Source organism: Paenibacillus sp. GCM10027630, from assembly GCF_042676305.1.
Taxonomy (GTDB): domain Bacteria; phylum Bacillota; class Bacilli; order Paenibacillales; family NBRC-103111; genus Paenibacillus_S.
The window spans coordinates 1-57,671 of sequence record NZ_JBHTGY010000029.1 but is presented as its reverse complement, the minus strand read 5'-3'; the positions used below and the strand labels follow the sequence as shown (position 1 = coordinate 57,671).

General features: G+C 45.7%; 44 protein-coding genes and 1 rRNA gene (1 of these 45 running past the window's edge). 43 read left to right on the top strand and 2 right to left on the bottom strand.

Features of this window, described 5'->3' with window-relative positions:
* The 24 genes from ACFQ0C_RS13110 to ACFQ0C_RS12995 all read left to right on the top strand — a co-directional run.
* Positions 1-1,833: the end of an S-layer homology domain-containing protein gene (locus tag ACFQ0C_RS13110; RefSeq protein WP_379367414.1), read on the top strand. 4,536 nt of this gene lie to the left of the window's left edge; only the last 1,833 of its 6,369 coding nucleotides appear in the window; the start codon falls outside the window, past its left edge; it ends in the stop codon at positions 1,831-1,833.
* Positions 1,834-2,148: 315 nt separating this feature from the next.
* Positions 2,149-3,504, top strand: a complete 1,356-nt coding sequence (locus ACFQ0C_RS13105; protein ID WP_379367412.1) for a dicarboxylate/amino acid:cation symporter — start codon at positions 2,149-2,151, stop codon at positions 3,502-3,504.
* Between the two features lie 430 nt (positions 3,505-3,934).
* On the top strand, positions 3,935-4,417 hold the full coding sequence (gene fur, locus ACFQ0C_RS13100; protein ID WP_379367410.1) for a ferric iron uptake transcriptional regulator: 483 nt from the start codon (positions 3,935-3,937) through the stop codon (positions 4,415-4,417).
* 227 nt (positions 4,418-4,644) lie between these two features.
* Positions 4,645-6,366, top strand: coding sequence for a sensor histidine kinase (locus tag ACFQ0C_RS13095; protein ID WP_379367408.1), 1,722 nt, complete (start codon positions 4,645-4,647; stop codon positions 6,364-6,366).
* Between the two features lies 1 nt (position 6,367).
* Positions 6,368-8,023 carry a response regulator gene (locus tag ACFQ0C_RS13090; protein WP_379367406.1) on the top strand — a complete coding sequence of 552 codons (1,656 nt, stop codon included), beginning with the start codon at positions 6,368-6,370 and terminating at the stop codon, positions 8,021-8,023.
* Between the two features lie 159 nt (positions 8,024-8,182).
* The gene (locus ACFQ0C_RS13085; RefSeq protein ID WP_379367404.1) at positions 8,183-9,508 is read left to right on the top strand and encodes an ABC transporter substrate-binding protein; all 1,326 of its coding nucleotides are present in this window, start codon (positions 8,183-8,185) and stop codon (positions 9,506-9,508) included.
* Between the two features lie 71 nt (positions 9,509-9,579).
* A complete protein-coding gene (locus ACFQ0C_RS13080; protein WP_379367402.1) occupies positions 9,580-10,452 on the top strand; it encodes a carbohydrate ABC transporter permease in 873 nt (290 codons plus the stop codon).
* A gap of 11 nt (positions 10,453-10,463) precedes the next feature.
* A complete protein-coding gene (locus tag ACFQ0C_RS13075; RefSeq protein WP_379367399.1) occupies positions 10,464-11,294 on the top strand; it encodes a carbohydrate ABC transporter permease in 831 nt (276 codons plus the stop codon).
* Positions 11,294-12,256, top strand: a complete 963-nt coding sequence (locus tag ACFQ0C_RS13070; protein ID WP_379367397.1) for a phosphoglycerate dehydrogenase — start codon at positions 11,294-11,296, stop codon at positions 12,254-12,256. The genes ACFQ0C_RS13075 and ACFQ0C_RS13070 overlap by 1 nt, the downstream gene beginning before the upstream one ends.
* A gap of 27 nt (positions 12,257-12,283) precedes the next feature.
* A complete protein-coding gene (locus ACFQ0C_RS13065) occupies positions 12,284-13,576 on the top strand; it encodes a nickel pincer cofactor-dependent isomerase, group 22 (protein WP_379367395.1) in 1,293 nt (430 codons plus the stop codon).
* Positions 13,577-13,605: 29 nt separating this feature from the next.
* Positions 13,606-14,529, top strand: coding sequence for a ribokinase (gene rbsK / locus ACFQ0C_RS13060; RefSeq protein WP_379367392.1), 924 nt, complete (start codon positions 13,606-13,608; stop codon positions 14,527-14,529).
* A 35-nt stretch (positions 14,530-14,564) separates the two neighbouring features.
* The gene (locus tag ACFQ0C_RS13055; RefSeq protein ID WP_379367390.1) at positions 14,565-15,473 is read left to right on the top strand and encodes a dihydrodipicolinate synthase family protein; all 909 of its coding nucleotides are present in this window, start codon (positions 14,565-14,567) and stop codon (positions 15,471-15,473) included.
* Between the two features lie 443 nt (positions 15,474-15,916).
* Positions 15,917-18,247, top strand: a complete 2,331-nt coding sequence (locus ACFQ0C_RS13050; RefSeq protein WP_379367388.1) for a helix-turn-helix domain-containing protein — start codon at positions 15,917-15,919, stop codon at positions 18,245-18,247.
* Between the two features lie 166 nt (positions 18,248-18,413).
* Positions 18,414-19,982, top strand: a complete 1,569-nt coding sequence (locus ACFQ0C_RS13045; RefSeq protein ID WP_379367386.1) for a type 2 periplasmic-binding domain-containing protein — start codon at positions 18,414-18,416, stop codon at positions 19,980-19,982.
* A gap of 148 nt (positions 19,983-20,130) precedes the next feature.
* Positions 20,131-22,287, top strand: a complete 2,157-nt coding sequence (locus ACFQ0C_RS13040) for a beta-galactosidase (protein WP_379367384.1) — start codon at positions 20,131-20,133, stop codon at positions 22,285-22,287.
* A 5-nt stretch (positions 22,288-22,292) separates the two neighbouring features.
* Complete coding sequence (locus ACFQ0C_RS13035; RefSeq protein WP_379367382.1) at positions 22,293-23,381, top strand: mandelate racemase/muconate lactonizing enzyme family protein; 1,089 nt, start codon at positions 22,293-22,295, stop codon at positions 23,379-23,381.
* Between the two features lie 16 nt (positions 23,382-23,397).
* Positions 23,398-24,606: an iron-containing alcohol dehydrogenase gene (locus tag ACFQ0C_RS13030; protein WP_379367380.1), complete on the top strand. Its 1,209-nt coding sequence runs from the start codon at positions 23,398-23,400 to the stop codon at positions 24,604-24,606.
* Positions 24,603-27,299, top strand: a complete 2,697-nt coding sequence (locus ACFQ0C_RS13025; RefSeq protein WP_379367378.1) for a hypothetical protein — start codon at positions 24,603-24,605, stop codon at positions 27,297-27,299. The genes ACFQ0C_RS13030 and ACFQ0C_RS13025 overlap by 4 nt, the downstream gene beginning before the upstream one ends.
* 118 nt (positions 27,300-27,417) lie before the next feature.
* Positions 27,418-28,338, top strand: coding sequence for an ABC transporter permease (locus ACFQ0C_RS13020; protein ID WP_379367480.1), 921 nt, complete (start codon positions 27,418-27,420; stop codon positions 28,336-28,338).
* Positions 28,339-28,354: 16 nt separating this feature from the next.
* Positions 28,355-29,236, top strand: coding sequence for a carbohydrate ABC transporter permease (locus ACFQ0C_RS13015; protein ID WP_379367376.1), 882 nt, complete (start codon positions 28,355-28,357; stop codon positions 29,234-29,236).
* Between the two features lie 238 nt (positions 29,237-29,474).
* A complete protein-coding gene (locus tag ACFQ0C_RS13010; protein ID WP_258216694.1) occupies positions 29,475-30,548 on the top strand; it encodes an amidohydrolase family protein in 1,074 nt (357 codons plus the stop codon).
* Between the two features lie 51 nt (positions 30,549-30,599).
* Positions 30,600-31,043, top strand: a complete 444-nt coding sequence (locus ACFQ0C_RS13005) for a Rieske (2Fe-2S) protein (RefSeq protein WP_379367373.1) — start codon at positions 30,600-30,602, stop codon at positions 31,041-31,043.
* A 207-nt stretch (positions 31,044-31,250) separates the two neighbouring features.
* On the top strand, positions 31,251-32,726 hold the full coding sequence (locus ACFQ0C_RS13000) for an amidase family protein (protein WP_379367371.1): 1,476 nt from the start codon (positions 31,251-31,253) through the stop codon (positions 32,724-32,726).
* Between the two features lie 92 nt (positions 32,727-32,818).
* A complete protein-coding gene (locus tag ACFQ0C_RS12995) occupies positions 32,819-34,282 on the top strand; it encodes a flagellar hook assembly protein FlgD (protein ID WP_379367369.1) in 1,464 nt (487 codons plus the stop codon).
* A gap of 141 nt (positions 34,283-34,423) precedes the next feature.
* Here ACFQ0C_RS12995 and carB read toward each other — a convergent pair whose 3' ends face one another.
* A complete protein-coding gene (gene carB / locus ACFQ0C_RS12990; RefSeq protein WP_379367367.1) occupies positions 34,424-37,612 on the bottom strand; it encodes a carbamoyl-phosphate synthase large subunit in 3,189 nt (1,062 codons plus the stop codon).
* On the bottom strand, positions 37,599-38,783 hold the full coding sequence (locus ACFQ0C_RS12985; protein WP_379367364.1) for a carbamoyl phosphate synthase small subunit: 1,185 nt from the start codon (positions 38,781-38,783) through the stop codon (positions 37,599-37,601). Before ACFQ0C_RS12985 ends, carB begins: the two co-directional genes overlap by 14 nt.
* Positions 38,784-39,063: 280 nt before the next feature.
* Here ACFQ0C_RS12985 and ACFQ0C_RS12980 point away from each other — a divergent pair, with 280 nt between their 5' ends.
* The 19 genes from ACFQ0C_RS12980 to ACFQ0C_RS12890 form a co-directional block, all read left to right on the top strand.
* Positions 39,064-40,734 (top strand): PucR family transcriptional regulator, encoded by a 1,671-nt coding sequence (locus ACFQ0C_RS12980; protein ID WP_379367362.1) that lies wholly within the window; start codon positions 39,064-39,066, stop codon positions 40,732-40,734.
* A gap of 211 nt (positions 40,735-40,945) precedes the next feature.
* Entirely contained in the window at positions 40,946-42,229 is a 1,284-nt protein-coding gene (locus ACFQ0C_RS12975) for a dihydroorotase (protein ID WP_379367360.1), read from the top strand.
* Positions 42,230-42,284: 55 nt separating this feature from the next.
* The gene (gene deoB / locus ACFQ0C_RS12970) at positions 42,285-43,472 is read left to right on the top strand and encodes a phosphopentomutase (RefSeq protein WP_379367358.1); all 1,188 of its coding nucleotides are present in this window, start codon (positions 42,285-42,287) and stop codon (positions 43,470-43,472) included.
* 347 nt (positions 43,473-43,819) lie between these two features.
* A complete protein-coding gene (locus ACFQ0C_RS12965) occupies positions 43,820-44,563 on the top strand; it encodes an ABC transporter ATP-binding protein (protein ID WP_258216685.1) in 744 nt (247 codons plus the stop codon).
* Positions 44,563-45,330, top strand: a complete 768-nt coding sequence (locus ACFQ0C_RS12960; RefSeq protein ID WP_258216684.1) for an ABC transporter permease — start codon at positions 44,563-44,565, stop codon at positions 45,328-45,330. Before ACFQ0C_RS12965 ends, ACFQ0C_RS12960 begins: the two co-directional genes overlap by 1 nt.
* 24 nt (positions 45,331-45,354) lie before the next feature.
* Positions 45,355-46,143, top strand: coding sequence for a nucleoside phosphorylase (locus tag ACFQ0C_RS12955; RefSeq protein ID WP_171650625.1), 789 nt, complete (start codon positions 45,355-45,357; stop codon positions 46,141-46,143).
* Positions 46,140-47,180 carry an ABC transporter substrate-binding protein gene (locus tag ACFQ0C_RS12950; protein WP_258216682.1) on the top strand — a complete coding sequence of 347 codons (1,041 nt, stop codon included), beginning with the start codon at positions 46,140-46,142 and terminating at the stop codon, positions 47,178-47,180. The genes ACFQ0C_RS12955 and ACFQ0C_RS12950 overlap by 4 nt, the downstream gene beginning before the upstream one ends.
* 16 nt (positions 47,181-47,196) lie before the next feature.
* Complete coding sequence (locus ACFQ0C_RS12945) at positions 47,197-47,970, top strand: ABC transporter permease (RefSeq protein ID WP_379367354.1); 774 nt, start codon at positions 47,197-47,199, stop codon at positions 47,968-47,970.
* A 223-nt stretch (positions 47,971-48,193) separates the two neighbouring features.
* The gene (locus tag ACFQ0C_RS12940) at positions 48,194-49,507 is read left to right on the top strand and encodes a Zn-dependent hydrolase (protein WP_379367352.1); all 1,314 of its coding nucleotides are present in this window, start codon (positions 48,194-48,196) and stop codon (positions 49,505-49,507) included.
* A complete protein-coding gene (locus ACFQ0C_RS12935) occupies positions 49,476-50,264 on the top strand; it encodes a dihydroorotate dehydrogenase electron transfer subunit (RefSeq protein ID WP_258216679.1) in 789 nt (262 codons plus the stop codon). Before ACFQ0C_RS12940 ends, ACFQ0C_RS12935 begins: the two co-directional genes overlap by 32 nt.
* Entirely contained in the window at positions 50,261-51,208 is a 948-nt protein-coding gene (locus tag ACFQ0C_RS12930) for a dihydroorotate dehydrogenase (RefSeq protein WP_379367350.1), read from the top strand. Before ACFQ0C_RS12935 ends, ACFQ0C_RS12930 begins: the two co-directional genes overlap by 4 nt.
* Positions 51,209-51,310: 102 nt before the next feature.
* Positions 51,311-53,011 carry a methyl-accepting chemotaxis protein gene (locus ACFQ0C_RS12925; protein WP_379367478.1) on the top strand — a complete coding sequence of 567 codons (1,701 nt, stop codon included), beginning with the start codon at positions 51,311-51,313 and terminating at the stop codon, positions 53,009-53,011.
* 99 nt (positions 53,012-53,110) lie between these two features.
* Positions 53,111-53,293, top strand: a complete 183-nt coding sequence (locus ACFQ0C_RS12920) for a hypothetical protein (protein WP_379367348.1) — start codon at positions 53,111-53,113, stop codon at positions 53,291-53,293.
* Between the two features lie 229 nt (positions 53,294-53,522).
* Positions 53,523-54,563, top strand: a complete 1,041-nt coding sequence (gene desA, locus ACFQ0C_RS12915; RefSeq protein WP_379367346.1) for a Delta(5) desaturase DesA — start codon at positions 53,523-53,525, stop codon at positions 54,561-54,563.
* A gap of 118 nt (positions 54,564-54,681) precedes the next feature.
* Positions 54,682-55,821 (top strand): sensor histidine kinase, encoded by a 1,140-nt coding sequence (locus tag ACFQ0C_RS12910; protein ID WP_379367344.1) that lies wholly within the window; start codon positions 54,682-54,684, stop codon positions 55,819-55,821.
* Positions 55,818-56,417: a response regulator transcription factor gene (locus tag ACFQ0C_RS12905; RefSeq protein WP_258216674.1), complete on the top strand. Its 600-nt coding sequence runs from the start codon at positions 55,818-55,820 to the stop codon at positions 56,415-56,417. The genes ACFQ0C_RS12910 and ACFQ0C_RS12905 overlap by 4 nt, the downstream gene beginning before the upstream one ends.
* A gap of 144 nt (positions 56,418-56,561) precedes the next feature.
* Positions 56,562-56,717, top strand: a complete 156-nt coding sequence (locus tag ACFQ0C_RS12900; RefSeq protein ID WP_258216673.1) for a DUF1540 domain-containing protein — start codon at positions 56,562-56,564, stop codon at positions 56,715-56,717.
* A gap of 192 nt (positions 56,718-56,909) precedes the next feature.
* Complete coding sequence (locus tag ACFQ0C_RS12895) at positions 56,910-57,188, top strand: hypothetical protein (protein WP_379367341.1); 279 nt, start codon at positions 56,910-56,912, stop codon at positions 57,186-57,188.
* Between the two features lie 374 nt (positions 57,189-57,562).
* Positions 57,563-57,671 (top strand): 16S ribosomal RNA (locus ACFQ0C_RS12890); the annotation flags it as partial.

The following is a 57,671-nucleotide window of genomic DNA, read 5'->3' as shown; positions in this document are numbered from 1 at the left end:
CTAGATCCGGGCAAGACGTACAGCCTTGTTGTAAATAGCTTTATGTACACAAGCAATGATGCAAGGTACATCCAAATGCATACGAATGGCAAGAACCCGGTACAGGGTCCTGAAGATTTGCCAGCAACGGTTAACTTTGTGAAAAATCACGTAGGTCCGATCAATTATGTAGCTGAAGGACGTATTCGTGAAATCGCAGCGCCGGATGCAATCGCACCGACATGGCCGGGTAACAAGTCGCTAACGGCTTCAGGCATAACGAGAAGTAGTGTTACGTTAGTATGGACACCAGCCACGGATAATGTTGCTGTTACTGGCTACAAAGTGTATAACGGAAGTAATTTGGTTACTACGGTCACAGGCTCGACTTACAGCTATACAGTAGACGGACTTTCACCAAGAACAAATTATGTATTCAAAGTAGAAGCTGTTGATGCAGCAGGCAACGTTACAAAAGAAGGTCCGTCCTTGGAAGCTATTACCTTGGCCCAATCTAGCAGCGGACACAGCTCCAGCCCTAGTCCGGGTACAGGAAACAGCTCCCCAGGTCAGGAAGGCACTGGAGCTCCTGCTTCGACGCCGAATGGTGCAGTGCTGAAGCCTAATGATGCAGACCTGAAAAAAGAAACGGCAGCAGACGGCAAAACAGTAACGAAGTTTACGGTCAATTCGGAGTCTCTCGCTCAGGCATTGAAGTTGAGCAGCGGCAATGAAACGGCTAAAACAGTTGTAATCAACATGACTAATGTCCAAGGTTCGGTAAAAGTGGAACTGCCATCCAACGCGCTTAAAGAGGCTGCGGCAGATGCGAAAAACACTATTATCCGCATTGAGACTGAGAACAAATCATACAATTTGCCTCTTAGCATTATTAACGCCGGAGCACTTGGAGCAGCATTAGGAACAAGTGCCGATAATGTAAGCATTAGTATAACAATCCAAGCGGTGACAGGTGCTGAAGCGCAACAGATCAACACAGCGGCAGCCCAGCCTGGAATGAAATTATTATCCGATGGAGTTAGCTTCACTATTACGGCAGAGGCCAATGGTAAAACGACAGAAGTAAACGATTTTGGTACAACTTATGTTGTTAGAACGATCACTATCAATGAGCCTGTAAACAGTAATGAAGCAACTGCAGTTGTATTCGATCCAGCAACAAAAGAAATGACATTTGTACCAGCGTTATTTGAAAAGGTTGACGGCAAGACGGTAGTAAAAATAAAACGTAATTCCAACAGTACGTACACGGTTGTGAAATTGGAGAAAACTTTTGCAGACTTGAAGGGACACTGGTCGCAGAAAGATGTTGAGCTTCTCGCATCCAAGTTGGTTGTGAAAGGTCAGACGGATAGCCAGTTTGCTCCGGATAGCGATATCACCCGTGCCGAATTTGCTGCACTTCTTGTCCGTGCGCTTGGTTTGAAGGTGGATGCTTCGGCAAAATCAAGCATTAAAGACATCAAGGATGGCGAGTGGTTCGTTGGAGTGTTGGGAACCGCAGTAAAAGCAAGCTTGATGGAAGGCTTCGAAGATGGAACTTTCCGTCCTAATGCCAAGATTACACGTGAACAAATGGCTGTAATGATAAGCAGAGCGATGGCGGCAGCGGGTAAAGTCGGAGACAGTAAGAAAGCCGATGTTACAGCAAAATTTGCTGACGGAACCCAGATTCATGATTGGGCAACGGACGCTGTTGCTAAAAACACAGCTGCTGGTATCATTCAAGGTACTTCGGAGAATAAGTTTATGCCTGCGCAATTTGCTACAAGAGCAGAAGCGACAGTAATGCTGAAACGACTTCTCGAGTTTACAGAATTCATTAACAAATAACAGATTTTCCATAAAAGCAGGCTGCCGGGAAATCCCGGCAGTCTCTTTTACAAGAATAGATTTTATATGTTTCGGGGCTTCCCGCAAAGTATCTGAATCAACTTCGAAGCAAGACACCACTTTGTGGAGATATTTTATACGATACAATCCAGCATAGAACTGAATGTACATGTATATACTTACATGGACTAATTTACATTGGGAATTTGCAAGGGGGATTATGGGAAAATAAATATATTGACAAATAGTTACCCTAGCCTTAATATTTGTTTATTCCAAGTAACATTATAGGATTAAAAGGGAGGCTGTACGAGAATGAAAAATAACTTACTTCTTGCGTTTCAAACCAACTGGGTCAGCTTGCTGGTTTCGATTGTCATTATCGGGATATTAGTATTGTTGGCGAAGAAACGCGTCGGCTTTGGCGTTCGCGTATTTATAGCGCTAGGACTTGGACTTCTGGCGGGCATTATTTTCAACACTTTCAAGCTGGATTATAAGAGTGTTAGTACCATTGGTACGATCTATGTCAATTTGATTAAAATGATGGTTATGCCATTAGTATTCGTTCTTGTAATCAATAGTATTTCGTCTTTGGCAAGTATGGCTCATTTGCGTAAACTGGGCGTTAAGACGATCCTGTGGTTCCTGTCCACGACTGGGGTAGCTGCCATAATCGGTTTGATTGTTGCGCTGGCCGTTGATCCGGGTAATGGAATCAAAGCCATTGTACCAAAGGATTTCAAAGTGAGAGAAGTTCCGACCTTCTCCCAAGTTATTCTGGACCTGGTGCCATCAAATCCTATCAGTGATATGGCTGCAGGTAAAGTAGTTCCGGTGTTAATATTTGCGATTTTCATTGCTGTGGCGATCGTACATATTAGCTCAAGAAAGCCGGAGAGCGTGGAGCCTGTGAAGCAGTTTATGAAATCGGCGACTGATGTGCTGCATCAAGTCATCAAATATGTAATCCGCTTAACACCTTACGGCGTATACGCATTGATAGGGGCTATGGCTGCAAAGTACGGTTTGGAGACTTTAGCTCCATTGGTGAAGATTATCATTGCTTCATACATCGCTCTTATCCTTCATTTTGTACTGGTGTTTGGCGGGTTGGTTTCGTTTGTTGCCAAGGTCAATCCAATCAAGTTTTTCCGCAAAGCATACCCGACAATTGCTGTAGCCTTTACTACTCGCAGCAGCTATGCAACACTTCCTGTAAATCTGGAAGTCATTACGAAACGTCTGCGTGTTTCACCAAGAATCGCAAGCTTTGTAGCACCTCTGGGCGCCACAATGAATTTTAATGGATGCGGTGGTGTGTGGCCAGCCGTTGTCGTTATCTTCGTAGCGCGTGTGTATAATGTACCGTTGGAGATTACTGATTACATTGTACTGATACTGGTGAGCGTTATATCTTCTGTAGGTGTAGCAGGTGTGCCGGGTCCGGCTGCAATTTCCACAACAGTCGTATTGACAGCTATGGGACTGCCGCTGGAAGGTATGGGCTTAGTGCTTGGTGTCGAAGCGGTTATCGATATGGGCCGTACAGCCGTCAACGCGACGGGAACGACAGTTACTGCACTGCTGGTAGCAGATTCGGAAGGCGAATTCGACCGGGCTGCATTTGACCGGGATGAAGAAGATGAGCTTGAAGTTGCAACCGCATAAGGAAGAAAAATCTTATTCACCCTATACGTTCATTGGTTTTGAAGTAAATTAAAGGAGTAGACCAAGTAATCATAGTTAGCCAGCCTTTGTACGGCATATCTATGATTGCGGGTTTACTCTTTTTTATTATAATAACAGACTTTATTAGTTTTCAGCGAAGCTGAAGAAGTCTGTTATTACAAGAAAAGCTACCGCTTAGACACGAATGTATCTTCATCGAAAGGGCTTCGAATAGAAGCTTTTTTTATGGTTTCTACAGGTTCATGAAGTTTTAATTTGCGTATTTGACAAAACTGTATTACGATTAGATTAGAATCATTCTAAATAACAAATCATAGTATAAATAACTATTCAACCTAACATAGCTTAAATGGGTAAGTAGGGGAGTAAACAGCAATCAGTAATCAGTAATCAGGGAGGTGCCTCATTTATGATGAACATCATGGAGGAAATCGACAAGATCAACCAACAATTAAGAATAAAAGGCTACAAGATGACCCCTCAGCGTGAGATTACATTAAAGGTCTTGCTCGAAAATGAAAAGGATCATTTGAGTGCTGAAGAAGTGTTCATGCTTGTAAAAGAACGGCATTCCGAAATTGGGATCGCTACGGTTTATAGGACATTGGAATTGTTCGCTGAGCTTCATATAGTGGAGAAGATGAATTTTGGTGACGGGGTAGCGCGTTTCGATCTTCGCGGCCAGGAAAACACCCATATGCATCATCATTTGATTTGTAATGTATGCGGTGCGTTAAAAGAAATCAAGGAAGACTGGCTCGGTCAACTGGAGGAGCGGGTAAAACATGAATACGGCTTCCAAGTGACTGATCATCGTCTGGATTTTACCGGGGTTTTTAATAATTGTAAAAACACGGAATGCAAGAGAGAAGGCAAGGCCAAGGCTGTATAATCGTTGCTAGTCAATAAATGGGAAATAATTCCACTATATAGCGCGCGAGTCGAATTACTCTGATACGGATAGGTTCCGTATCGGAGTTTTTTTGCGTAAATCGGCAGAAGCTGAAATTCATTAAATAAATCCCCTATATGTTAAATTAATGCTATAGCTAAAAAAACTGCACACAATAAAATTTATGTAAGAGGCTACTTCATGAGAAAAAGGGGAAGATTACCGGTATGAAATTAAAGATGAACACCTTCGGCAAAGTGATCACTCTCGTTTTTTTTCTGCTTATTCCGATCATTTTATTGTATGGATATTCCTATCAAGTAAGCGTCAACGTTGTTAAGGAGACTGTGGAGGACGCGAATCGCAACAGGCTGTCTTTTTTTATGAGTCAGATGGAGATGATGATCGATCAGTTGACGAAGTTTCCCGTCACTGTCAGCAGAGACTATAGTATTAAGCAGTATTTTGACGGCCGTAACTCGGATGAATCCCGGACATTATTACAAAAGCAGCTGCGCATCGCGGATACACTTAATATTCAAACGGCAACAAGCGGCTGGAATAATCAAATTATCTTATACTTGCTTGATTCCAAGGAAATCCTGTCTTCCGATTATTCAGTACGGTTTGAAGAAAATTATCTTCTTAATCCGGGTTCGAGAAATTGGCTGCATCGGAGTTCATTGGTATATGGAATGTATCAAACCTTTTTTACCAAAATTCATGAAACTGACATCCCCAACCTGCTTGTAGAGGTGAGATTTACGGATGAAAATATAAAAAACATGCTTAGCACTTTGAAGCAAGGCGGACAAAGGGAGCCTTTTTTTTACCGGACAGGAACGGATCCTATCGTTAATTACACCGCTAACCGGACACTTGTAAGCCGGATTATCGAGCAGTTGGACCAGTCGGAGCTGACGCATAACGGAAGTCTGAATATTACATTGGATAAGCAAAAGTATATCGTTAACTATATCCGTTCCGACAGTTTGGACTGGTACCTCGTTGATATTGTCCCGCTGGAAAGTATTTTTTTCCCAATCACCATTAGCCGCAATTTATTTTATACTTCAGTTGGCTTATTGATGGTGCTAAGTATTTTAGCCACTCTCTTATTATACCGGAATGTTCAAAGGCCGATTCAACTGCTGATACGAGGTGTGCAAAGAATTAAACAAGGGCAGTACTCATCCCGGCTTCAAAAGCAGCCTAACAATGAATTTGATTTCTTATTTGTCAGCTTTAATGAAATGGCTGAGCAAATTCAAGAGCTGATTGAGAAGGTGTATAAGGAAACGCTGCAATCCAGGGAGGCGACGCTTAAGCATCTGCAGTCTCAAATTAACCCCCATTTCTTATATAATTGTTTGTTTTATATTAAAAGCATGGCCAAGCTAGGGGATCAAGAGGCTGTAGTTGCTATGGCCTTAAATTTGGGGGAATATTACCGTTATACGACAAGACTGGAGAAGACGATGACTTCCTTGAATGAAGAGCTGAAGCTGGTTGAAAACTATTTGAAAATCCAGATGCTGCGAATTCAAAGGTTTCATTATGAAATAGAGATTCCTGATGCAATGAGGGAGCTTGAAATTCCCCGGCTCATTATTCAGCCGCTTGTGGAAAATGCGGTTATTCACGGTATGGAAAATAGTTTGGATTACGGGATATTGCGGATTCATGGGGAGTCAGTGAACGGTGTCCATAGAATTATTGTGGATGATACCGGCCCTGGCTTGGCTCCTGAAGAACTGAAGGAGCTTGAAAAGCGAATAAGTATGCCGTTGGATGAAGAGATGGGCTGCGGTTTATGGAACATTCACCAAAGACTTCTCCATATATACGGAGGCAAATCGGGCTTATACTTCTCCCGTTCTCCTTTAAATGGGTTTCGTGTGGAGCTGGTGTGGGAAGAAGTGAAACCATTGGCAGAAGGGGTGGATTGATTTGTTAAAATTATTGATTGTGGATGATGAAGCCTTCGTCGTCGATAGTCTTGCAGATACATTGCCATGGGAGCAGGTAGGAGTTACAACCGTGTTCAAGGCTTATTCCGGCTACGAGGCTCTCGATATTTTAAAGACAAACTCGATAGATATTATGGTCTCTGATATTCGTATGCCCGGAATGAACGGCTTGGAGCTTCTTGAGCAGGTACGACGCAACTGGAAAAGGATCAAGTGCATCCTGCTGTCAGGACATGCAGAATTTACTTATGCCCAGCAAGCTATCCAGCATAATACCTATGAATATTTGCTGAAGCCTATTAGCGATGAGGACGTGCTGGCAAAGGTTAAGGAAGCGGCCGATGTGCTGCAAAAGGAAAGAGAAGAGAACAAATCATATCAGCGTGTAATCAAGGCGTTTGAGGAAAACCTCCCCAAGCTTAGAGGTGAACTGTTAAATGAATTAATTCAAGGAAGAAAGTATTCTCTTCAGCGGCTGGTGGAAAAGCTGGATTCCCTTAAAATGTCTATTGCCCCGGATGATCGTTTTGCTTTCATGCTGGTGCGGTTGGAGGGGACAATGCTAGAATACGATTTTTATAACTTGTCTTTAATGGAATATGCAATCGTCAATATGGCGGAGGAAATATTTGGCGAGTATTTCCAATTATGGTCTTGTAAGGAAGTCCATGGGTATTTGGTGTTTCTAGCTACAGTCTCTCCGAATAGCCAGGCTGATCTCGCTTCCAGTACGGATAAGGGGACGGTAGCTCTGGAGGATCAGTTAGAACTTATGGGCTCCCAGCTGCAGCTTAATGTGAGTCATTATTTGAAAGGGACCATCTCCGTACTCCTTAATAAATGGGGGAGCTTCCCTGGTGATGTACAGAAGCTGTATCAAGACAGCCTGCTGTCGCTTCGCAGACATGTGGGAAATCAGACTGAAATGTTGGTTTATGTGGCTGACGAAATGGAGCAGCTTCGGGTACATTCACTCCAAAAGCTGTATGAGCCTCCTCATATCATCCATTTGCTCGAATCGGGGCATTGGGAAGTGACTCGGGAGAAGCTGGCTAGTATTTTAAATGAATTGGGCACGAAATGGGCTGATTCCCCGGAGCATCTTATTGAAATCTTTTTTTCCATCTACGCGTCTTTCAGCTCGTTTGCTCATAAAAACGGACGGGAGCTGGCGGATATGATTGGTCCGGAATTAGCCGATGTTTCGGGCTTGCCTGCTTGCCGCTCGATATCTTCGCTAGAAAAATGGATTTTCGACTCGTTTCAATTGCTGCAGCAAGGCATGGAGAATGAGACGAGAAATGACCGCGAAACCACAGTCCGCAAAATACAGCAGTTCGTCCAGAAGCAATTGGTCGAGGATGTTTCGCTGCAGGCCATTGCCGATCATATGTATATGCATCCCGTACATGTGTCCAGAGTGTATAAGCTGGAAACAGGAGAAAATTTAAGCGATTATGTGCTGCGTCTGAAAATGGAAATGGCGGCTTCTTTGCTTGCCAATGGAGCATTGAAAAACTATGAAATCGGCTTGAAGCTAGGCTACCAGAATCCGAATTATTTTATTAAAGTGTTTAAAAAATACTATTTCGTTACTCCGCAAGAATATCGATTGAAGCTCGAAAAAGGAGAGTAGAGTCTGCTAATTTAGTTCTATCGATGTTAAATAGTTAGCATTTTAAGGTTAACGCGTATGCAATAAAATGAAGACAGAAGCAAAGGCGCTGTGATATGAAGTGCACAGTAAACCTGGATTCAAGAGAAAAATTTTATTTATTATGGGAGGTCTTTACGCATGAAGCAATGGGTGTCCAAAACTATAGCAGTCGCCTTAATAGCGTCGGTTGCCGCAGGATGCAGTACAGAGAAGCCGGCGAGTGAAGCCAAAACAGGCACAAGCTCGAAGCCGTCACAAACCTTAACGTTCTGGATGAAAAAGCAGTTATTCGACGATCAGAACAAAATGATTCAGGAGCGCGCCAAGCAATTCGGAGTTGAAAATAATGTGAACGTAAACGTTGAAATTATCGCATATGAAGATTTTTATCCAAAATGGTCAGCAGCGATCGAATCCTCAACGGTACCGGATGTATCTTTCTTTGGCTATCAGGAGATCGGTCAGTTTTACGGCAAAAACGTTATTGAGGATGTAAGCGATTTAGTCAAGAAGATTGAAGGATCCAACAGTGAATTTCAGGAGAGCTTGAAGAAAGCGGTCAGCTTTCAGGGCAAGCAGTACGCTGTACCGTTCTGGACAGAATCCCAAGTATTGTACTACCGCAAGGACCTGTTGAAAAAGGCCGGGTTTGATGGACCTCCGAAAACATGGGATGAGTTTAGAAAAATGGCCAAAGCGCTGACTGATCCTAGCAAAGGGTTATACGGCGCAGGGATTGGTTATGGAAAAGGAAATTCGGATGCAGAATTTTTGACACGGGGCATTATCTGGTCATACGGTGGAACTGTAGATACAAAGGATGGGAAAACAGTTATCGTGAATTCGCCTGAAACTGTTGAAGCAATGAAATACATCAGAGATATTTTCATGACAGACAAAAGCACTCCGCCAAGCGCAATAGGTTGGGATGATAGCGGCAACAACAAGGCTTACTTGAGTGGGCAAGCAGCCATGATCTTTAACACCGGAAGTGTACTGAGCACGTTGAAAAAAGACAATCCGGAGATGTACGAAAACACGGGGATTGCACCTTATCCAGCGGGGCCAAAAGGAGTCTTTATTCCAGGGATCAGCAATTATCTCGGTATATTCAAGGATTCCAAAAACAAAGATTTAGCGAAAAAATTTCTGGAATACATGCTTGCTACAGATTGGTATAAAACTTGGGTAGAAAAAGGCGCTCCATTGTCAGGTCCTGTTTATTCGAAATTGACGAGCGAGCCTGTATGGCAGAATGAGAAGAACAAAGCTTTCGTAGAATCAGTTAAAGGCTTTTATTTCCTGGGATATCCGGGTGAATACAATCCAAAAGCAGGCGAAGTTTTCAACCTAAGACTTGTTAACGATGCCTTCCAGCATTTGCTGTTGGATGCTAACTATACTCCTGAAACTGCTGTGAAAGATTTGCAAACAAAGATTGAAGAAGTGTATAACAAAAAATAATTTGTAAGCTCGGCAATGGAATGACGGAAATTCCGTCATTCCATAACCTGGCAAGTTAGGCGGGATGTGGCATGAAAACAAACGAAGATAGCAAGCTTGCATATGTACTGTTGAGTCCTGTGCTCATTTATTTACTTGCCGTTATGGTTCTTCCTTTCGGCTGGGCCGTTTATTTAAGCTTCACGAATAAAGTAGTTGGTGCTCCTGCTACCTTTATCGGGTTGAAAAACTATTTGGATCTCATGAAGGATTCGCTGTTCTGGAAGGTAGCTTGGAATACGATCCTGTTTACCGTAGCAGCGGTAATTGGCAAAACTGTGTTTGGCATGATCATGGCTTTAGTTTTGAATGAAAAAATTGTATGCCGAAATCTCTTTCGGGTACTGCTCTTTCTTCCATGGACGATTCCAACCATCGTTTCGGTGTTTACTTGGCAGTGGATTTATTCGGATGTTGGAGGCGTATTGAACTTTCTCTTGATGAAAACTGGAATCCTCGATCACCAGGTAGGTTGGCTGGCAACGCCCGATTTAGCCATGTTCTCTGTCATCCTAGTTAACGTTTGGAGAGGCATTCCATTCATGGGTATCGCAATTCTTGCCGGTTTGCAGACGATATCCAAGGAAATGTACGAGGCCGCGATGCTGGACGGCGCTGGTGCGATTAAACGATTTATATATATGACATTGCCATCTGTCAAAGAAGTTACTATTTTGGCGGCTGTGATGACAACGATATGGACGCTGAACGATTTTGAAATTATTTGGCTGTTAACCCGCGGAGGGCCTTCCAACGGTACTCAGGTTTTATCCACACTTAGCTATACGACCGGATTTTTGAATTTGAGCCTGGGTAAAGCGATTGCGATTGCAATCATTACGATGCCGCCGTTAATTATGCTGATTAACTTTGTGACCAAGCGTTCGCTTTCATCAAATGAGTAGGTGATGTTGTTATGGAAAAAAATCAGGTAAGCAAACAAATTATTGTGTATATTACGTTAGCCATTTTATTAATATTTGCTTTGTTTCCGCTTTACTGGATGTTGAATACCTCTTTTAAATCGCAAGGTGAGATCTATAATATGGTTCCATCGTTTTGGCCGAAGCATTTCGAATGGTCTGCTTATGAAAAGCTGATTACCGAGAAGCATTTTCTGGTCAACATTAAGAACAGCCTTCTTGTCTCTCTAATTGTTTCCTTTGTTTCTATTATTATCAGTATGCTGGCTGCCTATGCGATATCCAAGCTGCGCTTTGCAGGCAGGGGCATCATTTCCAAAGGGATTTTATATGCTTATTTAATGCCTAGAGCCGTATTGTTCATTCCCTTGTATATGCTGGTGTCTGCCATCGGATTAAATGATTCCATCTTTGGTCTCATGGTGATCTATCCAACTATTACAATCCCTTATGCAACGTGGATGCTTATCTCCTATTTCAAGTCCATTCCGGTAGAGATAGAAGAGGCGGCTATGATCGACGGCTGCACAAGGGTTCGGACGATGATGAGTATTATATTCCCGTTATCGGCACCAGGGATTGCGGCAACCTTTATTTTTGCATTCACCTTGTGCTGGAGTGAGTATTTGTATGCATTAGTGGTAGTGACTAAAGGTGCGGATAAAACCATCACACTGGGCTTGGCTGATATGATTGTAGGCGACGTATTTGCATGGGGTCCTTTGATGGGCGGCTCCATTATTGCTTCTATTCCTGTAATAATAATGTATCTGTTTACTTCTAAATATATGGTCAGCGGGATGACTGTCGGAGGAGTGAAATAATGACATCGGTTAAAAAAATATTAGTAACTGCAACCAACTACTCCAAGCTATGTGCAGAAGCTAAGCAATTATTGGAGAGCAGCGGCTGTGAGGTTATAGAGAATATGCTAGGCCGTCCTTATACGTTTGAAGAATTAAAGGATATTGTGCATGATATCGATGGAGTTGTCGCAGGTGTGGATACATGGGATGAAGCTGTGTTCCAACTAGCTCCCAAGTTGAAAGTAATCGCAAGATTCGGTGTCGGGGTAGATAATATCGATTTGGAAAAAGCCAAGCAATATGGGGTCAAAGTTACTAATGTACCAGGTGGAAATGCGAATGCGGTAGCTGAATTGGCTATTGGGCTTATACTTGGCACTGTGCGTAATATTCCGGCTTTGCAGCAGTCAGCAAGGAAGGGATATTGGGACCGTTTTGTCGGAGCGGAGATTAAAGGCAGAAAGATTGGATTGCTTGGATTTGGAAATATTGCTCAGATGGTTGCCAAGAAGCTTCAAGGCTTTGAAGTAGAGCTGTCAGCTTACGATAAATATCCAAATGCTGATAAAGCTAAGGAGCTTAACGTTACTCTGACTTCTTACGAACATATTTTGCGTGAATCCGATGTAGTTAGTATGCATTTACCGAGCCTGAAAGAAACGCATCATTTCATGAACGCTGAAACATTCGGGATGATGAAGGACGGTTCCTATTTCGTAAACACGGCGAGAGGAGCTGTCGTCAGCGAGAAAGCTCTTTATGAGGCTTTGAGATCAGGAAAGCTCGCTGGAGCAGCCATTGATGTATATGAGCAGGAGCCGGTTTCGGCTGACAATCCGTTATTCCAAATAAGCAACATAGTGACCACACCGCATACGGCAGCCGAAACCTATGAGACTTATCATATAGTGAGCTTAACGACAGCTCAGGCTATTCTTGATGTTTTTCATGAAAAGCAGCCGGCGAATTTACTGAATTAATCCTATTTTATTTGGAGATCGAGGCGGGTGCAGTTGGATATGATTCTCCCCAAGATGATTCCGGTTGAGCAGCATTTTGAACGAAAACAAGTTAAAAATATACAAGAAGCGATACAGCAGCAATTTGCATTAGAGTCTGTCAGCAATAAAATTCAACGGAATATGCGGGTAGCTGTTGCGGTGGGAAGCCGTGGCATTGCCAGCCTTCAACAAATTGTTGCCTCAGTTATCGACATGATTAAGCATTATGGGGGCGTACCGTTTATTGTTCCTGCAATGGGCAGTCACGGAGGAGCTTCTGCTGAAGGACAGATTGAGATATTAGCCGAATATGGGATTACGGAAGCTAAAGTAGGTGCGCCCATAGTAAGCTCGATGGAAACGGTTGAAGTGGGGCATACGAGCAGCGGTATTCCGTTGTTTTTTGACCGTAATGCTTTTGAGGCGGATGCAGTCGTTATGGTGGGGCGAATTAAAGCCCATACGGATTTCAAGGGGCCCGTGGAAAGCGGTCTGCTCAAAATGGCAGCTATTGGCTTAGGTAAGCACAAGGGAGCAGCAGCTCTGCACAGCCAAGGCTTTGACACATTCCCGACGTTGATTCCGGAGGCGGGGGCTATTTTGTTGCAGAAAACTCCGATCGCGCTGGGAGTCGCCATTCTCGAGAATGCATACGATGAAATTGCAGCTATACAGGTACTAACCTCCGAAGAGATTGCCGCCAAGGAGCCTGGGTTGCTGGCAAAGGCCAAAACCTATATGCCGCGTATAAGCCTGGATAAGATTGATGTTTTAATCATTGATGAGATGGGCAAGAACATCAGCGGAGCAGGAATGGATCCGAACATCACAGGCAGATTTGGGGGACCGATTAACTATCCCGTTGATGTTCCGTCTATTCAAAAGTTGTTTGTTAGAGATTTAACCTATCAGTCCCATGGCAATGCTACCGGTATTGGGCTCGCGGATATTACGACACAACGGCTTGTAGATAAGATTGACTTCAACAAAACGTATACAAATTGTATCACTTCAACGGTTCTGACTGGCGCGAAGATACCTGTTACGATGTCTTCGGATCGTGAGGCCTTGAATATAGCCATTCAAACATGCAACAGGGTTGCACCGGAACAGGTTAAAATCGTTTGGATTAAAAATACATTGTTTTTACAGCACATATACGTTTCGGATACGTACTCGGAGGTTTTGAGCAGCTGTTCGAAAATGTCCGTTCTGGGAGACGCAATACCGATTCAATTTGATGAGAAGGGTAATCTGTCGGCTCTGCCGTTGTTTGTTGATCACTTTTTGATCGATTAACACTTAATAGTAAGAGAGGAGGGATGAACTTGAAGCCAAGCGTTGTTGTTGTCGGCAGCTTAAATAAGGACCTTGTCATTCATGTAGAACAATTCCCAAGAGAAGGCGAAACGCTTCTTGGAACCGGACTGTTGGAGACAACGGGCGGCAAGGGTGCCAATCAAGCCGTAGCCCTTGGGAAGCTGCGCACGCCAGTCAGCATGATCGGCAAGGTAGGATCGGACTCGAACGCCTCCAAGCTGATCGACTCACTGCAGCAAGCTGCTGTTGATACAGGCAATCTGTTGTTATCAGAAAGCTCGACGGGGATGGCTATAGTTACCGTTAACAAGGCAGGCAGCAACCATGTTGTTGTAATACCAGGGGCTAATTACGAGCTTACAGCAGACGATATTGAGAAGCACCGGAAAGCTATCGAACAATGTGAAATCGTTGTTTTACAGCTGGAAATTCCGGTGGCAACGGTTCAATATACTCTCCGGTTAGCCAAAGAGTTAGGCAAAATAACCGTCTTGAACCCGGCGCCTGCCCAGATGCTAACGGATGAAATATTGCGGCATGTAGATTTTTTAATTCCTAATGAACATGAGTTGTTCAGCATCTCGGGAATTCGTGTTACCGATAAAGCATCACTTCAGGAAGCGGCGCATTCCATATTGAACCGAGGGGTGCAAGCATTAGTTATTACATTAGGTGAAAAGGGCTGCTGTTATGCGAATCGTGACATTGTGAAATTTTATCCGGCTCGTACGGTTGAAGCAAAGGATACTACAGCCGCAGGGGACAGCTTTATAGCAGGCTTCGTTGCTGGTTATTTGAAGCATCGCGATGTTGATTCAGCCATTGAATATGCCCAAATAGCAGCCTCAATAACCGTAACACGGCATGGAGCGCAATGCTCGCTTCCAACGTTCGAAGAGGTAGAACAGCTAAGTTGCTCAGTTGATTCCTAGGCAGCTCATCATACTTTATAAGGGGAAATGAACAAATGAAACATTTATACGGTGTAACAACAGCTATGGTAACTCCATTCGACAAGCAAGGAAAGGTTCAGCTAGACAAGGTGGAGGAGTTAGCCGAGTTTTTAATATCAAAAGGGGTTCATTGTTTGTATCCTCTGGGTACAACGGGTGAAATGCTGAGGCTTTCTACAGAGGAAAGAAAAAGCGTCGCAGAGGCTGTAGTAAAAACAGCGAATCAACGTGTAACCGTATATATTCATGTTGGTGCTATGAACGAAGAAGATACCATTGCTCTGGCTAAACATGCTTATGAGATTGGTGCAGACGGAATCGGTATCGTTACACCTGTGTTTTTTGGAGCCAATGACAAGGAACTGGAAACGTATTTTGTAAAAGTTGCATCAAGTGTTCCGGATCACTTCCCTGTGTACCTGTACAGCATTCCTCAATGCGCGGCGAATGACATTAAACCAGAAGTTGCACAGCGAGTGGCTGATCAGTGTAAGAACGTAATTGGTATTAAATATAGCTACCCTGACTTTTTGAGAATCAATGAGTACCTTACTATCAATCAAGAGGATTTCTCGGTAGTGCCCGGCGCTGACCGGTTGTTCCTTCCGGCATTAGCTATGGGGTGCGAGGGTGTTGTATCAGGTGTGTCCTGCGTTTACCCTGAACCGTTTGTAGCCGTCTACAATGCCTATAAAGAAAATGATTTGAATAAAGCAAGAAAGATGCAAAGATTGGCTACTAAATATTGCGAAGCATTAAAGAGCGGAAGCAATATGTCTTACTTTAAGGAAGCGCTCAAGTTGAGAGGGATAGACGCAGGTCTAATGAAAGCCCCTCAATTAAATATTACTTCAGTCGAGGTCAGGGAGTTGGGAGCGGTCTTGAAAAAACTTGACCAAGAAGCCGGAGATTTACTGGGTTAATCTGTACAACAATCAATAGCTCAGACAGTTTATCTAGGATACTCTTTGAGCCCTGGAGGATTTTGTACGGAACTGAGAGTTCCGTTATTCCAACTGCCGGCTCTAATCTAAGGAGATAGCGGAAGCGGGAATTCCGTTATGCTGGCCGAATTGGACATTTATGCACAAAAACAGAGTGATAACGGAACTAGCTGTTCCGTTATCACTCTGTTTTTTGGACTTTTCAAGAGATAAAGGAACAATTACTTCCGCATTGCCCTTCACTTCCGTGGATTCACCCTACTCAGACAATAATTGTGTAACCCATCGGAAGGAAAATAATGTCTACATCAATAATTGTCGGTTAAGTGCCGTCCGATTTTACACTATAATAGATGAAGATTGCGTTTTTTGAGGAGAGAGCTAAAGCGAGCGAACCTAATACGTTTTTCAGAGGAGGTCCTATGGCTAGTCAGCTCGGTCGAATTCCCCGCTTTTTAACTTTTGGAAAGTACGCTCCTCAAGGGAAATATTTACACCGCTTAATCTGGATAGGATGTATTTCCGTTTGTGTTCCGATTATTCTGGCCGGTATTATTTATTATCAATTTTCGATGGACAAGGTTAAACGACAGTTTCTTGACGAGAACAAATCTTCCTTGGTCATGATGAAGGACAGGGCGGAACGGATTTTGCAAAGCATTGAGCAGGAGTCGCTTCAGCTATCGCTGGATTCCCGGATCAATGATTTTTTTGCCGGCAGGATGGAAGATGCTCCGTTAATCTGGCATCAGCAATTATTGCAGGAGATTACGTTGGTCAAAAATGCCAACAGCTTTATTGATGAGATTTACTTTTACAATAACCAGGAGGATATCCTTCTAACGAACCGGTACGGCTCTATGAGTAAGGATTCCTACAAGCATAAAGAAGATATTGATTTGCTGATGCAACTGGAAAGCGGCTCCCAATGGATATTTTTGCCTGCAGGGAAAAAGGAAGGCTACATTACATTTGCCAGAAAGCTACCTGTCGTCGGAAATGCGGGGAAGCAAGGAGTACTTGCTTTTGATATAGAAACTTCCTTAATAAGCAACTTTTTGCAAGCGGATACAACGATCTTGACTAAAGGTCCGGAAATGCTGATGGTCAGCTACCCTAATTTGTCCAAGCTTGATTCCAAAAGTAAGGAACACATCAAACGGCTGCTGGAGAACCACCCGGTCTTGCAGACTATAGGCACAGCGGATTCAACGATAGACAGCTTTTTCGATGTAGGAGTGGACGGACGCCAAGCTCAATTTACATATTTAAAAAGCATTTTCGGGCGCACTTATGTAACGGTTATACCCGAGCAAATGCTAGAGGAGCGTATTGGATGGATACGCATTGTCACTATTATAGTTGCCCTGTTTTTTATTTTACTGGGTATCTTGTTGACCTATTTCAGTACGAAAAAAGCATACAGTCCGATAGAGAAGCTCATTCAGCATAGTCAGCTGCTTAGCGAGGGACGGATTCAAAATAAAGAGGATGAGTTCGCTTACATACGTGCATGCCTCGATTATTTAAGCCAAGAGACGGAGAAGCTGGGCGGCTATATGGAAAAGGTACAGCCGACACTCCGCGAGAAGTGTCTGCAGCAGCTCGTAAACGGAGAGTATGTCAGGAACGAGTCGCTAATTCAAGAATGCGAGAGCTACGGTATCGATATTAAATCAACCTATTCAGTCATTGTCGTCGAGGTGGAAAATGCCTATAAGGAGAAGCGGTTTTTCCCCAAGGATAAACCGATTATTGCTTTTGCCGTCATGAATGTGATGCAGGAGCTTCTGCAAAAAAATGAGCTCATCAGCGGTTATATTTTCACTAACCAAGGCAAAGCAGTAGCGCTTCTGCAGTGGAAATGCGACATTGCGCCTATTAAGCTCCATCAGGCCGCACGAAGCTTTGCCGATTCGGTTAGCCAATCGTTAACGAATTATCTCTCCTTTCAGGCTACGGTCGGCATAGGACGCAGTTATTCCCATATTGCAGACGTCCCCCTATCCTATAAGGAAGCTGAGCTGGCACTCCAATATAGGATTTATCAGGATTCGGAGCCGGTGATGTACATTGAGGATTTGGAAAGCTCCAGAAAGCAGGCTTCCTTCCGCTATCCGCGGGAATTGGAGAGCAGCATTGTAGATTCTCTTGTCAAAGGAGAGCTTGCGCAAGCGCAGCAGTCATTGGTTCAATTTACAGAGTCTATCAGGTCTTCCCAATCGTATAATTTTATTTATCAAAGCTATCATGTGCTGCTCTCGGCGATCATAACGTCCTTGGAAAAGCAAGGAGGCAGTATTCTCGATATATTGGAGTACAACTTATTCGGCCAGCTGGAAGCGAAGCAAACGTCACGTGAAATCTTTGCCTGGTTTATCGAAATATTATTCCCGCTGTACCATAAGCTGACCGAGGAATACCGAAGCTCGGCCGGACAGTCCGCCGTTCTGCAAATTTCCAAGTACATTAGAGAACACAGTACGGAGGATCTATCGCTCGTGCACTGCGCTGAAATGATCGCAATGAGTCCGTCCTACTTAAGCAGGCTGTTTAAGAAAGAAATGGGTATCAACTTCCTTGACTTTGTAGTGGAATGCAAGGTTGAAGAGGCGAAAAGGCTGCTGCTGGAAACGGATCTTAACGTAAGTGAGATAGCCGCCGCTATCGGGTATTCGGAACGGAATTTAAACCGCATATTCCAAAGACATACGAAAATGAACCCTAGTATTTTTAGAGCGGAGCACCGGTAGGCATACGCCCGGCAGACGGTTTATAACCGGTAAGACAAAAATTGCCCAAAGCTTGTCATGGACGCTTCCCGTAAAGAATTGTCACTTACTTGCCGCTCAGGTACGGCATACAATGTGATTGAAAGCGCTGTCAGAGTGCATTCAAAAAGTAAATAGGAGGGTTACAATGAATGCTTCGTTTCGTAGACAAGTCAGTTGGATGATGACAACCGTTGTTTCAATTGGTTTGCTGGCAGGATGTTCGGGGGGAACTCAGCCCGCTGCAGGTACCGGCAATAATGTCGCTAATAAGACTGACGACAAAAAAGAGGTCAAGCCAAGCGAACCGGTCAAGCTGCAGCTTTTAGTACCGTCTTTTGCCGATGTGCCGGACATGAACGACCAATATTGGACAGAATGGCAAAAAAGAACCAACACCAAGCTGGATGTAGAATGGATACCGTCAGGCGATTATGATACTAAATTCGACCTTGTTCTGGCATCCGGCAACCTGCCCGAGATCATCGTCTCGCAAAGCACCACGCGCCCAACCCTGCTTAGCGCTATCAAGCAAGGTGCCTTCTGGGATTTGACTCCGTTTCTCGGAGATTTCAGCAAGTATCCGAATCTTAAAAACAACAGCGGGCCTAACGTATGGAGCTATATGAAGGCAGACGGTAAAATCTACGGCTTGCCCCGCAACCGCCCGCAAATTGACTTAGGCATTAAATTCCGCAAGGACTGGCTGGACAAGTACAATATTCCGGTTCCTCAAACGATTGATGAATATGCCGCAGCGTTGAAAAAGATTGTGTCCAGCGATCCGGACGGAAACGGGAAGAACGATACAGTCGGTATATTAGGACACGGTTTTCTTCTGGCTGACGGCGACGGCACTTTCCTTGGAGCGTTTGGAGGGTTGGACCCGATCTTTGATAAAGACGGCGGACTGATTAAAGAAACATTAACGCCTAATTACACCCAGATGATTGAGTGGTTCCGTAAGCAGTATGCTGACGGCATCTTGTCCAAGGAATTTTCGGCAATTAAGAAGACGCAGGCCGAAGAGCTGTTCGCAACAGGACGCGCCGTCTCTTATGTACGGAATATATGGCGTGACTACACATGGGAGCAGGATATTAAAAAAGTGCAGCCGGATGCTAAGGTCATTACCTTACCTCCGATGAAAGGGCCTGGTGGTTACACAGCTCAATTGGCGAATCCGACCTTCGGGGGTATGTATATTTCCAAAAAAGTGCCTGAAGCGAAGGTTAAGCAAATTCTTGATTACATGGAAAAAACGACAACTATGGAGTTTACCGATTTTAACTATTACGGTATCGAAGGTGTCCATCATAAAGTCGTAGACGGTCAACCGCAGCTTACTGAACTAGGCGTGAAGCAGGTGACAACGAACGCGAACCAAGTATTTTCATTGGCGTTCAACAATAAGATGAAAGTGCTGAATCCTGCTGCGCCAAAAGCTTATAACGATGAGAAAATAAAAGATACCGAGATTTACAGCAAGCTTGGGAAGTTAAGCCTGTTCGGTAATATTGCATCCGATACATGGACTTCCGTATGGCCGAAGTACGAGAAGGAATGGCAGGCGATGGCGACTAAAGCAATCGTTGCGCAAATTTCGATGGATGAGTATAAAGCTTACGTGGATAAGCTGAACAACAATGCGGATATCAAGAAGGCTTATCAGGAATTTGCCAAAACCTATAAAGAATATTTCGGCAACGCGAAGTAGCCATAATGAAACAAGCCCGCAGGGTCATGAATTAGAATGTCTCTGCGGGCTGTAGCAATTTAATAACCTTACGACACGGCGATTCAGAATAAGGGTCAACCCGCGCTGCGGTGCGATAATCGCCGGACTTAGCAGAAGGAGGATTCCGATGTCAACCAAGCGAGCGTTGCCGCAGCTGCCTTACGGAGCGGTCTATTTCCGCAAGTCGAATCCGCCCCGTGAAGACTGGGAACGCGATTATGCGGTAGCCCAAGAGGACGGGATGAACTTCAACCGCCACTGGTTCATGTGGGGGGCGATTGAAACGGCTCCCGGCGTTTTCGATTGGGCTGATTACGACCGGCAGATGGATTTGGCTGCCAAGCACGGCATCATGACCATCATCGCCGAGATGATCACTTCCGTTCCCGAGTGGGCGGCAGACATGTATTCACATGCCGTTCATGTGAAATCGGACGGAACACCGTTAAGCACGCAGATGGGAGCGAGCAGTGCCACGGGTGGGTTCAGCGAAGGCTCACAAGGGGTTCTTTGTCTGGATTGCTCCGAGGTGAAGGAAGCTGCCGGCCGTTTTCTGACAGGGCTGGTGCTGCGTTATAAAGACCAACCTGCTACAGCCGGTTATGATGTGTGGAATGAATGCAATTACTCTCCTCACGTATGCCATTGCCCATATACGAATGAGAAATTCCGCAGGTGGCTGGAGACCAAGTACGGCAGCCTGCAGGCGTTGAATCAAGCGTGGAACCGTTACAGTTATACATCTTGGGAGCAGGTGCGCTCTCCTCATCAGACGGGACCGTATCCCGAATGTTTGGATTGGGTGCAGTTCACGAAAGACAACTTCTATGAGCATATGCAGTGGCGGATTGATCTGATCCGCAGTCTGGATGACAAGAACATCATAGCGGCCCACGGGATCGCGGGCAGTATTAATGTCATGGCGTCGATGGGCGCCGATGATTGGCTGGCTGCGTCCAAAGCCGATGTGTACGGCTTCACATGGGTGGCCTCCCGCAAGGGCAGCGAGCCATGGAAGCAATGGCATGCCGTAGATTTGACGCGGGCAGCATCACGCGGCAAAACCTTCTGGCATGCGGAGGCGCAGGGCGGGCCGTTATGGCTGCAGCCGCAGGTAGTCGGCCGGCCTAAGGAGGACGGCCGGGTCACGGAGCCGGAGGATATCCGCGTCTGGCAGATGATATCATTCGCCGGCGGAGCGCGTGGGCTGCTGTTTCCACGTTGGCGTCCATTGCTTGACGGTCCGTTGTTCGGGGCGTTCGGCCCTTATGCGATGGACGGCACACGGACAGACCGCTCGGAGATGGCTGGCTCGATAGCCCGATGGGCCAATTCGGCGGAGCAGCGGGAGCTGCTTGAATCGGCTCCGGTTCAAGGAGAAATAGGCATTCTTGTTGTTCCAGAGACGCAAATTTTTGATTATTTACTGAACCGGGAAGGTAAGAACGAGCTGTACGCGCAAGCGATGTGGGGTGCTTATCAAGGCTTTTTTGACCAAGGAATTCAGCCTGATTGGGTACATATCGACGATATTGCCCAATATCGCGTGCTTTACTGGCCGTACCCGATCATGCTGTCTCAGGAATATGCAGCATTGTTGGGACATTGGGTAGAGAATGGCGGCACGTTAATCAGCGAGGGCTGCCCGGCCTATTTTGGCGACCGCGGTAAGGTAGGCACGCTTCAGCCTAATCATCATTTGGATGTTGTTTTCGGCGCAGTGGAGGCTGAAGTACAGTTTATGCCAGATATTACTGACGGGATTGCCTTTGATTTTGACGGAGGCAGTGGCAGTAAGGTGCTGGGCGGGGGCTTCAGGCAGTCCTACAAAGCTACCTCAGGCAGATCATTAGGACAATTTCCGGATGGCAGTACAGCAGTTGTTGAGCATGCCCACGGTAAAGGCAAAACCTTATTGATCGGTACATTCCCGTCGATCGGCTACTATAAGACACATGATACGGCGAACGCCGCTTTTTTCTTGAAGGTGTTGGATTGGGCGGAGGTTACCCCTCATGTATGGTTGTCCGATCCAAGCTTACAGGCGAGACTATCGCAAAATACGGACGGATCGTTATTTTTATGGATCATCAACCCGGGTAGAGAGTCGATAATGACAGACATTAAGCTTTCCGACACGTTTGGACTGCAGGTTGCAGACCGCGTGTATTGGGGAACTGGCGGCTATTCACAAGAAGGTTCGACTCTGAGGGCTACCCTTCCGGGCAGGGATGCATGGGTGATTGGCTTGAGAAGCCCGGTGATTAAGCAGGGGAGAGGGTGAACTTGGTGAAAATCAAAAGCATAGAAACCTTTACAACCAGGAATATCAGTATCGTTAGAGTCAGAACCGATGACGGACACGAAGGTTATGGGCAGATGGCCACATATCACGCTAACATATCGGCTATGGTGCTGCATCAGCAGATAGCTCCTTATGCGCTGGGTGCCGATGCAGAGCGAATAGAGAATTTGGTAGAAAGATGTGTGGAAGGTGAGCATAAGTTTCCGGGCTCCTATGTATGCAGAGCGGTTGGCGGGCTGGATACGGCATTGTGGGATCTGCAAGGGAAAAGAGCAGGCCGAAGTGTTTGCGAGCTGTTTGGAGGCAAGCCCCGTCCGGTGGATGTATACGGCTCCAGCATGCGCAGGGACATTTCTCCTGAGGACGAGGCCGAACGGCTGAAAAGATTGCAGCAGGACTATGGCTTTCGGGCATTTAAAATTCGCATCGGGAATAATTTCGGACGTGATGTTGATGTGTACCCGGGACGGACCGAGCAGGTTGTACCTGCCGTTCGCCGAGCCATCGGCGACCATACGGCTTTGTATGTTGATGCAAACAGCGGCTTTAGCCCGCGCAGAGCGATTGAGGTCGGGCGCATGCTGGAGCAATACGGTGTCGTTCATTATGAAGAACCGTGTCCGTATCCGGAATTGGAATGGACGAAGCAGGTTACAGATGCGTTGGATGTGGCTGTAACCGGAGGTGAGCAGGATACCGATATGGCTCATTGGAAACGGATGATTTCCATGCATGCGGTAGATATTGTACAGCCCGATATTTGCTATACCGGCGGCTTTAGCCGGGCTATGGAGGTAGCGCGGCTTGCCCAATACGCCGGCATGACTTGCACCCCCCATGCGGCGAATCACTCCATGGTCACTATCTTCACTCTGCATATGGTGGCCGCCATACCGAATGCAGGTACATTTATGGAATATTCCATCGAGTCCGATTCGTGGACGAACTCCTTATTTACCGCCAAGACGGAAGTGCGGGACGGTAAAGTCAACGTACCGGACGGACCCGGCTGGGGAGTCACTATTAATCCGGAATGGCTGGAAAAGGCAGATTATCAAATTTCGCAGAAGTGACGGAAGGATTGAGGAAATGAACATCTTGCATCGTCTGTTTCTGCCGGAAACGGTAGTCAACGGCTCTAACTCATTTGACCAGCTAGGCAAGTGGGCTTCTGTAATGGGGAGTAAGGCGCTAATAATAAGCGATCCCGTTATGAAAAAGCTTGGAATCGTGGAGCGCTGCGAACAGCTTCTTCAGTCTGCGTCTGTTTCAAGCGTGAGCTATACGGGAGTAGATACAGAGCCGACAGATAAGCATGTTGACGAAGGACTAAGCCGGTGCCGGGAGCATGAATGCCATTTCATTGTAGCTGTGGGCGGAGGAAGCTGTCTGGACACAGCTAAAGCTGTGGCTGTAATGATGCATAATGACGGATATATCGGCGATTATGCCGGCGGTAAGCGGATGTTCGACCATAAAGCGCTGCCGCTTATAGCTATTCCAACGACAGCCGGGACCGGGTCTGAGGTAACGAAAGTAACCGTTATTACGAACTCGGTAACGAATGAGAAGATGATGATTTCGCAGCCTGAGCTGCTCCCTCAAATAGCATTGATCGACCCTCTGCTGACTCTCACCTGCCCGCCGGGCACCACGGCTGCAACGGGAGTAGATGCATTGTGCCATGCCGTGGAGGCTTATTTGTCCAGGAAGGCGAATCCGGTTACGGATGCCCTTGCCCTGTCGGCGGTAAGCGATATTTCGGCGAATATCCTGCGCGCCTATGAGCATGGTGATGACGTAGCTGCCCGGGAAAAAATGATGACCGGAGCGATGATCGCCGGGGCTGCTTTCTCCAATGCATCTGTCGCTCTTGTTCACGGCATGTCCAGACCGATAGGAGCGCAATTTCATGTGCCTCACGGGATATCCAATGCGATGCTCTTTCCGGCCGTTCTGGAATACAGCAAGAAGGATGCATTGCCGCGATTAGCGGATATAGGGCGGATCATGCTGCCGGTGCTTACGGTAGAGCAGTTAACGGATGAACAATGGGCCGATGCGGTGATAAAGGAAATTAAACGTTTATGCACGGCGATGCAAATTCCTAATTTGAAAAATTGGGGTATTGAACGGGAAGTCTTTTTGAATGCTTTGCCAAGAATGGCGGACGATGCTCTCAAGAGCGGCAGTCCTGCCAATAATCCGACCATTCCGGTTCATGCGGAAATTGTGGAGCTCTATAAGCTCTGTTATGAATATGACTTTAGCGGGAGCAAAGGAGATGTTAATAGATGAAAGATCGTGACAGAAGTAAAGAACGGATTCGGGTGATATGTGATTTCACAGATACAGCGGTTGCGGTTACCGCAGATTCAGCAGAGTGGGCAGTTGCGCGTTTGTCGCATGTGCTGGAGCAGCAGGGAATTTCGGTTGATTCGAGCGGACAGCAAGCAGATGATGGAAATTTGGGATCCGGGTATAGCCTGCAGATTACTATTACCGGCGCCGGCTCTGAAACGGCGCAGAAGCTTTTGCATTCAATCGAGACGGGAATTGACTTTAAGCCGGATGCTGCGGAATCATTCTGCATCTTGAGAGAACCTGCTGAACAGGCAGAAGTTGCACAGAGTATAGCTGCTATTGCTGTTATCGGGGCGGATATTCGTGGCTTGATCTACGGAGTTCTGGAGCTGGCGGACCGTGTTCAGTGCAGCGATGAACCGCTGGCAGCGCTGGCGGAAATAGAGTCGTACAGAGAGCAGCCGGCAAATCGAATCCGCAGTATTAGCCGTTCATTTTGCAGTGAAATTGAAGATAAGCCATGGTTCTACGATAAGCTGTTCTGGGAAGAGTATTTGACCGAGCTGGCCACGCACCGCTTCAACCGGCTGCACCTGACTCTCGGTATATCGTATGACTATGGGCATGACCCGAATGTGCAGGACAACTATTTTGGATTCGCATATCCGTTTTTTGTTTCTGTCCCCGGTTATGGGGTTCGCGTTCGTGAATTACCGGAGGGAGAAGCGGAACGGAATTTATCCATGCTGCAGTATATTAGCCGTGAGGCCAAGCTGCGCGGTATCCATTTCCAGCTTGGGCTATGGAATCATGCCTATCAGATGCTGGATAGTCCTAACGAGCTTCACACCATTGAAGGCGTGGATGAGCAGAACCATGCCGTTTACTGCCGGGATGCATTAGGTCTTTTGCTCAAGCTATGTCCAAATATAGACGGTGTGACCATTCGCACGCATTACGAAGGTGGTATTCCGGAGCCCTCGCATGTGTTCTGGAATGAAGTTATGAAAGGGATAACCGGATGCGGCCGGGAAGTGGAGATCGACATGCATCCTAAAGGCGTGGACGCTCAGATGCTGGAGGTTGCTCATGGCACCGGAATGCCGGTCATTGTTTCCCCTAAATTTTGGGCGGAGCATATGGGTTTGCCTTACCATCAGGCTGCCATTCGCGCCAGAGAATTACCGGTTGCGACGACGGAGCGTGCTGAATTAATGGGAGTTACAAACACTTACAGGCGTTTTACGCGATACGGCTATGCCGATTATTTGAACGAAAACCGGCAAACCGGGGTGCTTCACCGCATCTGGCCCGGAACGCAGCGGGTATTGTTATGGGGTGATCCTGCAATGGCTGCGGGCTATGGGCGCAGCGGAAGCTTCTGCGACAGCCTCGGTGTAGAGCTTTGTGAACCGATGTCGTTCAAAGCGCGTAAAACCAGCGGTACTCCGGGGGGACGGGAGCTTTATAAGGATGCGGGGCTGCAAATGGAGGGTCATGGCTGGAATAAATATTTGTACACTTACCGTGTATGGGGAAGATTGAATTACAATCCTGACGCTGCTGAAGGTCAATGGCAAAGATATTTGCGTCATGAGTTCCAGGGGGCAGGGCCTGATTTAGGCGAGGCACTGGCACATGCCAGCCGAATATTACTGCTGATTACGACCGCTCATCTGCCATCTGCATCGAACAATTACTTTTGGCCGGAGATGTACAATAATCTGGCGATTGTCGACACAGGCAAGCAATCCGAAACTTATTTTGACACCCCTGCCCCGCATACATTCGGCGCAGTAAGTCCGCTTGACACCGCCATCTTTTATGCGATCAATGAGTTTGCCGATGATTCAGTGAATGGCGAGCGGCGCGGCAAATATTCACCGCTTGAAGTCGCAGACCGGCTATCGGGGCTCGCGGAAGCGGCCGAACGGCATTTGGCCGCAGCCGGCACATTAGTGAGCGATTCGGCAGGCGCTACTTTCCGGCGCTGGGCTGTCGATATCGCTGCTCAGGCGGGAATCGGTCGCTTCTTCGCGGATAAGCTGCGTGCCGGAGTTGCCTACGCCATGTTCGAGCGGACCGGCAATCCCCAGCAGCTGGAGGCGGCCTTACAGAGCTACCGTTCTGCGAGGTCGGCTTGGGAGAGAGTCGTTGCTGTAACCAAGGATGTGTACCGTGATGACATCACCTTCGGCTATAAGCCGTTTATGAAGGGCCACTGGTCCGACCGGTTAGCAGGGATCGATGAAGATATCGCTGCGATGGAGCAGGTGTATCTCAAAGCCGCCAAAGATTATGAAGGTTCAGCTCCGTTGGAGACGGCGTCTGCAGGAGCTCTCTTCGGTTCAGAGGTGCTGCAGCATCCGGAATACAACCATGTATCACCGGGAACATTCCGTGTGGGAGAGCCGGTAGAACTGCATTTGATGCTTGCCGAAGCTAGTACTGATGTGCACGTGAGTCTGCTTTACAGGCATGCACATCAAGCGGAGTCTTATCAAACTGTAACCATGCAGCAATCTGAGGGACATTATTCTGCTGTCATTCCGGGCAGCTATACGGATTCCTCCTATCCGCTCATTTACTTTTTTGAGCTGAGAAATGAACTTGGGGAAGCATGGCTCGCTCCGGGGCTGAATGCTGATCTTTCCAATCAGCCGTATTACCACCTCCGTCAGCAATAAAACAACCGGGTCGGAATCCCGTTGACCCGTATCACAAACGTCAAATAAAAGTGAGGTGCATGGTATGCTGGAGCCCGCTGCAACGGCTGACACGGCGAAGTCCGTGCTTAAAAATCAAATGAATACCGGCTATTGGCCCCGACTCTGGATCCGCATGCTGCAGCATAAATATATGTATTTGCTTGCTTTGCCGGGCGTGCTTTATTTCATTCTGTTTAAGTTCGCCCCGATGTGGGGACTGCTGATTGCTTTTAAAGATTATAATCCCTTCGGCGGTTTCTGGGGCAGTCCGTGGGTTGGAGCGAAGCATTTTAACGAATTGTTCACCGATAACGCCTTCTACATGATGCTGAGAAATACATTCGCCATCAATCTGATCGGGCTGCTGTTTATGTTTCCGGTCCCGATTATTTTGGCGCTAATGTTGAATGAAGTCAGGCATGAGGTGTTTAAGCGGTTAAACCAATCGATTGTGTATTTGCCGCATTTTTTGTCCTGGGTAGTAGTAGCAAGTATGACCTTCTTCATTCTTTCCACCGATGTGGGCATTGTAAATAAACTTATTACAGGTTCCGGTCATGAAAGCGTGGCATTTTTGTCCAATCCGAATTTTTTCTGGGGACTCATTACCGCGCAAAGCATGTGGAAGGAAGCAGGCTGGGGCACCATCATCTTTCTCGCAGCGATGGCGGGAGTTGATCCGCAGAGATATGAAGCGGCTGTTGTGGACGGAGCTAACCGTTGGCATCAAATTTGGCATATTACATTACCGGCAATTCGGCCCACCATTATCATATTGCTTATTTTAAGGCTGGGTCATATGGCCGACGTCGGCTTCGAGCAGGTGCTGCTGATGCAGAATCCTCTCGTTTTGTCGGTATCGGAAGTGTTTGATACGTATGCGTATACACACGGTATATTGAAGGGACAGATCAGTGCCGGGGTTACAGTCGGAATGTTTAAAGGTGTCGTCGGTCTTGTGCTTGTGCTTGCATCTAATTACGTTGTCAAAAAGCTCGGACACGAAGGCATTTATTGAAGGAGGGGAGCCTGCGATGAGTTTTGTTGCGCGCAAAAAGCTGACATTGTTTGACTGGGTGAACTATTCGCTCCTGGCCATCATTTCAATCATTTGTATTTTTCCGTTTATTTACGTGTTTAGTGTTTCCTTTACCGATCCCAAAGCCTATATCCCTTTGCAATTTTATTTATTTCCCGAGAAATGGTCGCTTGTCGCCTACAAGTATATTTTATCTACCAACAGCTTTATCAACGCTTTGAAAAGCACGGTTTTTATTACGGTTATCGGTACTATTCTTAACGTTATCGTTTCCTTTTCCATGGCATATGCTCTGACCAAGAAAACGATGCCCGGACGCGGCATTATGATGAGCGCGGTTATTTTCACCTTAGTGTTTAATGCGGGAATCGTACCGAGCTACATTTTGATAAAAGAACTGGGGCTGCTTAACTCCTATTGGTCCTTGATTTGGTCGGGATTAACCAGCGCTTGGAGCCTTATTGTAATCAAAAGCTTTCTGGAATCACTGCCGTCGGAGCTTGAAGATTCGGGACGGATTGACGGCTGCTCGGATCTCGGGGTATTTCTGCGAATTGTTATACCGCTATCGATGCCGGCTATTGCTGCCTTCACACTGTTCTTCGCCGTTGCTCATTGGAACACGTATTTTAATGCGCTTATTTACATCTCAGATTCTAAAAAGTGGACGCTTCAGGTGCTCGTCAAAACACTCGTTATAGACTCCGATTCCAATGGTGTCGGTCAGGCAGGTGCTGGCGGGGATGACCGGGTTTTGCCGCAGGAAACGATCCGTATGGCATCCATTATGCTGTCGATGGCGCCGATTCTTATCGTCTATCCGTTTCTGCAGAAGCATTTTGCCAAAGGTGTAATGTTAGGTTCGGTCAAGGGTTAGGTAGGATTAGGAAATATATGGCCGGGTAAGAAAAGCTTCTGATCGAAGCCCTTTCGAAGAAGATACATTCGTGTCTAAGTTGTAGCTTTTCTTGCAATATCAGACTTGTTCAGCTCCACTGAAAACTTATAAAGTCAGATATTATAAAAAAATGTCTGTAGAACGCCGCCGTCTCAGCTGCTAAGATGAACGCGTTCCAAGGACTTATCCCGACAGACTATACGATGAGGTGAAGGCAATGGCGGATTTTGAAGGTGCACAAGGAAAGAAAGGCATTATTGATTGTGATGTTCATGTATATCCGAAAAGCAGTGACGAGTTGAGGAGCTATATGCAGGAGCCGTGGCGCAGCCGGAATTTGCCTTCAGGCAGGGGAGGCTTTTATGAGAACCCGGTTCATGGCGTCAGATTGGATGCAAAGCCTCCGGGTGGCGGGGGAGCGGGCACGGACCCTGACTTTTTGCGCCGGCAGCTTATTGAAGAATACGGAATCGATCATGCTATTCTGCTGCCCCGGGCTTTTTGCAATATGATCCCCGATCCGGATTTGGCGACAGCGCTAGCTGCCGCGTACAACGACTGGTTGGCCGACACCTGGCTCGGCAAATACAACAATGACGGCGTATTCAAAGGCTCAATTACTATTGCACATCAGGATCCGGTGGCCGCGGCGAAGGAAATTGACCGTTGGGCGGGACATCCGCATTTTGTTCAGGTTATGACAGACTCGGGAGCAAGGGCGCCGTTCGGCCAACGGCAGTATTATCCGATTTATGAAGCGTGCGAGCGTAACGGTTTTCCTTTTGCCATTCATCCGGGTACCGATGGTATGGGTATCAATGAGCAGCCGTCACCCGGCTATCCGACTCATTATATCGAGTGGCATACTTGTCTGTCATTAAGCTTTCAAGCGCATCTGGTCAGCTTTATTACCGAAGGTGTATTCGAACGGTTTCCTGACTTTAAAGTAGTGCTTGTCGAAGGCGGCGTTTCCTGGCTTCCGGCATTAATGTGGCGGTTGGACGCGGAGTATAAAGGGCTTCGGTACGAAGTGCCGTGGCTGACCAAACGGCCGAGTGAATATTTACGCAATCATGTCCGTATGGCCTCGCAGCCGATTGAACGGCCGGACAATGATCAGCATCTGCTTCAGGTGCTGGATATGATGGATGCGCGCCATATTTTGATGTTTTCCAGTGATTATCCGCATTGGGACTTCGACTCGCCGAAGCGTGCGTTCCCCAAGCTGCCGGAGGATTTATACAACCGGATTTTTTCAGACACGGCCAGAGAACTTTACCGATTGCGATAATTATATGGACGAAGTAAGTTTCGCTCGCGAAACTTTTAGGAGGAGATCAGCTTGGGACGTCATGTTGTAGGAACGGTTACGGAGGTACAGGCCGGTGGGTGCAAAATCGTTCAAGCCGAAGGCCGGTCTATCGGCGTATTCAATGTCAACGGTACTTATTACGCAATGCGTAACAGCTGCCCGCACCAGGGGGCGCCCTTATGCCAAGGGCGTGTTACTGGCATGACGCTTACAGCGCCACCGGGACAATATGTATACGGACGAAGCGGGGAAATTATAAGATGTCCTTGGCACGGTTGGGAATTCGATATTTTGACAGGCAAATCGATCTATGATCCTCATAAATGTCTTGTCCGCACCTATGATGTTACTGTAGAACAGCCAACTGCCGCTGTTGCTGCTGTAGTATGCGAGCCGACTATAGAGGCAGAGGAGACGAAGATAGAGACATATCCGATTACAGTGGAGGACGGCCTCATTATTCTTCATATATAATACGCGTTGGAAGTGACCTTATCTCTGCACATCTGAGAATATTTAATAAACGGCTGTACCAAAATGACTTTTGGTACAGCTCTTTTTTTGTCAATACATTCAAAGCTTAAAATAAGTATAGTTAATCTCTCCATGTTATTAGGTGAAGAAATTGTGGTAAGTTGAAGATAATCACACCACATTTTTTTGATTAGGGGAGCTGTTCAAGTGACTATCAAGCTGCAGGATTGGATTGTAGAAGCAGATATTACAAGTATGCAAACTGCTTTGGAAGCAGGTTCTATAAGCTCAGAGGATTTAGTTAATGTATATCTGGACCGGATTCATAAGTTTGATCCAGTAATTCATTCCATATTAGAAATCAATCCGGATGCTATACAAATCGCAAGAGCTTTAGATATTGAACGAAAAGAAACAGGGAGCCGGGGAAAGCTGCATGGTATTCCCATTCTATTGAAGGATAATATAGATACCAAGGATAATATGCATACGAGTGCAGGATCAGTAGCTTTGGCCGATTCGTTCGCGGCAGCAGATTCATTCGTAGCGGCTAAGCTTCGTTCCGCGGGAGCCATATTGCTCGGAAAAACGAATATGACGGAATGGTCCAACTTCATGTCAAGCCGGATGCCTGCGGGATACAGCTCGCGAGGTGGAATTGTTCTAAATCCATATGGTGCCGGTGAGCTGTTCATCAGCGGCTCCAGCTCCGGTTCTGCTGCTGCGGTAGCGGCAAATTTGGGAGCGGCAGCTATAGGAACGGAGACGGCAGGATCTATTGTAGGTCCTGCTTGTCAAAGCTTCCTGGTAGGAATCAAACCTACGGTAGGGTTAGTTAGCCGGTGCGGGATTATTCCTATATCTTGCAGCCAAGACACTCCGGGACCTATAGCTAGAACGGTAACGGATGCTGTCATTATTTTGGGGACATTAACTGGAGTGGATAGCAATGATAGTGCTACATTTTCGAGCGAAAAGCATTATTTTCAAGACTACACGCCATTTTTAGAAGAAGGCTTTTTAAAACATGCAAGAATAGGCATTCCAAGACATTATTATAAGCATTTGGATGAGGAAAGGCTTTCTATTATGGAAGCAGCCATTATTACTTTGAAGAATGAAGGAGCCACAATTATCGATCATGTTAGTCTCTACGTTGAGCAGATGAACTGGAATAATGATGTCATCACGTATGAATTTAAGAAAGGTCTCAATAATTATTTATACAAGTTGGCTGATACCGTACCGGTTCACTCTTTGGATGAGCTGATTGAGTACAATAAAAATAATGCGGAGATTGCTTTGAAATATGGGCAGGATACGCTAATAAGGTCCGAAGAAACAGCACTGACTGAAGAAACCTATCTGCAGAAGAAGCAGGAATACATGGAGTTGGCGCTTCATGAAGGAATAGACTATGTGTTGGATAAATACAGTCTGGATGCCTTAATGTTACCTGGGGATGTTGACGGGCTATATACTGCAGCTCGATTGGGCTATCCATTAATTGCGGTTCCGGCGGGGTATTCTTCAACAGGCATTATAGACTCGGATGGTGATCATACAAAGGGTCCCTTCGGTGTAGTCTTCTCAGGTAGAGCATTTAGCGAGCCTACTTTGATAAAAATAGCCTACGGATTTGAACAAGCAACACATCACCGTTTTTCCCCTCAATTTGCTTAAACTTCAATGGGGAATGCCGATGCAGTTTGGAAACCTTTTAGCCTCCCGAGCGTCTGAATGTATATCAGGCATTTAGATAGGGAGGAAATGAAATGAAACCTAAACGAGTACTATTGATGCTGCTTGTGCTGCTCCTCGGGAGCGTGGCTACCACAGTTATGAACGCTGCATTTGCAGCGGAATCCGGTTCCACAGGTATGCAGCTTCCCCAAGAAATTAGCTTAACGGCTGATAGAACACCTATCTATGACGGGATTGACGGCAATCAGCTCTACGATGCTGCCCCGCAGACGGTACAAGTAACGGGAGCCGAAAATGGCTGGGACCGTAAGCTCTTGAACGGAAGCAAAGTGTGGTTTCAAATTAAAACAACGAATGAGGATAAATGGGTTCTATTGCAGAACGCTCCATTTGAGGAGCAATATTACGACTATCTGGTGCTGATGCAAGAGGAAAACTTGTATCCGGCGCGGCAAGCTTCTATGAAACAGAGCTTGGGAACCATTTCTCCGCAAGTAGTCCGGTCCGTGTATACCGATGGAGAATACTATCTGATTGAAACATGGCTTGGCTATAAATGGATTCATCCCAAATCTTCCATTATTCAGCATGCGGAGTTTTACGGACCGAACAGCAGCGGCTTATGGTTACATCTGCGGACGCCAACTCCAATGTTCCGTACTCCGGATGCAGGGAGCGAGGTTGCTGGCATGCTGTCACCCCAGCTAGTGCATGCAAAGATAACACTAAATAATGAATGGTTGTACATCGATACATGGGAAGGGAAGCGCTGGGTCAACAGTCATGTTGGCTATCCGCCGGACCTTAAGTCAGAAGAAAGAAGTATGATCCTGACCGATTCTGCCATTGCATACGAGCATCCTGATAAGCAAGCTCGGGAGCTCGGCCGATTGACTCCTCAGAAGGTAACCGTGTTCGAGCATGGCGGAGGCTGGCATCATATTCATAGCGACTGGCTTGGGGATTGTTGGATTTATCAAATAAACCCGGAAGATGATCCTGCTTTATATACACCTCCGGCAGCAGTCATCCCTAAGGAAATTACAGGCGTAAAAAAGACTCATCAATATGAGCTGGGAGCCGGATGGAGAAACTATCCGTTTGATTTAACCATAGTTGTTATGAATGGGGAAATGATCAATCCTGAAGCTTACTTTTCCAGAGGCCAAGAAGTAGGTTTACGCTATGCAATCAGAAACGTAAGTACGGACGAATTGGAATTGAATCCATCAACGTCCTTCACAATTGAGATTACCCGTCAACTGGACATAGGCGCTGGCCGTATTAAACCGGAGCTGGTCTGGTCAGGAAAAATCCCCGAATCGAAAGCCTTATTTAAAAGCGGCGGAAGCGAGGAGTTGACCTTTAGTTGGGATCAAAAGGATTCAGACGGCAAGCAGGTCCCTTTCGGAAATTATAGTGTCCAAATCAAGCTGCCAATGACAATCGATTACACAAAAGCAGGAGTGAGTGAGCAAGGGGAAGCACAATTAGCAATGCTGACACATTTTCCACTGCTTATTGGAGCTCCGTGAACATGAACATGCTTCGGCTTGGAGTGATGTTTCGTAAAGACTAAGAGAATGGAGTGGGAGCGATCATGCAGCTTCCCACTCCATTTCCTTAACAAAAAGCGCAAACGCGCTCATCCACCCAAAATGGCGAGCCGCGTATCCTTAACGAATGGCGAACGGTGTGAAATACACCGATTCCAGCACATTTGTATAGGCATGCACGGTATCCATCGAGGTTAGGCATACAAGTCCGCTTTCGATGGCCTCGCGCCGTAGTTGGAAGCCGTTGCTGGAAGCAGCTTTTCCTGTTGTCACCATGTTGACTAACAGGTCTGCTTTGAAGCTTCGCAGCGAATGGATAAGCTCTTCCATGTTATAGCTCGAAGCCGGAATATGGTTCGCTTGAAGCAGCCGGGCGGTCCCGGGAGTTGCGATAATCCGGTACCCAAGCCGGAACAGCTTTCTTAGCGGTTCAACAGCCGCTGCTTTATCCTTGTCAGCAATGGAAGCGATGACGGTTCCTTGGGCAGGCAGCTTCATCCCTGCGGCAAGCAAGCCTTTATACAACGCTTTTGCATACACTGGGTCTCTCCCGATAACCTCGCCTGTGGATTTCATTTCAGGACTTAACGCAATCTCCACACCGCTTAGCTTATGAAGAGAAAACACCGGGACTTTAACTGAAACTTCGTCGGTTTCCTTCAACAGGCCTTCTGGAAATCCGAATGAAGCAAGGCTTTGCCCCAAGGATACTTTGGTTGCTATATTAGCCATCGGAACATTCGTGATTTTGCTCATAAATGGAACCGTTCTTGAGGCGCGAGGATTGACTTCGATGACATACACTTGCTCCTGCACCACTAAAAACTGAATATTAACGAGGCCTATAACATTCAGATGCTTGGACAGCTTCGTTGTTATATCAACGATTTGCTCTTTGACGCATCGTGACAAGCTTTGTGGAGGATACACTGCAATTGAATCCCCGGAATGTACCCCTGTCCGTTCGATTTGTTCCATAATTCCAGGAATCAGGAGCGTTGTACCATCATAGATTGCGTCTACTTCCGCCTCAATTCCATGCATGTATCGATCGATTAAGACAGGATGCAAGGGATTGACCTGAACCGCACGTTCCATGTAAGTGACTAGCTCCAAAGCGGAATGCACAATTTCCATAGCGCGTCCTCCAAGCACATAGGAGGGACGCACTAAAACGGGATAGCCGATTCGCTCTGCGGCCGCCACAGCCTCCTTGATCGAATGGGCGGTGTCTCCCGAAGGCTGCGGAATTTGCAGCTCCCGGAGGAGGAGCTCGAATTTTTTACGATCTTCAGCAGTATCGATTCCGGCAAAGCTCGTGCCAATAATGCGAATGCCCCGCTCAGCTAAAGCTGCTGCCAGCTTAATAGCCGTCTGCCCGCCGAATTGCACGATAACCCCTTCAGGCTGTTCATGATTAATAATATGAATGACGTCCTCAAGATGGAGCGGTTCAAAATATAATCGATCCGAAATATTGAAATCCGTGGATACGGTCTCCGGATTATTATTGATAATAACCGCTTCATATCCGGCCTCTTGAATAGCCTTGACCGCATGAACGGTGGAATAATCGAATTCAATGCCTTGTCCGATGCGTATGGGACCGGAACCTAATACTACGATTTTGGGTTTGATTGACTCAGGTGTCTCATTTTCTATTTCATAGGTCGAATAATAATACGATGAAGTCGCCTCGAATTCAGCGGAACAGCTGTCCACCATTTTAAATACTGGAATGATGCCTAAACGATACCTGCGTTCTTCAATGTCGCGAGCCGCTGTAAACCGGAAGGAGGCATTCGCAGAGTGGCGTATATCCGCAATAGCCTGATCGCTAAAGCCCAGCTTTTTGGCCTCCAGGAGCTGAGCATCCGAAAGATCCTCCTCTATCAGCTGCTGCTCGAATACAACCAATTGTTCAATTTTTTGTAAGAACCATTGATCTATATGAGTCAGACGATGAATTTCATCGACTGTATATCCGCGTTGAAAAGACTCTGCGATCAGAAACAGCCTTTCATCATCCGCTTTCTGCAGTCTTACCTGCAGCTCCGCTTGAGTGAGCTGTTTAGTCTCAGGGAGATGCAGCCGCGCGGTGCCAATTTCAAGGGAGCGGACGGCCTTCTGAAGCGATTCCTCGAAGCTGCGGCCAATGGCCATAACTTCCCCGGTAGCCTTCATTTGAGTTCCTAGCTTCCGATTAGCATTCGGAAATTTATCAAAGGGCCAGCGTGGAATTTTGGTAACGACATAATCCAATGCCGGCTCGAAGAAGGCGTAGGTTTTACCAGTGACAGGGTTAATAATCTCATCAAGCGTATAACCCATTGCGATTTTTGCAGCCATCTTGGCAATGGGATAACCTGTCGCTTTGGATGCCAGCGCTGATGAACGGCTGACCCGCGGATTCACTTCAATAACGTAATATTGGTAGCTGTCCGGGTCCAGCGCGAATTGCACATTGCAGCCGCCCTCGATACCGAGTGCCCGCACAATTTGTATGGAGGCCGTGCGCAGCATTTGATATTCTCGGTCAGATAACGTTTGGCTTGGGGCTACGACAATGCTATCTCCAGTGTGAACGCCTACCGGATCGAAATTTTCCATATTGCAAATAACCATACAATTGTCATTGGCATCACGCATGACTTCATACTCGATTTCCTTCATGCCGGCAATGCTTTTTTCTACCAGACATTGGCCGATGGGACTGCAGTGCAAGCCGGATCGAACAATATCCAGCAGCTCTTCAGCATCCTTGGCGATGCCTCCACCGGTTCCCCCTAACGTATAGGCGGGACGAACGATGACAGGATAGCCGATCTGAGCCGCAAATTGAAGCGCTGCATTGGCCTCTGTAACTATGATGCTCTGCGGAACGGGCTGTCGCAGCTCCTTCATCAGCTCGCGAAACAGCTCGCGGTCCTCGGCTTTACGGATGGGCTCCAATTGAGTTCCGAGAAGCTTTACATTTTCACTAGCAAGGATACCGTCATTAGCAAGCTCCATCGCCATATTGAGCCCCGTTTGTCCGCCAAGAGTAGCAAGTAAGCCGTCAGGACGTTCTTTTCGAATGATCTGTTTGACAAATTCCAGAGTGATAGGCTCCATGTATACCTTGTCGGCAAATGTGGAGTCGGTCATAATAGTGGCCGGATTGCTGTTGATGAGCACCACCTCCACGCCTTCTTCCTTCAGCGCTTCGCAGGCTTGTGTGCCGGCATAGTCGAATTCGGCTGCTTGCCCGATCACGATAGGGCCTGAGCCAATAATGAGAATTTTTTGATAAGCGTTATTTTTCGGCATATACCAATTGGGCTCCTTTATGTGAGAGAATTTCAGAAGATGCTGTATGAGCTTTATGTTTGCCTGTTGAGCTTTCTAAAAGGTTTCCTAAAGCACGATTGCGTTGGAATTGGTGAATCATATCCAAAAATTGATCAAACAAAGTGTTGCTGTCATAAGGCCCAGGAGCTGCCTCGGGATGAAATTGTACGGAAAAAGCAGGGTGATAGCTGTGCTTAAGTCCTTCAATAGTGCCATCATTGTTATTAATATGAGTGATCATGAGGTCGGTTGAAGCTACTGTAGCATCGATTACGGTATATCCGTGGTTTTGTGATGTGATAAGACAATGTCCTGTGGCCACTTCCTTTACAGGATGATTGGAGCCGCGATGGCCGAAGGCCAGTTTGCCGGTGTCGGCACCGCAGGCGAGTGCGAATAGCTGATGCCCAAGACAAATTCCGAACAGCGGAATTTCACCAAGAAGCTCGCGAATCACCGGTATGACGTGAGCCGAATCCTTAGGGTCTCCGGGACCGTTGGACAGCAGGATGCCGTCAGGATTAAAGCTGCGGATTTGATCCGCGGTTGAATCGTGAGGAACGACGACAACATCGCAGCCCCTGCTGCTAAGCTCGCGAAGCATGCCTAATTTACAGCCGAAATCTACTACCACGATACGTTCCTTGGCGCCCGGACTGCGGTAAGGCTGCGGCGTCGAAACGAACGACACTTGATTGCGCAGCGGCTTCATGGCATGAAGCTGTTCTTGCAGTGCTGCAAGCGGCTTGCTGCTGGTTGAGAGCAGTCCCTTCATCGTGCCGTGCTGCCGAATAATTCGTGTCAGCATCCTTGTATCAATGCCGCTTATCCCGGGTATGCCGTATTGCTTCAGCACATCATTAAGGTTCATGGAGGATCTCCAATTGCTGGGCGCTAGCTCGTGATTTCTTACAATAAAGCCCTGGACCCAGGGGCGAATAGCTTCGAAATCATCCCGGTTTATCCCGTAGTTTCCGATTAACGGGTAGGTCATAGCAATCATTTGCCCACAATAGGAAGGATCCGATAATACTTCCTGATAGCCGGTCATACCGGTATGAAATACGACCTCTCCGGAGGTTTCTCCTTCGCTGCCAAAAGCTTTTCCTTCAAATACGGTTCCATCCTCCAACAACAATTTCGCATTCATGATGATTCACTCCTAAAAAATATTTATATGGAATATGAGGGATAATAGCTCGAGTAAGTCAATTTGTGATTAAATATACATTAAAATGAATAAATATACAATACCTTAAATTGCCCCTGTTTCTTGCTTTTGACTCGAAAAAGTATAATAATATCGATTTATCTGTTTATCTCATACTTAATGAAGCAAATACGAATAGTGTATAATCGATTTCTTTTCGTTATAATAACGTACATTATCCATATGGAAATTTTAACCGACAGAAAGAAGAGGTGGATTAATGGGAGTCAGCGTAAAGGAAGCTATGCAAATCGGCGGACTGATTCAGTGTAAGGTAGTTGCCGGAGAGAAGGGGCTTCATAGAACGATTGACTATATTACAGTCATGGAAGTGCCGGATGTTATTCGGTGGTTAAAAGGAAACGACTTGCTGTTGACCAGCTTGTACCCGATCAAAGACGATCCGGAGGCTATCGGACATTTGGTTCAGCAGCTGCATGATGTTGGAAGCTCAGCCTTAGCTATTAAGACCGAACGTTATGTGAAGGAAATTCCAGAGGTGATCATCGAAGCCGGGAACCGTCTTGGGTTTCCAATAATAGAAATAGAAGATGAAGTCTCTTATCTGGATATTATGACTCCGTTGATGGAGCTTCGATTGAATAAGTCGGATCTGGGCAAAGAGCAGCTGGAAAAGTTTTTTCAGTGGATTACTGAGCTTGCTATGGGTGGGAAGGGAATCCCGTCTTTGGTTGAAGCTGTGCAGCAAATGACGGAAAATATTATTACAGTTGGCTCGGAAGTTCCGGCATTGGAAGGTATTTCGTGGGGGAAAACAGTCGCTCCTCTGACCCGGGCCCAAAAAAACGAGCTGAAAATAGCCAAGCGTTCCATCAGGATGGAGCGAATGCTTGATCATCAGAGCACCCCATGCATAGTAACGCCGCTCTTTTTGAACGATGAATTGTACGGAGATGTTACCTGCTGGCAAACGAAAAGAGAATTTGTTGAGCGTGATTTTCTTGTGCTGGATCGTACGGTATTGTTAATGGCCCTTGAGTTTTTAAAAGTGATTACGAGAGCAGATGTGGAACAAACCTTCAAAGATGATTTTTTATCCGAGGTGCTGACGGGCAATGTTGCGGATAAAGCCGAAGTTATTGAGAAGGGCAAGATGTTCAACTGGAATTTGTCGAAGGACTATCAAGTGTTTGCTATTGCTTATTCCAGCTCTCCGCAGCCTGTTGTAAAACGTGAGAATGAAGCGCTGTGGTTTCAGGAACGCAAACGAAAGCTTCTGCTGAAAGTAAATGATATTTTTCGATTCGATGCCCAAAAGGCTATTATTACAGTTAGAAAAGAACTTATCGTTGTACTTTATCATCGGGAGCCCGCGGTTGGAGCGGGAACGCTTCCCTACACCAATGACCCGCATAACAGCTCGATCATGGATTTAGCGGAATCCGCGCGCCGGCAGCTTTCACAAGAATTCGATGAATTGTCGTTTACCGTTGGCGTAGGAAGATTTTATCAAGGCTTGGAGGGTATTCATCAAGGGTACAAGGAAGCGGTTAAAGCAATTCAGCTGGGAAAGCCAATCAGTGGAAAAACAGGCTGTGTCCATTACGAGGATTTGGGTATTTTTCGTGTACTCGGTCAAGTTAATGATTGGAAGGAAATGGAGGATATCTATTCGGAAACGATCGGCAAGCTGGTGGAATACGATTGGAGCAGCAATGCAAGTCTTGTGATCACCTTGAGGGAATATTTTGCCAACAATTGCTCCCTGGCTGAAACGGCGGAGAAGCTGTTCGTTCATGTTAATACGATGAAATACCGGCTGCAAAAAATAGAACAGCTAACCGGCTGCAGTGTTCACGATGCGGAAAAACGATTGTTGCTCCATATGGGACTGAAAATAGACCAAATTCTGCAGTCGGGAAATGTGTAGCGTTGGTTAAAAAAGTTTGCATGGATAACGAAGTAACTTTTGGAACATTGTCAGCATCGAATACTGAAGAAACCCTTGGAGTACGGGACTCAACTTTTACTCTTGGCTAAACCGACAAAAGTCGGTTTATTTTTTTGTCCTTCCCTACATATTCGTTGCCTCTATTTCTTGATAAAGTTTCTATTATCAGAAGTTCAAGGAGTGACATCTTATGAGAACGCTTATCAAAAATGGAACGGTCATTAATCCTGAGACTCATTTTATGGAAATCACTAACGTAATCATTGAAGATGGAAAAATTGTTCATATTGGACCTATAACGAATGGAATTATCGATCATGTCATTGATGCATCGGGTTTGCTTGTTGTTCCCGGTCTTGTAGATATCCATGTCCATTTCCGGGACCCAGGCTTCCCTCAAAAGGAAACGATTTCATCAGGCGCTTTATCTGCAGCTGCCGGTGGGTTTACAACGGTAGTCTGTATGCCTAACACGAAGCCCAGCATTGATACTGTAGAAACACTGGAGTATGTGCTCCGTACAGGACTGGAGCAAGCGGCCGTCAAGGTTTATTCTTCAGCGGCTCTAACCTACGGGATTGAGGGCAAAGTGCTGACAGAGATGGAGAGCCTGCAGCAAGCCGGGGCGGTTACATTTACAGATGACGGCAAAACTGTGATGGACCCTAAGCTAGTGTACACAGCTTTCCGCAAAGCTGCCGAGCTGGATGTGCCGATCAGCTCCCATTGCGAGGATCATCAATTGGTAAGCGGCGGTTCTCTCAATCAAGGCAAGGTGAGCAATCAGCTTGGAGATCCTGGCATTCCCAGGCTGGGTGAAGAATTGATTATAGCACGAGACATTTTATTCGCAGAAGAAACCGGGGCAAGGCTTCACATTCAGCATGTTTCAACGGCCAGAGGGGTTCAGCTTATACGTGAGGCGAAGGCCAGAGGGGTGCGGGTTACAGGGGAAGGAGCACCGCATCATTTCTCGATAACCGATGAGCAAGCATTAGTATGCGGCACATTGGCTAAAGTTAATCCTCCGCTGCGAACTCGGGAGGATGTGGAGGCTGTAATTGCAGGTCTGGCAGACGGAACGCTGGAAGCTATTGCAACGGATCATGCCCCTCATACATCTGAGGAGAAGGCGCGCCCGCTTGGAGAGGCCCCGTTTGGAATGGTTGGGCTTGAGACGGCTGTTGGCTTGACCTTTACATTCCTCGTGCATTCAGGAAGGCTGGCCCTAACGGATGCAATTGCCAAATTAACGGTCAACCCGTCCAATATTATGGGACTGCCGTCAGGAAGGCTGGCGGAGGGCTTGGACGCCGATATTACAATATTGGATCCACAGAAAGAATGGACGGTAGATCCGGAGCAATTTAAATCGCTATCCCGAAACAGCCCTTTCGCCGGGATGAAGCTCCAAGGGAAAGCTGTGTTAACGATGGTTAATGGAGCTGTTGTTTACGATGAAATGCTCAATTAAGTGTTTAGAACCATAATTTTTGCAGCACAGGTATAGGTGAAGGGGCTAACAACTAATGACTAATCGATATTCAAGGGTTTTCCTCATTGTTCTGGACAGCGTTGGGATAGGGGAGCTTCCGGATGCTTCCGTTTATGGTGATCTCGGTTCCAATACGCTTGGACATATAGCGGAGGCTGTCGGAGCATTACGACTGCCTCATTTGGAACAAATGGGACTTGGCCGCATCGGACCTATTCAAAGCATACAAGCTGTTGAGCATGCGAAGGCTCATTATGGGAAGATGGCTGAGCTTTCAGCGGGCAAGGATACATTGACTGGACACTGGGAAATCATGGGTGTGCGGAATGATGTTCCTTTCCAAACGTATCCTGAAGGGTTCCCGGAAACGTTCATACAAGCTTTGGAATCGCTGTCAGGCCGTTCAGTTATCGGCAATAAGGTGGCATCCGGAACTGAAATATTGGATGAGCTAGGCTCGGAGCATATGCAAAGCGGAGCTCTTATTGTATACACCTCAGCCGATAGTGTGCTCCAAATTGCCGCGCATGAAGATATCGTTCCCCTTGCTGAGCTATATGAGATTTGCGGTAAAGCCAGGGAAATGACCCTGAATGCGGATAATTTTGTAGGCAGGGTTATTGCGCGTCCTTTCATAGGTGAGCCTGGCCAATTCAGTAGAACTCCGAATCGGCGGGATTACGCCGTGATGCCGCCAACGGCGACGGTGATGGACCATTTGGTTAAGGCTGGATATGACAGCATTGGGATTGGTAAGATTTCCGATATATTTGCAGGTTTAGGCGTTACGGAAAGCTTGAAAACGAAGTCCAATCAGGATGGAGTAGATCAATTAATTAAGGTCATGCAACAGGATTTCAACGGCTTATGCTTCTTGAATCTTGTTGATTTTGACGCTATTTATGGGCATCGCCGTGACCCGCAAGGCTATGCTAGGGCGCTGGAGGAGTTCGATGCTCGTTTACCTGAAATTCTGGAAGGCTTAGGCTCCAATGACTTGTTGATCATCACAGCCGATCATGGCAATGATCCGACCCATACGGGTACAGATCATACAAGGGAATATGTACCTCTGCTTGTATCGAAGAAGGGTTTGGGCAAGGGAAGCGACCTTGGAATCCGCTCGACCTTTGCCGACATAGGAGCAACGATTGCAGATAATTTCCTCGTAGAACTCCCGCCTCAGGGAGAGAGCTTTCTATCTAGCATCGAGGAGCAATAGCCGTATAGTCCGTAAGGACAGAGGGCATGAATAATGTAGGGAAATGCTGCTAGCATAGCCAGCAAGCTCCCAAACGTCATGACTTACATCCTGCTCAAAATGGGGAATAGCCTTTGTAAAACAGCTCAAATACCACATAGTTAACATTAATATAAGCTAAAAAAGCCGTTGAACAACAAATGGAAAAATGTACATTGTCTTAATGGACGAATGTGAAACTTATTTTTTGTCCTCACGGACATATCAGATCACATTTTAAACGGATAAAATATATTTTATACAACCGATAGGGACTTTTTAGAGAAAGTAATATCGTAAAAGATGAAAGTGAAGGGGTGTTATCCAGCATGTCTACTACAGCAATTCGCATTGAGGATGTAAACAAGATATACAAGGCAAGCGATGGTCGAGAGGTACAGGCTTTAACACATATTGATTTGAATGTGAAAAAAAGTGAATTTATTTCCATCATAGGTCCATCAGGCTGCGGGAAATCAACTTTACTAAGAATACTTGCGAATTTGGATACCCCATCATCAGGTTCGATAACTTGGGAGAAATCAGCTGATAACATTGGCTTTGTGTTTCAGGATGCTACTCTGCTTCCATGGAAAACCGTTTATCAAAATGCCAAGTTTCCGTTGGAAGTAAAGAAATTGGAAACCAAAGAGAATATGGAAAACCTGGATAAGCTGCTGGAGCTTGCGGGATTAAAGGGCTTTGAAAAAGCATATCCACGTGAATTGTCCGGCGGTATGAGGCAGCGGGTAGCGATAGTTCGAGCGTTGTCCTATAACCCTGATGTTCTGTTGATGGATGAGCCGTTCGGTGCTTTGGATGCGCTGACTCGGGATAAAATGGGAATTGAGCTGCTTCGGATTTGGACGGAAACGAAAAAAACGATTTTGTTTGTAACACACAGCATTTCCGAAGCGGCATTTTTATCCGATCGTGTTATCGTAATGTCTCCACGCCCGGGAAAGATCGATGAAATTATCGATATTGATCTGCCGCATCCCCGAACTGTGGAAATGAAGGAAACGATTGAGTTTGTGAATTACGTTAAAAAGCTAAGGGAAGTGTTAGGCTAATGCTGAGATTGAGACAAGTTGGAGAGTATTTAGCAGCCATCCTTTTTCTTGTACTCGTGTGGTATGTGTACGTCGTAGCATTCGATGTGCCGGCATTTATAGTACCGCTTCCAGCGGATGTTGGAAAAGCGCTTATAGAGATGTTTTCCACTCAGGATTTGATGCACCATTTCTTAGTTACCTCAGGTGAAGTGCTTGCAGGCTTCGTATTGGGTATTGTTTTCGGTTATGCGATCGGCTATCTGATTGGTAAATTCAAATTTCTTGAAGATGCGCTGATGCCGTATATTCTTTTGGCCCAAACGGCACCGAAGATTGCTCTTGCTCCGTTGTTCGTTATATGGTTCGGATTAGGGTTTACCTCCAAGCTGATGTTAATTATTTCGATGGTGTTTTTCCCGGTTATGCTGGGTGCGATATTCGGATTGAAAAGCGTCACTTATAACCTGAAATGCTTGATGCAAATTACAGGCTTAAACTGGTGGCAAAAAATCGTTCAAGTCGAGCTGCCCCATTCCCTGCCGCAAATTTTTGCAGGCTTAAAGGTCGGAATGGTACAGGCCGTTATTGCAGCTATTGTTGCAGAGTGGATATCCGGTGAAAGCGGGTTAGGTTATTTGCTGGTATTTAACAGCACCACTTATAATTCTCCCATGCTTTTTGCCAGTATTATATACACCATTGTCGTTGGAATCATTTTCTACGCACTTATTAGCTTTTTAGAAAATCGTTTTCTATTCTGGCACGATTCCAAGCAAATGAAATAATTCGAGAGGATGTGAGGGCAGGTCATGACCAGGTTTATTCAAGCGGATTTCCCCTTATACGAAGGCACGAAAGTACCGCATCTTCGGATTTCCGAAGGAGAGACAGCGCCCTATGTATTACTGCCGGGTGATCCGGGGCGTGTTGAGCTGATTCGCGATTTGTTTAGCAATTATAAGATCATCAGCTCCAATCGTGAATTTAAAGTAGGGACAGGCGAATTCAACGGCAATCCAGTCTCCGTATGTTCGACAGGTATTGGCGGTCCTTCTACCGAAATAGCCGTTCTCGAATTGCTCCGATTAAAGGCCAAATGCTTGCTTAGAATTGGTGGAACCGCTGCTATTCAAGAAGGAATTGATTGTGGGGATATGATCATCAACACAGGCAGTGTTCGATTGGGAGGGACTACGAATCATTATGCGCGTCCCGAATTTCCAGCGTTGGCCAATCATTATGTGGTGCAGGCGCTGATTGAAGCCTGTGAGGATCTGGGTTACCGCTATCATCTCGGCATAGGCGCAACGACCTCTTCGTTTTACCATGGTCAGGGAAGAGACGTAAGCCCTTATAATTACTCGGCGAACATCATTGAGGAAATGAAGGCGCTTGGAGTGCTTAATTTGGAGATGGAATCAGAAACACTTTTGACCATTGCTTCAGTTATGGGAGCTTATGCAGGCACATTGCTTGTTGTCCATGCCAACCGAATCACGAATCAATGGCTGGTGGATTATGAAGAAAGCCAAATGAAATTATGCAAGGTCGCGTTGCACGCAGTAGACAAATTGATAACTAGGGGTGTTGTTTCATGATGAAGAAGAAATCGCTTAGCCTTTTACTCAGTCTTACGCTTGCTGGCAGCTTATTGGCAGCTTGTGGCGCCAAACCTAATGATACTGCACAAACGCCTGCTGCCGGTGGAGAGAAGCCCAAGGAAATTCAGAAGGTTACGGTTCAAATGGATGGAGCAGCTGTTCCTTACTATGCACCGATGTATGTAGCCAAAGAGCAAGGCTTCTTTAAGGAGCAAGGTCTTGATGTCGATTTCGTGTATGCAGATGCTGCCAGTATCGTGAAAAACGTTGCTGCAGACAATGTGCAATTCGGATTTCCTAATGCGGATGCCGTTATTACAGCAAAATCACAAGGCATTCCCGTAAAAGTTGTGCACACAACTTATCAGCGCGGTCTGGGAGCAACCATTTTCAAAAAAGGCAAAGGAATTACAAGCCCTAAAGATTTGAAAGGTAAAACGGTTGCTGTAACCAGCTTCGGAAGCCCGAATTATATCCAACTGCAAGTGCTGCTTGAGAAAAATGGCATGAATATCAAGGATGTTAATGCCAAAATCGTAGGTACCGGCGCTATTGTAAATGCATTGGTGTCTGATGAAGTTGATGCCATCACCTTCTCCATGCTGAGAACGGTTGAGCTTAAAAACAGCGGCGTGGATGTGGATGAAATTCGTTCCGATGATTTCCTTCCTTCCTTTGGTAATGTTGTCGTAACTTCGGATAAATACTTGTCCACGAATAAGAACACGGTTATCGCGTTCAACAAAGCTTTGAACCAGTCATTGGATTATATTATTAAAGGAAATGTGAAAGCTGCTGTTGATATGTCCATCAAGAAATATGCTACGTCGTCTGAAGGCAAACAGGAAATTACTGAAAAAATCTTCAATGATGTGTTCATTCCTTATTTGTGGCAGAGCGATCTGACTAAGAAGGATGGCTATGGTGCTGCTGATATGGCCAGATGGCAAACGTCAATCGATACTCAAAAGACATTTGATATTATCAAGACAACCTTTAAAGCGGAAGATTTAGTTGTCCCAAATCTAAAGTAACGCAGGTGAATGCACTATGAATTATTTTGGACGAAAAAGTTTTCTCGTTATCCTTACGTTACTGGTGTTCGTTGGTTTGTGGCAGGCATACGTATCTGTTTTTCATATACCGGTACAAATTCTTCCGGGGCCTGCATTGTTTGTATCCAAATTTCTTAATATTTTAACGATGGGGGATATGGGAACCCACATTGGGATTACGTTATATGAGATATTCATCGGATTTCTGATCGGTTGTGTACTTGGGTTACTTTTCGGTTATTTGCTGGCCAAAAGCGTATTGTTGGAACGTCTGTTCAATCCGTATATTGTTTTGGTTCAAATAGCACCGAAAATTTCTATTGCACCACTGTTTCTCTTATGGTTCGGCTTGGGTGCAACCTCGAAGATTGCACTCGTCATCTTGGTCGTATTTTTCCCCATCATGGTCAATACGATCGTCGGTATCCGTTCTGTAGAAAAGAATATGCAGGATTTGCTGCATATTCTGAAGGCTAACCGGTGGCAGCGTTTCTGGACGGTAGAAATTCCTTATTCCTTGCCTTCTATTATGTCCGGTGTCAAAGTATCTACAACCTATGCAATAACGGGTGCGGTTATCGGTGAAATGATTGGCGCTAAGGCAGGGTTAGGGTATCTGGTCATTCTGGGCAGTGAAACCTATGACATTAATATGATTTTAACGGCGGTTTTATTGTTAAGCGTAATTGGCTTACTGCTATACATGCTGTCGAATATGTTGGAGAAAAGACTGCTTCGTTGGCATGAGTCTCAAGAGCTTATTATGTAAATATTTTACGTTTCTACCCGCCCCGACGTTTAAGTCATCTGTCTGACAGATCTGAAGCGTCGGGGTGTTTCATTTAAACCTGGAATTATGAGCTCTTATCGGTATTTTTTTCTTATCCAAACAGACAAAAGAAACTGACATCTTTCGGCTTTATACACAATGACTGTTCTTTTTCTCTTACGTATACTGAGGAAAAAGCTTAGGTATAATGAGGTGATTGCTCGTGAATATAAATCGTTTGGAAGCTGCATTGAAGGAAGTTAACGAGATCGGGGCTGCAAATGGAGAGGGAATAACGAGACTTGCCTATTCCAGGGAGCATTGGGAAGCAAATGAATATTTGATCCGAAAATGCAAGGATGAAGGTATGTCGGTGCGGATTGACGCCTGCGGGAATGTTATAGCCCGGCGTGAAGGCAGTGAACCTCAGCTTCCCGCAGTGACATGCGGATCGCATCTCGATACAGTACAGCATGGCGGCGGATACGATGGAACTCTCGGAGTTATTGCAGGGTTGGAAATGATTCGAAGCTTGAATGAGAAGGGGATTGTTACGCGCAATCCTATTGAGCTGATTTCATTTGCCTGTGAAGAATCAGCGCGCTTCGGTGTATCGACCATTGGAAGCAAAGCTATGGCTGGCAAGTTAAACAAAGAATCGCTGCAAAAGCTGCGTGACAATGAGGGTGTTTCATTTCCAGAAGCATTAGCAGCAGTTGACCTGGACTTTGCCCATATCGAAACGGCGCGAAGAAGCGGGAAAGATATTAAAACTTTTTTCGAGCTTCACATTGAGCAAGGCCCATTGCTTGAAAACAGTGGTAGGGAAGTTGGGATCGCAACTGGAATAGCTGCTCCCATCCGCCTGGAGGTTACGATCCAAGGCAAGGCTTCCCATTCGGGGACGACCCCGATGAATATGCGTAAGGATGCGCTTATTGGAGCGGCCGAGATCATTACGGAGCTGGAAAAGGCAGCGTTAGAGGAAGCCGAGCATGGTACGGTTGCCACAGCAGGAGTATGTGATGTTCAACCAGGAGCGATGAATGTCGTACCGGACTGGGTAAGCTTAAAGATCGATATTCGTGGCACCGTTATAACATCCAGACAATTCATCATTGAACGTCTGTCTCAGCTGTTCAGAGGATTGCAAAAAAGACGGGGACTTCAGGTCGAAGCTCGAATCTTAAGTGATGAGAAGCCCGTCGTTCTGGATAAATATACAGTACGATTATTATCTACTTTATGTGAAGCTCAAGGTATCGCTTACATGAATATGATGAGCGGTGCCGGGCATGATGCGATGAATATGGCAAGTATTTGTCCGACTGGCTTGATTTTCATTCCATCGAGGGACGGATTAAGCCATCATAAGGATGAATACAGCTCCATTGCCCAAATAGCTAAAGGCGCCGCCTTGTTGGAAGAAGTCGTTCTCCGGTGTGCGGAAGAAGTTCAGAAAAAGCCGGCCGGGACATTTAAAAACATGGATAGGAGCAAACATCATGAGAGCGGAAAAACGAAAAGTATTATCTAATCAACAAGTGAGTGAACGTTATTGGCATATGATTGTCGATGCATCGAACCTGCATATTTCAGCCAGGCCCGGACAATTTTTTAATGTCCTGTGCGGGGAGGATAATTACCCTCTGCTGCGTCGGCCATTTAGCATATATAGAATTAATAAAGATTCCAACACGCTCGAATTTCTTTATTTGGTCAAAGGAATCGGTACGCAGCGCTTAGCTGGAATAAAGGCTGGAGAAACAGTCGATATTTTCGGACCGCTCGGTACAGGGTTTACTTTACGGGAAAACGAAGGGACCATTCTTATGCTTGCGCGCGGAGTGGGCATAGCGACATTGGCAGCACTCGCGCAGGAAGCAGCAGAGCAGGGAATTCGCAGCGTCGCGATTCTTAGTGCAAGAACGCGCAATGATTTACTCGCAGCTGAGGCGCTTCAAGGCTTTGGAGCAAAGGTCTATAAAGTGACGGATGAGGACGGCACTAGCGGTGTCGGACATGTACGACAGTTGATTGAGCAAATTATGAGCGAGGATGATATTAGCGCTGCTTACACCTGTGGATCGAAACGGCTGTCCATGCTTTTGCAGGAGGTTGCAGCGGAAAAGGATATTTTCGCAGAAATCGCTTTGGAAGAAAATATGGGCTGTGCAATGGGCGTTTGTTTTGCTTGTGTTTGTGATATTCAAGAGGCGGACGGTTCGACCCGGACTGTAAGGGTTTGTAAAGAAGGACCCGTGTTTTCCTTGGAACAGGTGGTGTTGGCATGATGAAAGTGGATCAGGAAACATTGAATCTGGAAGTTAATATCGGGAGTCTTCGGCTGCAGAATCCGATTATGCCTGCATCCGGCGCCTTTGGTGAAGAAATGGATCAGGTGATCGACTTTAATCGAATCGCCGCCATCGTACCCAAAAGCATAACGAAATATCCCCGCAAAGGGAATTTGACTCCTCGAGTATGCGAGGTTCCGGCAGGTATGATCAATTCCATCGGAATTCAGAGCAAAGGAATTGAGTACTATCTGGAAAAGACCATTCCTTATTATAAGCAATATGACGTTCCTCTAATCTCGAGCATATCAGCAGATTCGATCGATGAGTTTGCTGAAATGGCAGAGATAATCGGCAAGCTGGGTGACGTTCATGCATTAGAATTGAACATTTCATGCCCTAACCTGAAAGGGAACGGCTTAGCCTTCGGCATGGACCCGGAAGCAACTCGTTCACTGGTTATGCGTGTGAAGGAAGTTACGGATAAACCGATCATTGCCAAGCTTTCGCCTAATGTGACAAGTATTCAGGAAATTGCACTTGCAGCCGAACAAGGCGGAGCGGACGGATTGAATGTGGCTAACACGATATTGGCAATGGCCATCGATATCCATACGCGTAAGCCAAAGATCGGCAATAACATGGGGGGCTTATCCGGTCCTGCGGTCAAGCCGATTATTGTCCGGATGATCTACCAGGTCCGGCAAGTTACGAGCCTCCCGATTATCGGTTGCGGGGGCGTCATGAACGGAGAAGACGCTATCGAAATGATTTTGGTTGGAGCTACCGCTGTGCAAGTAGGAACGGCCAGTTTTGTCCAACCAACCGCTATGCTCGATATTTTACAGGAAATAAAGGACTATATGGTGCAGTATCAAGTTCAGGATATTAAAGAATTAATTGGGAAAGTTATGGTAAACAGCACTTATATTGCGGATTAACTATCCGCTAGTTCTACATAGGAAGTTCGGCGCTATAAGAATGTAAATCAGCAGTATGACGTACAGATGATGCTCATAACTGCCGGGAGGTTTATCTTGAGTATGGATGTGCTCCGCAATCTAAGGTTTCGATATAAAATTTTTATATTGAATGTAACGGCCATTATTGCAATCCTTCTTATTGCGCTTGTAGGTTATCACTATATGACGGGTATGGCTGTGAATACAAAGGAAATGTATACTAACAGGCTGCTGCCCGTTAAATGGGTAAATGCCATTCAAACGGCTACACGTATGAATGAAGGAAGTATGCTTGAGTTTGTATTGACCAAGGATGAATTGTTGAAAAGCAAAATAAGCAAGCAGGATCAATTTATCGATTCTTCGATAGAAGAATACGGAAAGCTTGCATTGAGTCCGAAAGAGCTGGAGCTCATTCAGCAGTATAAGGCTCTGCTTCCAGCCTATCGCGCTTCTGTTGTCAAAGTCATTGAGCTGGCTGCTGCCAATAACGAAGCGAAGGCTTATGATGCTTTTGTGACGGAAGCCAGCAGATTGGGCAATCAAATTAATCAAGTTCTCACTGATTTATCTGCACACAATGAGCAAATTGCCGAGCAGTTATATGAGCAAACAGAGAACGAGGCCACTACGGCACAAATCTTCACCTTAATTGCAACCTTGCTGGCAGTAGGTATATTTATTATCGTAGGATTTCTTATCAACTATGTAATTACAAAACCGATTCTCTCGCTGCAATCCCTGATGAACCGGGCTGAAGCTGGAGATCTTTCGGTTGTTGGCGATTACCCTTACCGGGATGAGGTGGGCAACCTAACCAACTCCTTTAATAAAATGCTGCAGGGGTTGCGTGGCTTGGTCGTACAAGTATCAGAGAACGCGCTCATTATTTCGGCAAGCTCTCAACAGCTGCTTGCGAGTACTGAACAAGGAGCATCCGCTTCTCAACAAATCGCCTCTTCAAGCGAGCATCTGGAGCTGGAGCTGGACAAACAAGTTAATAGTATAGAAGATGCTACTGCAGCTATTTATCAAATTAGGCAAAATGTTGTAACTATTGGCGATAGCGGTGAGAATGTATATGTATCTGCAAGTAAAGCGGCGAGCTTCTCCAAAGAAGGAGCCTCGACCGTATCATCGGTATCGGAGCAAATGAAGTCGATTTATTCAACGGTAAAAGACCTCGACTCCACGGTAGAGCTGCTGACAGGACATATTCAGGAAATCGGGAAATTCGTCACAGTCATTCATGAGATTTCCACTCAAACTAACCTTCTGTCCCTGAATGCAGCCATTGAAGCGGCACGAGCAGGAGAAGCGGGAAAAGGCTTTACTGTGGTAGCTGAAGAGGTGAGGAAGCTTGCCGATGAATCAGCCGGCTCCTCTCAGCAAATTGAGAAGCTGATCGGTTCGATTCAAGCGGAGATGAAGCGGATTGGCAGCACGATGCGGCACGGATTAAATGAAGTCGAGCTAGGAATCGAAAAAACGAAGCATACCCAAGTCGTGTTTCATCATATTGATGAGGCGGTTGATCACGTATACGTGGGAGTTGCGAGCGTTAAGGATACTATTGACCAGCTTATCGCGGGCAGCCAAAGAATCGTATCTGTGATGGATGTGGTAAATAACGTGGCTAAGGAAGGCATGACAGTCAGCCGGCAAAGCACAGCATCCAGTCAGGAGCAGCTTTCCAGCATGGAGGAGATCAGGAGTGCGGCTGATGCCCTTGCCAAGCTATCGGAGGAGCTGCAGCTGACGCTGCAGCATTTTCGATTGTAAATGTTGGGTGAAAATAAAAAGATAATGATTATTTATGCATTTTAATGTATAATTATGAAGAATCATTACAATTTTATAGAGATAGAAGGGATGATTTAGATGGATAAAGTAGAGAGAGTAAAAGTATTATCAGAGCTGTATGAACTAATTAACATGTACTATGTAGAACGTGATCAACCGAGTGAGGAAAACAACTTTTTTGCAAAAGTAGAGAACTGCTGCAACCAATTGGATCTGGATTTTGATGAATTGAAAAAAGTATTTGAACTTAACTCTATATAATAAATTATGTACAAAAAACAGAGAGATAAAGGAACTAGCTGCTAGCTGTTCCTTTATCTCTCTGTTTTTTGTGTTTTCCAGGTGACTCACCGTAACACTTCGGTTATCTTCATATGACATTTGTCATGTGTTAGTACTGACACTTATGACTAACGCCGTAGACATGCATGGATTAGAATAGATGTAGAGCTATAGTCAGCTTAAGTGTGTACATTACAAGGAGGAACCTATGCCTAGTTCTAATCATCAAGCCCAGTTGAGAAAAAATGTCGCCCCTTATGAAAAATCCAGCACTAAATCGAGCATAAGACAAATTCTCAACACATTGCCTCCTTTTATTTTATTGTGGCTTGCCGCGTATTTCAGCATGTCCGTATCGTATTGGCTTACCCTTGTGTTTGCTATACTGGCATCGGGTTTTGTCATTCGGACCTTCATTATTTTTCATGATTGCTGCCATCAATCCTTTTTCAAAAATCGACTAGCGAATGAAATTGTGGGAACCATTACAGGAGTTATTACTCTTTTTCCTTACCATCAGTGGAAGAATGCCCACTCTATACATCATGCAACAAGCAGCAACTTAGATAAACGGGGTATCGGCGATATATGGATGCTTACCGTAGATGAATATCTTGCCTTGCCTGTCTGGAGACGTATTGCTTACCGACTGTACCGTAACCCCGTTACGATGCTCGTGCTTGGCCCTATCTACACCTTCCTTATAGCTCAACGCTTCAATGTAAAGGGAGCTCGTAAGGCTGAGCGTATTAACACATGGATTACTAATGTAAGTATTGTTGCCTTGTACAGTGTTGTCTGCTGGGCAATCGGCTGGCAAACCTTTTTGCTTATTCAAGGTCCTATTTTTTGGATTTCGGGTGCACTTGGCATTTGGTTATTTTACGTACAGCATCAGTTTGAGGATTCCTACTTTGAGAAGGAAGAGGATTGGAGCTACGTGAAGGCTGCTGTTGATGGAAGCTCTTACTATAAGCTCCCTAAAGTATTGCAATGGATAACGGGAAATATTGGCTTTCATCATGTGCATCATTTAAATCCAAGAGTTCCCAATTATAATCTGGAGCAAGCTCATAACGCAGTGCCGCCATTGCAGCACGCTACTACTATAACAATCGCTACCAGTCTAAAAGCTTTAAACTACCGTCTTTGGGATGAAGAAAGCAAGTCTTTTGTAGGCTTCAGAGAAATCCGCCATTTGCTCATAAAGCCCAAACCGTTAACGACTGGCGCTAAAAAATCGGCATAGAGGCATACTAGAAAAGTCAATGTAAAGCTTTTATATACAATCATGCAATGACAACCCATTCTTTGATATATATGTTAAAATAGTAGTAACGACTGTACATCAATTAGGAGAACTTGCCATGCAGCTGAAGAAATACCAACTATTCCCTAAAAGCACTGGACTTAGCCCCTATGTGTGGCTCGTGTTTGGTATTCTTCCGTTCTATTTTATATTCCGTTCTTCATCCAATCTCGAGATCACATCCGGCATTCTGATGATTATCGCCTTCTTTTTCTGCTATCGGCTGACCTTTTATTATAAAGGCTGGCCGGTATATGTAGGGGTAAGCTTGCAAATTGCTATATCCATAACGATGACGATTCTTTTTAACTATGCTTATTTTTCCTTCTTTCTTGCTTTCTTTATTGGGAATATTCAGAATAAGGCCGGATTTATTACCCTTTATACCGTTCATATAGTTACGAGCATCATAACCGTTAATATTGGTTTTATCCTGCAAAATAAGTTTTTCCTATCACAAGCCCCATTTATATTAATCTGTCTTATCGGCGTCGTATTGCTTCCATTAGGGAGTTATAACCGAAATAAGCGTGGAGAGCTTCAGGAGCAGCTTAAGGATGCCAACATGAGGATTTCTGAGCTGGTTAAGATTGAAGAGCGTCAGCGTATAGCTCGCGATCTGCATGATACACTTGGTCAAAAGCTCTCTCTCATTGGGTTGAAAAGTGACCTTGCCAGCAAATTAATAACTAAAGATCCCGATCGGGCACGTGCAGAAATAAAGGACGTTCAGCAAACAGCTAGAACGGCTTTAAAGGAAGTTAGACATATCGTTTCGCAAATGAGGGGAACGAGAATCGAAGAGGAAATTTCTCATGTCCAGCAAATTTTGAAGGCAGCCCAAATTGATTTCCATTTGGAAGGCAACGAAGCTATTTCTAATGTCTCTTTATTGTCAGAGAATGTGTTAAGCATGTGTCTGAAGGAGGCTGTAACGAATGTGGTCAAGCATAGCGGCGCCTCGGCTTGCTCTCTCACGTTTGAGCGGACTCAATCCGAGCTGCTGATGAAAGTCCACGACAATGGTATTGGCTTGGGTGAGCAATCCTGCATTAAACGGGGCAATGGCCTGCAGGGCATGAAAGAAAGACTGGAATTCGTCAATGGAAGCCTTGAATTTGCATTGACCAAAGGAACAACAATCATCACGAGAATCCCCCAGATGATAAACCAATCGGATAAGGGTGAGCGTACATGATACGAATTGTGATTGCAGAAGATCAACGAATGTTACTGGGAGCTCTAGGTTCCCTGCTTGATTTGGAAGAGGACATGGAGGTTGTAGGCAAAGCGGCGGATGGGGAAAAAGCTTTGGAGCTCGTTCGTCTACATCAACCGGATGTTTGTATTATGGATATTGAAATGCCCTTGAAAACGGGACTTGAGGTTGCTGAACAGCTAAAAGGAGACCGTTGTAAGGTCATCATTCTAACGACCTTCGCCCGTGCAGGCTATTTTGATCGAGCCATCAAAGCAGGTGTAAGCGGGTATTTGTTGAAGGATAGTCCAAGCGAAGAATTAGCCAACACCATTCGCAGTGTCCTGAGCGGCCGTCGGGTTTATGCCTCCGAACTGGTGGATGAGGCGTATAGCGATGATAATCCTCTGACTGAGCGAGAGAAGCAGGTTCTATCTTTAATTGCCGATGGAAAGAATACCAAGGAAATTGCGAGTCAGCTCTACCTTACTACAGGAACGATTCGAAATTATATTTCCATCATCCTCGATAAGCTCGATGTTAGCAACCGGATCGAAGCTATCAAGCATTTTAATGAAAAAGGATGGTTCAAATGATAGCCGCGGGAGATACTTACCTTCCTGTGGCTTTCTTTGTGTTTGAAATCGGATAACGGTAATTATAGAAGAAATCAAATAAACTACAGGAATGTTAACTCTATAGTTAGACCATACTGTTTAGTAAGGAGGAGGTGAAAGTATATGGCAAAAGATGTACTATGCGACGTGAATTCCTGTAAGTATTGGGCGACGGGTAATAAATGCAATGCTACCTCGATTTATGTAGTTAGCCATCGCGGTAAACAGGCTGCTAATTCGGAGGAAACGGATTGTAAAACTTTTGAACCTCAAATTTAATAACTATCTCGAAAAGCAACTGTTACAGCAGTTGCTTTTTTCATCCTTAGTTTAACCGACAATGATAATCGTTATCACAAATTTTGAAAATTTTTTTATTATCCTAAATAAGCCTACTATTATACATAAGAACAATTCTTTGCTGTCATATTCTTTTGAAAACTGTTAAACTAATAGGATGCTTTTATAGGCATGAAAAAAATAGCTGAGGAGAATAAAATGAATACAACGATACTAAATAAATATTGTATTGATACGGTGGGGTTTGCAGTTACCAAAATTGGGAAGATTACTAAAGTGGCGAATAGAACCATCCATGTGGATTGGGGTTTTAAAAGTATGATTTATATAAATAAAGACTTTCGGTGGATACCTCTTACTAAGGAAGAGATTGAAAAAAAGTACAAGAAGAATAAGTTTTCAGCAGATGCTTTGAAAAGAGCGTTGGAATTAGGTTTTGAAATCCAGTAAAAACAGGCAGCGGCTTGTCAGTTTTTAACAGGCAAAAAGACTTGCAATAAGATTGTTATATGTGGTATATTGTCAATCTTGCTGTTGAGAAACGGCAAAAAAAGATAAGTAAATAAATAAAAATAAAGTACTTGCAATTAGTAAACAACATGTGTTATATTGATTCAGCTGCTTACGAGGCAGTGAAACAAACGAGTAAATAGAACATGATTGCCCTTTGAAAACTGAACAACGAGTGAGTGTTAAAATAGAGAATGTAAATTCTCGCTAGCATTACTTTTGAGCTTAAGACAAGCTTTTTTACACCCATGTAATGTGGGGCCCCCGAAAAGTATTCGGAATTCTCTGCGGAGGTTCACGTCACTTTTTGGGGTATCGTGGAGAGTTTGATCCTGGCTCAGGACGAACGCTGGCGGCGTGCCTAATACATGCAAGTCGAGCGGATTGTTCCTTCGGGAACAGTTAGCGGCGGACGGGTGAGTA

Bases quoted from the DNA above. Each gene is read 5' to 3' on its own strand.
- ACFQ0C_RS12930 (WP_379367350.1), top strand. From the start codon at position 50,261: ATGATGAAAGTGGATCAGGAAACATTGAATCTGGAAGTTAATATCGGG.
- ACFQ0C_RS12960 (WP_258216684.1), top strand. From the start codon at position 44,563: ATGCTGAGATTGAGACAAGTTGGAGAGTATTTAGCAGCCATCCTTTTT.
- ACFQ0C_RS13050 (WP_379367388.1), top strand. From the start codon at position 15,917: ATGGCTAGTCAGCTCGGTCGAATTCCCCGCTTTTTAACTTTTGGAAAG.
- ACFQ0C_RS13075 (WP_379367399.1), top strand. From the start codon at position 10,464: ATGGAAAAAAATCAGGTAAGCAAACAAATTATTGTGTATATTACGTTA.
- ACFQ0C_RS13055 (WP_379367390.1), top strand. From the start codon at position 14,565: ATGAAACATTTATACGGTGTAACAACAGCTATGGTAACTCCATTCGAC.
- ACFQ0C_RS13015 (WP_379367376.1), top strand. From the start codon at position 28,355: ATGAGTTTTGTTGCGCGCAAAAAGCTGACATTGTTTGACTGGGTGAAC.
- ACFQ0C_RS12950 (WP_258216682.1), top strand. From the start codon at position 46,140: ATGATGAAGAAGAAATCGCTTAGCCTTTTACTCAGTCTTACGCTTGCT.
- ACFQ0C_RS12910 (WP_379367344.1), top strand. From the start codon at position 54,682: ATGCAGCTGAAGAAATACCAACTATTCCCTAAAAGCACTGGACTTAGC.
- ACFQ0C_RS12995 (WP_379367369.1), top strand. From the start codon at position 32,819: ATGAAACCTAAACGAGTACTATTGATGCTGCTTGTGCTGCTCCTCGGG.
- ACFQ0C_RS12905 (WP_258216674.1), top strand. From the start codon at position 55,818: ATGATACGAATTGTGATTGCAGAAGATCAACGAATGTTACTGGGAGCT.
- ACFQ0C_RS13010 (WP_258216694.1), top strand. From the start codon at position 29,475: ATGGCGGATTTTGAAGGTGCACAAGGAAAGAAAGGCATTATTGATTGT.
- ACFQ0C_RS12935 (WP_258216679.1), top strand. From the start codon at position 49,476: ATGAGAGCGGAAAAACGAAAAGTATTATCTAATCAACAAGTGAGTGAA.
- ACFQ0C_RS12980 (WP_379367362.1), top strand. From the start codon at position 39,064: ATGGGAGTCAGCGTAAAGGAAGCTATGCAAATCGGCGGACTGATTCAG.
- ACFQ0C_RS12900 (WP_258216673.1), top strand. From the start codon at position 56,562: ATGGCAAAAGATGTACTATGCGACGTGAATTCCTGTAAGTATTGGGCG.
- ACFQ0C_RS12895 (WP_379367341.1), top strand. From the start codon at position 56,910: ATGAAAAAAATAGCTGAGGAGAATAAAATGAATACAACGATACTAAAT.
- ACFQ0C_RS13045 (WP_379367386.1), top strand. From the start codon at position 18,414: ATGAATGCTTCGTTTCGTAGACAAGTCAGTTGGATGATGACAACCGTT.
- ACFQ0C_RS12965 (WP_258216685.1), top strand. From the start codon at position 43,820: ATGTCTACTACAGCAATTCGCATTGAGGATGTAAACAAGATATACAAG.
- ACFQ0C_RS13095 (WP_379367408.1), top strand. From the start codon at position 4,645: ATGAAATTAAAGATGAACACCTTCGGCAAAGTGATCACTCTCGTTTTT.
- deoB (WP_379367358.1), top strand. From the start codon at position 42,285: ATGACTAATCGATATTCAAGGGTTTTCCTCATTGTTCTGGACAGCGTT.
- ACFQ0C_RS12975 (WP_379367360.1), top strand. From the start codon at position 40,946: ATGAGAACGCTTATCAAAAATGGAACGGTCATTAATCCTGAGACTCAT.
- ACFQ0C_RS12955 (WP_171650625.1), top strand. From the start codon at position 45,355: ATGACCAGGTTTATTCAAGCGGATTTCCCCTTATACGAAGGCACGAAA.
- ACFQ0C_RS13020 (WP_379367480.1), top strand. From the start codon at position 27,418: ATGAATACCGGCTATTGGCCCCGACTCTGGATCCGCATGCTGCAGCAT.
- desA (WP_379367346.1), top strand. From the start codon at position 53,523: ATGCCTAGTTCTAATCATCAAGCCCAGTTGAGAAAAAATGTCGCCCCT.
- ACFQ0C_RS12945 (WP_379367354.1), top strand. From the start codon at position 47,197: ATGAATTATTTTGGACGAAAAAGTTTTCTCGTTATCCTTACGTTACTG.
- ACFQ0C_RS13030 (WP_379367380.1), top strand. From the start codon at position 23,398: ATGAACATCTTGCATCGTCTGTTTCTGCCGGAAACGGTAGTCAACGGC.
- ACFQ0C_RS13080 (WP_379367402.1), top strand. From the start codon at position 9,580: ATGAAAACAAACGAAGATAGCAAGCTTGCATATGTACTGTTGAGTCCT.
- ACFQ0C_RS13105 (WP_379367412.1), top strand. From the start codon at position 2,149: ATGAAAAATAACTTACTTCTTGCGTTTCAAACCAACTGGGTCAGCTTG.
- ACFQ0C_RS12925 (WP_379367478.1), top strand. From the start codon at position 51,311: ATGGATGTGCTCCGCAATCTAAGGTTTCGATATAAAATTTTTATATTG.
- ACFQ0C_RS13070 (WP_379367397.1), top strand. From the start codon at position 11,294: ATGACATCGGTTAAAAAAATATTAGTAACTGCAACCAACTACTCCAAG.
- ACFQ0C_RS13025 (WP_379367378.1), top strand. From the start codon at position 24,603: ATGAAAGATCGTGACAGAAGTAAAGAACGGATTCGGGTGATATGTGAT.
- carB (WP_379367367.1), bottom strand. From the start codon at position 37,612: ATGCCGAAAAATAACGCTTATCAAAAAATTCTCATTATTGGCTCAGGC.
- ACFQ0C_RS13085 (WP_379367404.1), top strand. From the start codon at position 8,183: ATGAAGCAATGGGTGTCCAAAACTATAGCAGTCGCCTTAATAGCGTCG.
- ACFQ0C_RS12985 (WP_379367364.1), bottom strand. From the start codon at position 38,783: ATGAATGCGAAATTGTTGTTGGAGGATGGAACCGTATTTGAAGGAAAA.
- ACFQ0C_RS13040 (WP_379367384.1), top strand. From the start codon at position 20,131: ATGTCAACCAAGCGAGCGTTGCCGCAGCTGCCTTACGGAGCGGTCTAT.
- ACFQ0C_RS12920 (WP_379367348.1), top strand. From the start codon at position 53,111: ATGGATAAAGTAGAGAGAGTAAAAGTATTATCAGAGCTGTATGAACTA.
- fur (WP_379367410.1), top strand. From the start codon at position 3,935: ATGATGAACATCATGGAGGAAATCGACAAGATCAACCAACAATTAAGA.